This is a genomic window from Neisseria wadsworthii 9715, from assembly GCF_000227765.1.
Classification (GTDB): Bacteria; Pseudomonadota; Gammaproteobacteria; order Burkholderiales; family Neisseriaceae; genus Neisseria; species Neisseria wadsworthii.
Window position 1 is genome coordinate 601,723 of record NZ_JH165159.1, and the last position, 57,671, is coordinate 659,393.

The window sequence follows — 57,671 nt, forward strand, 5'->3', positions numbered from 1 at the left end:
CAAATAGGGCGGAAATTAGAGAGGAGTTTACAAAAATGACTAAATCATTATTAGCTGTGATGACTATGGCATTTGCATTGACCGCATGTGGTGAAAAGAAAGCGGATGCACCTGCTGCTTCCGGTGCGGCAACTGAAAGCGCTGTGAATCTTGCGCCTGAGTGCCAAGCTTATTTTGAGCGTATGGAAAAATGCTTTGCCAAAGGCGGCGCCCAAATCGAAAGCTTGAAAGCCGGTTTGGAAGAATCTAAAAAAGGCTTGCTTGAGTTGCCGGCCGATCAACAGGCTCAAGCGTGTAAAATGGGTAATGATCAGTTTACTCAAGTTGCACAAACAGCAAAATGTGAATAAAGAATCGGGTTGTTCATACATTCATACATAAGAAGAGCGGTATAGTGAATAAACGAAAAACAATTACCGTATAGTTTGTTTTTTAATTATGTGGTTACTGCTTTATTTGCTATCAGCTTTTTCGAATATCAAAATGCCTGTCTGAAAAATTTCAGACAGGCATTTTTAATTAAGTAGTTGACATGTTTTAACAGTATGGTTGGGTTTTAGCCCCTAATTCAAGAGATAAGCGGAATTGACATAAAAGCGAAAAATTTCCATTTTGTTAATCACTTTGCGTGATATTTAGCATAATTTCCTAACTGAAGAATTAGGTGAATTGACGGTACATTAATGAGATAAAAGGTTTTTTTTTAGAAAACAGTGAAAATAATTTGCAAATAAAAATGGTTGCTATTAATATCAGTTTTCTATGGAAAATAAACGAATTTTAATACCGTCAGTTTTGATGGTTATCATACTTTTACATGTGGGGTTGATCGCTGCATTATGGAAAATGACGCCTCCGAAGCCTATGGAAATCATGGAAATCGAGTTTGTCGATTTGGGCGGCGGAGGTGGCGGCGGAGGAGCAGGAGAGCCTGCTGTTTCCGAGAAATCTGCGCCCGAGCCCAAGCCGGTGCCGCCGACTGTGGTTAAACCCAAGCCTGAACCTAAACGGGTCGAGAAAAAAGTTGAGGCGGCCAAGCCCAAAGTGGCTGCTGTGAAAACCCAAAACAAGGATGCGGATTTTGAAGCCAAACCGAAAGTTGAAGCTAAACCGAAGTTTGAACCGAAACCCGAACCCAAACGGGAAGTAGTAAAAGAAGTAAAACCAGAGCCGAAACCTGAACCGCAGGAGAAAGCGGAACCACTGCCGAGGAGGCAGGAAACATTTAAACCGAGTGCCGGCGAATATCAGCAAAAGTCGGGCAGCGGCGCTTCTGGCAGCGGCAACAAATCTGAAGCCGGTAACGGCTCAGGCTCCGGTGAGGGATCAGGAACCGGTTCGGGAAGCGGAAAGGGCTCGGGTAGTGGTTCCGGTTCGGGTAGTGGCAAAGGTGACGGAGCAGGCTCCGGCGGCGTGAGGAATATAGGTTCGTTCGGCGTGCCGAGTTATCCGAGCATTTCAAGGGAAAACGGTGAAGAAGGAACTGTGCGTTTAAAGGCCACGGTAAGCCCCGGAGGCGGCGTGAAGGTAGAAGTGATTAAGAGCAGCGGCTATTCGCGGCTGGATAATGAAGCCAAGCGCACGGTGCGGGGCAGCAGCAAATTCAGCGGCCCGGGCGTATATGTGGGCAATGTGTCTTTTAGGTTAAACCAATAAAAGGTATTCAAGAGGGCAGGCTGGATGAGGCCTGTCTGAAAATGCCAAACAGCTTGCAACAGTATTTAGTTTATTTTTGAGTAACGGAAATATTATGAATTTATCTTTAGTTTTTCAATCGGGCGATGCCGTTTTGATTTCGGTGTTTATGATTCTTGTACTGATGAGTATTGCCACTTGGAGCATTATCATTATCCGTGCCATTAAATTGATGAAAGCAAAATCTGCGAATGCGCAGATTCATGATACGGTTTGGTCCAACAAATCGTGGCAGGATGCGGAAAAAATGGCGGCGCAAAACCATTCGCCGATGGGCGAGCTGCTTCAGGATGCGGTGCGCGCCAATAAGCTGTATCACAGCGGCAGCTCGCAGGATTTGTCTACCCATCTGCCGTTCAACCAATTTATGCTGCGTCAGATTCATCATAAGATGGGCATGATTATGCGCAAGTTTGAAGGCGGGATGACGGCTTTGGCTTCGATTGGTGCCACAGCGCCGTTTATCGGCCTGTTTGGTACGGTTTGGGGTATTTACCATGCGTTAATCAACATCAGCCACAGCGGCCAGATGAGCATTGCTGCGGTGGCCGGCCCGATCGGTGAGGCGCTGGTGGCTACGGCCTTTGGCTTGTTTGTGGCGATTCCTGCGGTTTTGGCGTATAACTTTTTGGTTCGCAGCAATAAAAAATTGGGCCAAGACATGCATGCTTTTGCGCACGAATTGCATGTTCAGATTTTGAACAGTAAGGAGTAAGCGGTGAAAGATTTTGGACACGGCTACGGCCAAGATGAATCGCCGATGGCCGATATGAACGTTACCCCGCTGGTTGACGTGATGCTGGTGCTGTTGATTGTGTTTATGATAACCATGCCGGTGCTAACGCATTCCATCCCGATTCAATTGCCCACGGCCTCGGAAGCGGCCAAACCTAAAGACGAGCCGAAAGAGCCTTTACGCTTGGCGATTGATGTAAAAGGAAAATATGTTTTAGGTGAGAAAGAAACACCGCTTGCCGATTTGGACGATGCCTTGAAAGAAGCCAAAACTAAAAACAACAATGTGGTTTTGGAGATTGATGCCGATAAAGACGTATCTTACGATGCGGTGGCTCAGGCGCTGAACGCGGCTAAGGATGCGGGTGTGTCGAAAGTGGGCTTTGTAACGGAAGTGAAAGCGAAATAGAATAACTTTGATAAACAGATGCCTGTCTGAAAACTGTTTTCAGACAGGCATCTGTTTTGTGTGTTGGCGGTATCGTTGTGAAGCGGTGAGCCTTACGGCAACATCTTTCATTTCGATTTATCTTCCAAATAGTCCACCGTGTCTTTTTTCTCGGGGCTGTCGGTAACCGTGTATTCACCCTCGATCACATCGTCTTGGTTACCATAGCGCCTGTGGGCCGTGTAAGTAAAACCGTCCTGCTCATTGCTGTGGCTGCCGCCGCTCAAATCGGCCACCGGTTTGCCTTTGAAAGGCAGCATCAAAACCAACGCGGCAAGCATGGAAACGAAACCCGGGCTGAGCAGCAAAACCCCTGCTACGGCATAGCGAATCGGCCAAAGCAGCTGGTAAAGCGACACTTTCCCTCCGGTACGCATGGCCGCCGCAGCCAGCAACACGCCCGAAGTGCCCATACGGCGCAGCATGAAAATCCCGAGCACAAAGCTGGCAACCATCAGCAAAAGGGTTACGCCGCCGCCGAGCCAATCCGCCACCCACACGATGGACATGATTTCCAAAAACAGCATAACCAAAAAAATGATACCGAAATATTGCATGTTGCGTTCCTTGTTTGCATGAGCCTGTAACATAACGCCAAAACCATTTGTTTTCAAGAAACAGTTTTGTATTATTCCGCCGTAAAAAAAGGTAAAGCAAGCGCCAAATGCGGCGAATTTGTTTATCCTTTGCGCACTATGAAAAAGAATGTCATTTTTATACAATTTTTGAATACCGCCTTAGCAGGCGTTGTTTTATTAACCGCTGCCTGCGTGGGCGCGCCCAATACCAAAGGCCCGGTGCCGCCCGGCTATTACCGCGTACAAAGCGGTGATAACCTTTACCGCATCGGCCTGCGTTTTGGTCAGAGCGCCGCCACTTTGGCTAAATGGAATAACCTTGTTGACCCTACCCGTATCGAAGTGGGGCAAGTGCTGAAAGTGAGCGACAAAGCCGATAAAGGCGGCGCCGGTGTTGCCCCTGTCGCCAAAGAAGTGAAGCCCACCAATACGGTTATGCCGATGAAATGGCCGGTGGATAACCGCCAAATCATTGCCAACTACAACGGCTCCACCAACAAAGGCATTGATTTTGCAGGGGAACGCGGCACGCCCGTGCGCGCGGCCGAAGCGGGCAAAGTATTGTTTGCGGGCGAAGGCGTGCGCGGCTACGGCAAGCTGATTTTAATCAGCCACAACCGCAGCACCTTAACCGCCTATGCCCACAACGACCAGATTCTGGTTAAGAAAGACCAAACCGTAAAAGCCGGCGAGCAAATCGCCACCATGGGCGACAGCGAAACCGACCGCGTGAAGCTGCATTTTGAAGTGCGTGTGGGCGGCAAAGCCGTGAACCCTTTGACCTATTTGAATCAATAACCGGCTTTGCCCAAGTATGGGCTTAAGCGGATTCTAAATAACCCGATAACTGAATCACCGGATAGCTGTTTATGCTGAAGCTATCCGGTGATTCAGTTATTTGGTTATATAATGCCGCTATTCTTCATATGCCTGTCTGAAACATGAAATCCACCCGCCGCCAGTTTCTCGGCTATACCGCCACACTCACCGCCGCCGCATCCGCTTCATGGCTGATACACCGCCATTTAAACCCGATGCCGAGCATAAAGGTTAACCGTGTCGGCCTGCCGCTGGGGCATCTGCTGCGTGACGGCGCCTTGCTTCAAACACCGGCCAAAACCTACCATTGCGACACACTGATTCTCGGCAGCGGCGCAGCAGCATTGAGCGCCTTGTGGTATCTGGAAAAAAACGGACACCGCAATATTCTGCTGGCCGAAGGCTTTGAACGAAACGGCAACAACGCAGGCTATTACACCGGGCAAAAACTCGGCGCCCCCACCGGCGCGCACTATCTTGCGCTGCCATCCCGAGAAAGCGTTTATGTGCGTGAAATACTGGCTGATTTGGGCATCATCGAAGGCTTCAATCAAGCCGGCAAGCCGGTTTACCGCGAAACCGATTTGGTTTACGCCCCGCAAGAGCGCTTACTTTATCAAGGCAAATGGCAGGAGCACCTGATTCCGAAAGACGATGCCGACACCCGCCGCTTTTTCGATTTTATCCGCCAAATCAAAACCGCCCGCGGCAGCGACGGGCGCAAACTTTTCGCCATCCCCATAGTATTGTCTTCGGCAGACGAAAACTGGCGCCGTCTCGACCGCCTTACTTTCGCCCAATGGCTGACACAGCAAAAATACCGCTCGCCCACGCTGCTTTGGTATCTCGATTATTGCTGCCGCGACGACTACGGGCAGGGCATCGCACAAGTTTCCGCCTTTGCCGGATTACACTATTTTGCTGCGCGCGGCAACGAAGATGATGCCGTGCTCACTTGGCCCGACGGCTTGGCGCACCTTTCCGAAGCCCTGCGCAAACGCACCAAGCTGCAAGCCCTGCCGCGTTTGCCCGATACTTCGGCGCCGGAGTTTCCCCAACCCGCTTCATTCGATGCCTCCGCAGTCAAAATCAAAGAAACCGAACACCATGTAGAAGTGTGGCTGCGGCATAACCAAAGCGGCGAAACCGTTGCCGTGCACGCCAAGCGCCTAATCAGCGCCATGCCCTTGATGGTGGCGGCCAGAATATTGGAGCGGGCGGGCGATTACGGTTTTCAGACAGGCCTGTCTGAATACGCCCCGTGGCTGGTGGCCAATTTCGTGATGCGCCGCTTCCCGCAGGAAACCGGCGGGAGCGAGCTGGCTTGGGATAACGTGGTTTACGGCAGCAAAGGCTTGGGCTATGTGGTGGCGACCAACCAGTTTATCCGCACCGCCAAGCCCGCCGAAACCGTGTTCACCACTTACCATGCACTCAACCACGACACCCCGCAACGCATCCGCCAATGGCTGCTCGAAGCATCCGACCAAACCCTGCTCGACTATGCCGCAAAAGACCTAACCGCAGCCTACGGCAAACGCGTTTTAAACCATGTAAAGCATGCCGACATCACCGTGCGCGGCCATGGCATGAGCGTGCCACAACCCGGCTACCTCAACCGCCCGCTGCTGCACGCCCTGCGCAACCACCTCTCGCGGATTGTGTTTGCACACAGCGATTTGAGCGGCTATTCGGTATTTGAAGAAGCCGCTTACTGGGGCGTGGAAGCAGCCAAAAGCATATTGGAAATGCCTGTCTGAAAAGGTTTTAGACAGATTGATTTTTAGATATTGAGGCAACACTAAGATAGATAAGAAGGCCGTCCGGAACGATATTTCAGGCGGTCTTATCGTTTCCATAGATTAACTGCCGCATCACGGCTGGTGCCGGTTAGGCTGCGCAGGCTGAATATCATTCCAGCTTGCGCAATTTATTTAAAGATTACGACAGCTTATTAAGAGATTAAAAAGACCAAGCCCCACTCCCCGACCACGATAGTCAATCCACTTAATTTTTAATACAAGGCAGCAAGCCGCAGACAGTACAGGTAGTACGGCAAGGCGCAGCAACGCCGTAGTAAAAGTTAAGTGGATTGACTATATCTCAGTGAACTGGCCAGCCTCAACTGCCCCATCACTTCCGGCATAAAGGTCAAAAGTGTGCCCGATGTTTTTAAATGGCAAAACACATTCATGTGGTTGCAGTGTAATGGCGAATCCGATCCGCAAATTCAACACTATCAATCATTTTGCTCGCCCAGCTATGCAATATTGCTCCCACCGGTTACCAACTTATATACCGGCTACACAAACGAATCAGGAGAAAACAGCACAGTAAAAGTAGAAGCATTATTGTTCAGCCTGCCGGACATGCGTTTCATTACAAGTGTTTACACTCCCGTTCCCAAACCCACAGAAAACAAAATGTTCACGGTAAAATATCTAAAAATCGAACCGCAAGCCCACAGGCACGTCGCGACCGGTGAAATTATGGAGTACACATTTGACTTCGAACCCATTGTGTTAGAAGAGAATAAATAGCTTATTACATCCAACTGCCAACGAGTACCCATATAACGAAGGCCGTCTGAAAATCTTATGGCAAGCATTTTCAGACGGCCTTACTGTTTCTATACATCAATTATCATATTGTCGACAGTAGTGGCTGGTAGAGTGTGCGGCGCAAACCACGCACACGGTTATTGGAAAAGCAAACAACGCGTGCGTGCCCATGGTATATACTCTACATACAGGCTACGGCTTGCTTTACAATCAAACCTATTTGCTTCTTACCTTTTGAGTAAAAAATTTGCACCCAATATATCTTTCGTGGTATTTTTTGGAAAAATTTTCCAAAAAATACCACGAAATGGGAATTGAAATGCTTATTGAATTTAGCGTAACCAATTTTCGGTCTTTCTGTAACTCTCAAACTTTAAGCTTAGTTAAAAGTAAAGGCAATGAACTTCCTGATAATGCTTTTGAAGTTGAAGGGATTAAAGATTTAGATTTACTACATTCCGCAGCAATTTATGGAGCAAATGCAAGCGGTAAGTCTAATTTATTGAAATCTATTCGAGCAATGAAGCAAATCGTCACAGCAACATCTCAGCGTGGCAGCAAACTACCAATTACTCCATTTAAATTAAATAAGGACAGTATCAGCAAACCAACGGAATTTGAAGTTGTATTTATCGTAGATAACGTAAGATACCAGTATGGTTTTAGTGCAACAGAAGAAAAAATTTTTGAAGAATGGCTATTCGCCTATCCCAAAGGTCGAGCACAAAAATGGTTTGAACGAATTTGGAGCTCTGAAAAAAATCAATATCAATGGCAGTTTGGAAATTTTCTTACCGGAACTAAACAGGTCTGGCAGAATGCTACTAGAGAAAATGCGTTGTTCTTGTCTACTGCGGTACAATTAAATAGTGAGCAGTTAAAACCACTATTCGATTGGTTCAAAGAAACATTAAGATTTAGCTCTGTCGGTGGTTTTGGCCCTGAATATAGTGCTTCTTTATGTATGGAAAATAGAAAAGAGGAAATTCTAAAATTCATGCATGCTGCTGATTTAAATATTAGTGATATCAATATTGAAACAGAAGATTTTTCTCCCTCAGTTTTACCCAATGATATGCCAGAATCACTTAGAGAAATTATCATTGATGGTATGAAAGATAAAAAAATGATGAATATCCAAACAATTCATCTTGATAGTCAAGGGAATTCTATTAGGTTTGATTTGGAAGAAGAATCTGATGGCACACAGAAATTTTTTGCTTTTGCTGGACCTTGGCTTGATGTATTAACCAATGGATATGTTTTATTTGTTGATGAACTACATGATAATCTTCATCCTAAATTAGTACAGTTTTTAGTTGGGCTTTTTCATAGCAAAAAAACAAATCCTAAAAATGCACAATTAATTTTTACTACTCATGAGACATCTATTTTAAATCAAGATGTTTTTCGTCGGGATCAAGTCTGGTTTTGTGAACGAAACCAAGAACAAGAAACAGTTGTCTATCCGCTATCTGATTTTAGTCCTAAGAAAGGTAAGGAAAATTTAGAAGCAGCATATTTATCAGGAAGATACGGTGCGCTGCCATTTCTACGTTCTTTAGATACCTTATAGGATAGGAGCAAATTTGTGGGTAGTGATGATTTATTTAAAAAACGTAAGGCAAAAAGAATAAAAGATCATCAAAGGAAGGTTGCTTGTCGCCAACCCTATGAGAGAATTTTAATAGTTTGCGAAGGAGAAAAAACAGAGCCATACTATTTTCAAGGGTTATGTGATAGTTTGAGTTTACATACTGCAAATGTTGAAATCACTGGTAATTGCGGTTCTTCCCCTAAAAGTGTATTTGAGAGGGCACTGGAAATATTCAAAGAATCAGAGAAGCAGCGAAATCCATTTGATAAAGTATATTGTGTTTTCGATAAAGATAACCATAGCTGCTATGATGAGACAATTCGTAAAATCACGTCACAACAGCCTAAAAATACATTTTTTGCTATTACATCAATACCATGCTTTGAGTATTGGTTGTTACTCCATTTTCAATATACCACACAGCCTTTCAATAATGCGGTAAGTGTAATGTCTAAGCTTAAAGAATTTATACTTGATTATGAGAAAGGTAATAGCAAAATTTTTCAGGTAGTAAAAGATTCGGTCAAATTTGCTATAGAGAATGCTCGAAGAGCGAATACAGAGGCCGAGCAAAATCATACAGATAATCCAACTACTCTTATGCCAGAAATAATAGAGAAATTATTAAATTTAAAAAATAGATAGATAAGTTTTATATAAATTATTTTATAAATTATTTTTAAGATTCTTGTTTCAAAAGCAAGGCCATCTGAAACTTTTCAGATGGCCTTTTTTCTACCCTTTATTCAACCTCTCCCACTCCTTCATCAACCTCTTCACCGACACCGGACTCGGTGTCTTCAATTCCTGCGCAAACAGTGACACGCGCAATTCCTCAATCTGCCATTTAAACATCTTGAGGCCGTCTGAAACGGGTTGGTTTTGTTTCAACAGGCTGTCTGTTTTTTCTTGCCACATCTGTTCCAACTCCTGAATATCGGCTTCACGGGCGGCATCGCGGGCGGGGTTGGTGCTGTATTTTTCCATGCGCAGGGTCATGGCTTTGAGGTAGACGGGTAGGCGCGGCCATTGGCTCCAAGGGGTGCGGCTGGCGAATCCGGCGGACAACAGGGTTTGGGTGCGTTCGCGCAGCAGATGGGTGAGCGGGTGTTTGCCGAGTTTGCCGTTGAGTTCTGCGTAGGCGGCGGTGGTGTCTTGCAGGTAGCGGCTGATGGCTTCTTTGACGGCGGGCAGGCGGCTGCGGGCGCGTTTGATTTGTTCTTTAAAGGCTTTTTCGCTGCGGGGCAACTCGTCGTCTCCGATAAAGGCACGGTCGCAGATGGCGGCGGTGAGGTCGTCGCGCAGGTTGTCGGCACTGATGTGTTTGAGCAGCATGGCGGCTTGGGTGAAGCCTTGTGTGCCTTTGTTGAGGTCTTTCATGTGCTCTTTGAGCTGGAGCTGCATGAGGGCGATCACGCCTTGACGGTGGGCTTGTTCGGCGGCCTCGGGGGTGTCGAACAGGCGCAGGGCGATGGTGTTGTTTTTTTCTTTTTGCAGGCCGAGGTAGCCGGTGAGCTGTTGTTTGCCGCGGGCGAATTTGATGCTTTCAGGTAGCGTTCCGATGTCCCAGTTGGTGAGGTTGTCGCGCTCGAATTCTTGGGTGTTGTCGCGGAAGGTTACGGCGGCGGCTTGGCCTAGCTCTTGTTGGAGTTTGGCTAAATCGCGGCCGGAGGCAAGCTCTTGGCCGCCGTCGTCGATGATGCGGAGGTTGAAATAGCAATGCTCGGGTAGTTTGAATGCGCTCCATTCGTCTTGGTCGATTTGCTCGAGCAGGCGCATGTCGCCGGCGGTTTTGGCGATAAAGCGGGCAAGCTGGGGGATGATCGGCTCTTGGCGGTTGGGGTTGCTTTCTAAAAATTGGGTGATGAAGTCGGGCACGGGCACGCAGATGCGGCGGATTTGTTTGGGCAGGGCTTTGATAAGCAGTTGCAGTTTTTCGCGCAACATGCCGGGCACGAGCCATTCGAGCGCGGGGGCGTGGAGGCGGTTGAGCACGGTGAGCGGCAGGGTAAGGGTTACGCCGTCGAGCGGGTGGTGCGGCTCGAAGCGGTAACTGAGTTTGAATTTGCCGTCGCTGTTTTGCCAATGGTGGGGGAATTGGGCTTCGGTGATGTGCGCGGCGGCGTGCTGCATGAGGTCTTCGCGGGTGAGGAAGAGCAGGCGCGGGTTGTCGCGTTCGGCGGTTTTAAGCCAGCTTTGGAAGGTGCGGATGTCGGCAAGGGGCAATGGTTTTTTCAGACGGCCTGTGTGGTGCGGGCTACCTGAAAGGCCGTCTGAAACGGGGGCGGTGGTGCTGGGTAGGGATGCTCGATCTACGTTTTTAGACAGGCCTGTATTGTCGGGCAAGGATGCCCGACCTACGGTTTTAGTTTTCGTAGGTCGGATACTTGTATCCGACATGATATTTGCAGTTGAATCGGGGATTGCCTTTGTTTCTCCCGTGTTGTCGGATTCGAGAATCCGACCTACGTTTTCTGCACTTTCAGACAGGCCTATGTCGTCGGGCAAGGAGGCCCGACCTACCTTTTCAGACGGCTCGTAAAACTGCGGTAAACGCCGGTTGTAAAACTCAAACAAGGCTTCTTCGTCCACCAGCACGTCCTGCTTGCGCGATTTGTGCTCCAACTCGCTGATTTCTTTAATCAGTTTTTTGTTGTGGATAAAAAAGGCCGTCTGAAGATTGCATTCCTGCGCCACCAGTGCGCTGCGGATAAAGATTTCGCGGGCTTCTTCGGGGGCGACTTTGCCGTAGGCAACGGGGCGGCGCGGCAGCACGGTAAGGCCGTAGAGGGTAACGCGTTCGCTGGCGACGACTTCGCCGCGTTTCTGCTCCCAATGGGGCTCGAAATAGTGGTAGCGCACGAGGTGTGGGGCTTCCTGCTCGATCCATTCGGGCTGGATGGCGGCGACATCGCGGGCATAAAGGCGGGTGGTTTCGGTGAGTTCGGCAGCCATTACCCACTTGGGTTTGGATTTGAACAGGGCTGAAGCGGGGAACAAATGAAAGTGCGAGCCGCGTGCGCCGGTGTAGTCGTGGCCGTCGGGCGATTTCATACCGACGTTGGCGATCAGGCCGGTCAGCAGAGCGCGGTGGATTTGTTCGTAGCCCGCTTCTTTGGCGGCGCGGATGTGGGCGCGATGCTGTTTTTTATCCAGTTGTTTTTGTTTGAGTTTGGCAGATAAATCTTGATCGCCGGTGTTTTTCCGCAAGGGACTTCCTTCGGTTGCAGACGGCAATTGCGGTTGTGCAGGAGGCCGTCTGAAAGCCTGCTCTTTGGTGGTCAAACCCATTTCCACGGCAATGTCGGCAAGCTGGTGGTGCAACTCGCGCCACTCGCGCATCCGCAGGTGGGAGAGGAAATATTGGCGGCACCATTGCACCAGTTGCTTATTGGACAAACCTTTGTCGCGCTCGCGCTGGAAGCTGTCCCAAATATTGAGGTAGGCGAGGAAATCGGACTGCTTGTCGGTAAAGCGTTCATGCGCCTTTTGGGCGGCTTCGCGGGCTTCCAGCGGGCGTTCGCGCGGGTCTTGAATCGACAGGGCGGACACGATAACCAGTATTTCCGCCATACAGTCGTGCTTTTGTGCCGCCAGCAGAATGCGGGCGACTTTCGGATCAATGGGCAGGCGTGCCATTTGCTCGCCGAGTTTGGTTAGGCGGTAGCGCGGTTTGCTTGGGGAAACGGGTTTCAGGCCGTCTGAAAGGTTTTTGCTTTGCAGAAACTCGCTTTGCTTGCCTTCAGACGGCATATTTGTATTTTCCGATTGATTATTTTTGATGTTTTGCATGATAGCTTTTTATCTGTTTAGGAACGCTACACAAACCGCGTTGGTTTCCTGAAAGCGTTCTTTACTATTTTGAGAAGGGCATTTTATCGCATACAAAAGGAGGCTGAAACAGGAAAACGCACTTTCATTTGAAAAAATGAATATGAATAACACTTTTTCATTTGAAAAAATGTAAAATCCAACTAAAATAACAAGAAAACTTTTGTGAGGCTCTTCCCATGCAACGCAAGATTATCCAATCTCTAGAAAAATGGAAAAACCAGCCTAAGCGCAAACCATTGATTATTCAAGGGGCAAGACAGGTTGGTAAAACGTGGGCGATGAAGCACTTCGGCGAGCAGCATTTCGCCAAAGTCGCATACATCAATTTTGACAACAACCCGCGCATGAAAACGCTGTTTGCAGGCGATTACGATATCAACCGCCTGATACTCGGCTTAAAAATTGAAAGCAGCGTAGATATTCAGGCAGAAGATACCCTATTGATTTTTGACGAAATTCAAGAAGTGCCGCAAGCGTTATCATCACTCAAATATTTTTACGAAAATGCGCCGCAGTTTTATATTGTGGCGGCAGGCTCGCTGCTGGGCGTGTCGCTGCATCATCAGGTTTCGTTTCCCGTGGGCAAGGTGGATTTTCTGCCGGTTTATCCGATGGATTTTCAGGAATTTCTCACCGCGCTGGGTAAACAGGATTTGGTGCAACTGCTTGAAACGCAGGATTGGGCGTTGATTGCCGCCATGAAAACGGTCTACATCGACCTGCTGCGCCAATATTATTTTGTCGGCGGCATGCCCGAAGCGGTGCAGACGTTTATCGATACACAAAATTTCGATGCGGTTCGCCAAGTACAGCGCAATTTGCTGTTGGCGTATGAACAGGATTTTTCCAAGCACATCAAAGACGGGCAAACCGTACAAAAAGTGCGGTCGATTTGGTCGTCCGTTCCCGAACAGCTTGCCAAAGAAAACAAGAAATTTATCTACTCGCAACTGCAAAAAGGCGCACGAAGCAAGGATTATGAAATTGCCCTGCAATGGCTCAAAGACAGCGGTTTGGTACATTGCGTGCCGCGCATCAAAAAACCACATCTGCCGCTTTCGGCATATCAAGACAACGCTTTTAAGCTGTATGGATTGGACGTCGGCCTGCTCGCCGCACAAAGCCATTTGGATGCCGGTGTTTTACTGGAAGGCAGCCGTATTTTTACCGAATTCAAAGGCGCATTAACCGAGCAATATGTCTTGCAACAACTGGTTGCCACGCAGGAAAACCCTGTGTTCTATTGGGCTGCCGAACGCGGCACGGCGGAGGTGGATTTTGTGCTGCAACGCAGGCAGTCGGTTATTCCCATTGAAGTAAAAGCGGAAGAAAATTTGAAAGCCAAAAGTTTGAAAGTGTATGTGGAACAGTTTCAGCCCGAGCAGGCGCTGCGCTTTTCTATGGCGGATTATCGGGAACAGGATTGGCTGGTGAATGTGCCGTTGTATGGGTTTAGTGTGGCGACAATTTAATAAAATATACCAAATATTTACTATGGAGTAATTTATGGAAACACAAGAATTTATGGAAGTACAAGACTGGGGCGGCGGCTTAACTACTCACGAAGTAGAAGCGATCGAAAAAATCAAGCAAGCTTTTTCAGGTTCCATAAAAGTAAACCAATCTTTCAAGGGGCAAGGATTACAAGCATTAGGGGCATTGAAATCTATTTTCCCTTGGAAGGGCTATTCAGGTTTTCGCTTTGCAGATGTAAAAGAACGGAAAGAAGGAGAATTTGATCTAGTTATTATTACGCATTGCAATGTTTTGATTGTGGAATTAAAGCATTGGAATGGGCAAATTACATCTCTCAAAGATAAATGGTATTTAAATAATAGAGATATGGGGCGTTCGCCTGTTTCCATTACACGAAATAAGCAGTTTTTATTGGAAAAGAAACTGGATAAATTCAAACAACAATTTACTAATAAAGGCTTTCGTCCGCAGGTACATTTTTTAGTGGTGATGACAGGTAATGCTGATTTTAGCCAATTACCTGATAGTGAGAAAATGCACGTTCTGACTTTGGCGGAGTTTCTCAAACTTAAAAACGAGCATGAGTTTAACCAACGTTTCCGCCCACACCCTGATAGTAAAACCTTAAATCAAGATTTTGAGCTTTTTGATAAAAAAATTTTTGGAACAGATACCATCAAACCCAAATCCATAAAAATTAACGGCTATTTTGCTGAAGACACGGCTATTTTTTCACATCCAAAAAATATTTTCGAAGAATATCTGGCTCAAACTGAGAACAAAAAACACCAAGACCAAGCCTTATTACGCCGCTGGGATTTTACTCAGATCGAACGTCCTGAAGTACAAACACCCGATGGGCGTTATCGTTTGGTTAGTCGTGAATATGATGTTTTAAACCATATCAAATTACAAAACAAAGAGTTGTATCACGCCTGTTTAAATTACAAATCCACACCGCAAAAAGGCGAGATTACCGCTGAACATATTGATTTGTTTGAACTGTTTCCACAACAAAAACGCTTTAATCAATTTGTCGGCGGATATAGTGGTGAAAACTTAAGTCATGAACGCCGCTTGGGATTGGTGCAATTATTATTAGACAAATTTGCCCAATTGCACAAAATCGGTATTGCTCATAGAGATTTGGGCGAGCACAGCATCTGGCTGTCGGCTGATGACAAAATTACTTTATCAGGTTTTGCGACCGCTTACTTTCCGTCAGAACAAACGGTTGGCGATATCCGTGAAATTTTGGAAGTATCAGGAGATTTGGCTAAAAAAGCTTTTGAACTTTCAGACGGCCTCAAACTTACGCCCTATCAATATGATGTACGTTCATTGGCAGTGTTGGCTTGGCATATCATCAAGGCGGAGCGGATTTCCGCTGCCAGCATTACCGATATGAAAGCAAGATTGAATGAAGAAACAGAGTGGTATGGTGATTTATTGCAGGTTGCATTGTCCGAAAAACCCTTTGAAAGTGCAGTAGAATTTTTGGGCAGTTTTAATCAAAACAAACCCAATCAAGCGGTCGATTTTTCGTTTAATTTTTCAAAATTAGAGCCATTTACACACGATATTAACCATTCTCGTAGCTATCGTGAAGACGATGATTTTATTGTTGAAACCAGTGAAAAAGAAGTTTACCGCTCTAATGGTTTATTGGTTAAAGCATGGTTGAATGCAGACCCGCAAACCGATAGTTCAAAAGCCAGAGTAGTTTTGCATTGGCTGGAAAATATGGCGAAACTGGCGAAATTGTCGCCCGATTATGTGCCGAAAATCCGTGAATTCGGTATTGCTAAAAAATCGGGCTGCCTGTTTGCAGTGAGCGATTTCATTGATAACGGTATACCTTGGCAAAAAATTCAAGAAATCAATTTGGCTGATGAGCTTAAGCTCACGCTTATTAATCAGCTTGTTCAGAATGTTGAACATTTGCACAGCTTGGGTTTTACGCACGGTGATTTGAAACCTGACAACGTATTGATAACGATTGATGGCGACAATATTAGGCTTCAGATTTTGGATATTTTGGATTTTTCGCCAAACGGGCAAAGTCAGTTCAATACCGAATATTCGCCAGAATTTGATCATGTTACCGAAAAACAGCGGGATAATTTTGCCGTAATGAAAATGGCGTGCGAATTATTGGATCTAGAATGGAATAAGCCGTCTGAAAATTTTGCTGAAATTGCCGAAGCGATACAACAAGAATATTCAGACAGCCAAACAGCGTTTATTTCGTTGGCAAGATTTAAAGAAGCACTCAGCCCGAAACCGACCACGCCGATGATAAATATTACCGTGGGTGGTCGTGATTCGTTTTTGCCGATCGAAATTTACCCTGAAAATGGCGAATTGTTTGTTCAGTTTCAAGAAAGTAAAAAATATCCAAAAGAAGAAGTAGATATTACCTTTATTGGCTTGGGTGGAAAATTTACAGCGTTTTATACCATTAATGACAGAAAATTCAGGCACGCTATTTCGCCGTTTGAACGTAGCCATATTAGCCGAACAGACAAAGAGAAAAGTGTGGCCAGTTTATCTTTAGGTTTATCAGTTTCTCATAGCAATTACAGCAACTTAGATAAGTTGAGTGATTATTTGGCTTATCATGAAACATTTCAAAATACGTTACATCAATTCATTGGCGAACACATTTTCAGGTTGCCTGAAAAAGAAAATCTTGAAGAAATTGAAATTATTGAAACCGAAATCGTTGATGTTGAAATTTCAGAACCGATTATTGAACAACGCCCCAGCATTCAAAGGCTATGGCAAGCAATTTTGGATACAGAAACCGAAGCGTTACCATCTGTTACAGCTAGTGAAGCTTTGCAAAAAACCGAAAACGGTGACATTTATATTCCATATGATGGTGAAGTCAATCCAATTGATCAATTTAAGCGTGATGAAATTGTGGAAGCCGTTGGTAAAAGTGAAGACGGCGAAAAAACGTTTGTTTACGGCACGGTAGATGTTGCCAAAAGTACATTAAATGAAATTCATCTGAAAAAATATAAAGATAAAAATAATAATCGAATTCAAGCGGATACGCCTGTTTACTTGCAAAGTAAACAAAACAAAGCGTCTTACACCCGCCGTAAAAAGGCTTTACAACGTATTTTAGACGGCGAAAGTGTGGTTAAAAATTTAGTTAATTATTTTGATGAACATTGTTCATTGCCGTCTGAAAAATATGAGGTTCAGGTTAGCGATGGTGAATTTAAACGCTACGACCAACCTGAAAAAGGTGTAAGTTTGAATGAAGCACAACGTATCGCTTTCCAAAAACTGATTGCCAACGGACCGTTATCCTTATTGCAAGGTCCGCCGGGGACCGGAAAAACAGAATTTATTGCCGCATTTGTGCATTATTTGTTTGATGTACAAAAGGTGCGCAATATTCTGTTGGTCAGCCAATCGCATGAAGCGGTCAATACGGCTGCCGAACGTATACGCAAACACTGTCAGCGTTTGGGAACGGATTTGCAATTGGTGCGTTTTAGCAATCGTGAAATTGCTGATTCTGAAATTTTGGAAGATGTGTTCTCACCGAATTTGGTCGGGCAAAAAAGAGCACAGTTAAATGTGAATAAAATTGGCAATATCTGTCAGCTTGGCCGCAGCATGGGGCTGCCTGAAAGCTATTTGCGTGAACGGGCTGAAATCATGTTTGATATCGGTTCACAAATTCGTCGTTATGAAAAAATCATTAAAAATTCAAAAGATGAGAATATTGATGAAGACGAAAAGCATTTACGCAAACGATTAGAAAAAAGTATCAAAGAGCAAGCCCAGACAATGGGAATACGTGAACTGATGGAAATTGATGACATTTTGCCAAAGCTAATTAGCGAATTAAATCAAAAGCACAATATTCAGCCAGTAGAAGATGTTCAGGCAGGGAAATTGATTGGTTTAACCCAAGATGTGTTGGAAGCGCTTTCCAATGAACGTACCAATTATGATGAGTTTTTGGCACGTTCCCGTCAGCTTGTGATTGGCACTTGCGTGGGTATTGGCCAACGCCACATCGGCATTGCAGACAATATTTATGATTGGGTAATTGTGGATGAAGCGGCACGCTCCATTTCCAGCGAATTGGCAATCGCTATGCAGTCTGGCTCTCGAATCTTATTGGTAGGTGACCATAAACAATTACCGCCTTTATATTCGGAAGAACATAAAAATGCACTTGCCCGCCGTTTGGGGATTTCCAAACGTGGCGAAGAATTAGACCAAGCATTGGGTAGCGATTTTGAACGGGTGTTCCAATCGGAATACGGCAAACAAACTTGTGCAACACTTAAAACACAATATCGTATGGCGCCTGCGATTGGCAGTTTGGTGTCTGCTTGTTTTTATAATAATGTTTTGGAAAATGGTAAAACCGATAATGATGTGCCCAATATTTACGCGAAGCTGCCAGAAAAACTAAAAGCCGGTGTTACTTGGTTGGATACCACTTCATTGCCTAATTCTTATCATGAACAGGGTAAAAGTGGCAGTTTATCTAATCGTGCTGAAGCCAAAGAAATTATTGATTTGCTGCAAAGTTTCCAAAATGATGAAACGTTTATGAACAGCGATGTTGTGCAACATTGTTTAGATAAAAATGAACAAGCTATCGGTGTGATTTGTATGTATGGCGAACAGAAAAAACTCATTCGCATAATGTTTAATCAAAAAAGTTGGGACGAACGTTTCCGCCGTCTGGTCAAAATCGACAGTGTGGACAGTTATCAGGGTAAAGAAAACCGGGTGATTATTTTATCGTTGGCTCGACATGACAAAACATACAGTACAGGCTTTTTGCATTTGCCGAATCGTATCAATGTCGCTTTGTCTCGTGCGATGGATAAACTGATCATTGTCGGTGCAAAAGCTGTGTGGGAACAGCCCAAAAACAGCAAAACCCCACTGGCAAAAGTTTTACGTTTTATGCAAGAACAAACTAATCTACAATATTACGCCATTAAGACCCTGAAAAATGGAGTGAAAAAATGAATGAACAAAAAACGCCGTACAATCAAATAGATTTTGTGGTTAAAGCTCCACGTTTTCATATCGTTTTTTCGTATATGAGCGATAAAGGTGTAGCATTTGTGTGTGAATATTTGTTGAGACTGCTGGAAGTAACACCGTGCAAACCTGAACAAATTGCCCAATATTTCGGATTTACTCAACATGAAACCGAAGTCGCTCTTGCTGATTTGGAAAAAAATAAATGGATTACTTGGCGAGATGATGGTTTGATTGAGTTATCGGCTGAAGGTTTACGATTGTTTCACAATGACGGACAAGATTCTCCCAAAATTCCAACATTAAAGGCGTTTGGTAATGAATATCGCATGGAATTGTTAGATAACAATTTTTTTCAGAAAGAAGATTGCGATAAAGTCCGCCAGCAAGCTATTGAATTGGAAATTGAACCCAAAGTATTATCCGAAAGCAGTGAAATTGCCCAAAAAACTTTCCAAAATCGTTTTCGGCACTTAATGGAAGATGAAATCATCAATTTAGATGAAAAAGACATTTCTTTATATAAAATTGATGCCATCGAACCCAAAGGTGCGCCTGATTATTTTCGTTTTACGCAAGCATTTGAACTGCTGCCGGAAACAGGTGAAGCCAAAGAACGCCATGATGTGCCAACCATTACTTATCAAGACAATATTCAGCAAGCGATTACAGTACAACTGGAACAATTTGCCAGCCGTGATAATTTGCGTGAATTACGAAAAAGCATGGAAGAGATTGGCGATGAGGATACAGTGAATGTGTTGTTTGGCGGGCGATTTGATGCTATCGAATTTAGAAAAATTCAATATCAATTTGAACAAAAAAACGGCTTATATTTTTTAGGACAGGTTTATCACCAAGAAAATTTATTCAAAAAAATCAATGATATTTTGAAAAAACTGGATAAAAAACAGACTAAAAAACTATATTGGCTTGCCCCGAGTGATATTTATTGGGGAAAACAGAAAAAAATCCACGATCAAATCCAAAATCTAGTAAATAATCAAAAAAATGGTTATGAATTTCGCCTGTACTTACCTTTATTGCCTAAGTGTAGCAATCGCGAAAAACAAGCATGGGAATATGAGTTTAAGGGTATTGCCGAAAAAGAAATTGCAGAAAAAGTATTGTATGGCTTTTATGAAGGATTTTTAGACAGTCATACGGAAATTTTATTTTTAGAAGATAAATTTGCAGTTGTTTGTTATCACGCTAAATTAGTAGGTTATCCTGTTACCGTGCCACTTGGTTTTATGACAACTCAAACAGATAAAATCAGACATATTATTAAATTAGCAGAAAATTATCTCAATTCAACCATATTCTCTGATAACGATACAGATGAGAAAGGCCAAAAAGATTTTGGATTATTGAGCAAACTTTAAGGCAATCTACACTGTAAAAAATGCCGTCTGAAACTCATTTTTTCAGACGGTATTGTACTTTTCAGACAGGCATTTTCAGGAATGCGTGCAGACTACTCATAATTCTCTTCAACCGCCCCCAGTTCCAATAGCACCTGAAACCCATCATTGATATAACGCTGGTCGGGTGCTTCGAGGAACGGAAACGCTGCCACATCGCCCAGTTTCAACGCGGCCATGCGCAGGATGACGGCGGCCAGATTGCTGCGGATGATTTCGGGGTCGGTAAAGGCGGGGCGGGCGTTGAAATCGTCTTCGCTGTACAGGCGCACGGCGACGCCGGCGGATACGCGGCCGCAGCGGCCGGAACGTTGGCGCGCGGCGGCTTGGGAAATTTTTTCCACATGAAGCTGTTCCACTTTGGCGCGCGCGGAATAGCGTTTGACCCGTGCCAAGCCGGTGTCGATTACATATTTGATGCCCGGCACGGTGAGCGAGGTTTCGGCCACGTTGGTCGCCAGCACGATGCGTCGTTTGCTGCCGCTCGGGTGGAAAATTTTGTGCTGTTCGGCGTTCGACAAACGGGCAAACAGCGGCAGGATTTCGTCGTCACGGCGCAGTGGCGATTTGCGCAGTGCTTCGGCGGCTTCGCGGATTTCGCGCTCGCCGGGCAGGAACACCAGAATATCGCCGTCGCCCAGTCGTGCCAGTTCGTCGGCGGCATCGACAATCGCGTCGGTCAACTCGATTTCCGCTTCGTCTTCGTCTTGCGAATGCAGCGGGCGGTAGAGGATGTCGACGGGGAAGGTGCGGCCGCTCACTTCCAGCACGGGCGCGTTGTTGAAATGTTTGGAAAAACGCTCGGCATCGATGGTGGCTGAGGTAATGATAACTTTCAAATCGGGGCGGCGCGGCAGCAGCTGTTTCAGGTAGCCGAGCAGAAAATCGATGTTGAGGCTGCGTTCGTGGGCTTCGTCGATAATAATCGTGTCGTAGGCGGTGAGGAAGCGGTCGGTTTGCGTTTCGGCGAGCAGAATGCCGTCGGTCATCAGCTTCACATAGGCATCGCGTGAGGTGTTGTCGTTGAAACGTACTTTGTAGCCGACGGTTCGGCCGATGTTGCTGCCCAATTCTTCCGCAATCCGTTCCGCCACCGAACGCGCCGCCAAGCGCCGCGGCTGCGTGTGCCCGATCAAACCGGCCGCACCGCGCCCGAGCTCCAAGCAGATTTTCGGAAGCTGGGTGGTTTTGCCCGAACCGGTTTCGCCGCAAATAATGGTTACTTGGTTGTTTTGAATGGCGGTTTTGATGTCGCTCAAACGCTCGTGCACCGGCAGTGTGCCCTCATACTGCGGCTTGGGCAGCGCGGCTTGGCGTTTTAAAAACGCGTCGTGCGATTTTTGGTATTTTTTCCGCACGGCTTCGATGCCGCCGAAACGTTTGGGGTTTTTGAAGGCGTTTTGCAGGAAATGACGGTCGCGGGAGAGCGTTTGGGTGAAGTCGGGCTGCTGCATGGTGTGTTTGTGTGTGAGGGAATTTAAAGGTTGTGATTATAACAAAATGCCTGTCTGAAAGTTTTCAGACAGGCATTGTTGATGGCGGCGCTTATTCTTTATAAATAAACAAGGTGCTTGGTTTGGCGGCAATGATGAAATCGTTTCGGTGTATGCCTGATGCTCGTCAGAAGGATAGTGTAAAAACCTTGCGGCCCCGGCTTGCGGGTCGGATAGCCCTATATAACTCTATATTGTCAATCTAAACGTATGAATCCTAAAGGCAATTTTTGATGCCTGTCTGAAAAGAGTTTTCAGACAGGCATATCGGCGGCTGATAATTTTTTAGCTGGGGGTTGACACGGTTATGGTTAAGGAATATAGTTATGTTCTTCAGACGCGGGGTGGAGCAGCATGGTAGCTCGTCGGGCTCATAACCCGAAGGTCGTAGGTTCGAATCCTGCCCCCGCAACCAGATTTATAAAAAGCCCTGCTTAATTGCGGGGCTTTTTCTTTGGTTTTGACGCACCATCTTCAGATTTTAAAATTTGATTTAAATCAAACAAAGTTTATCTTCTTGCAAAGTTGTAGTAATGTCGGTAATTGTCGCGTAAAATGCTTACATATTCAGCAGATTGTTGCGGTATTTCCGCACATGAAAGTATCCTATACGGATACAATGATAACTAATTAAATATTGATATCCGTAGTTTCCCGCGGTACGATATTATTATTCCAACTAACAACCAAAAAGAATATTATGCCCAGCGCGATTATTGTAGAAGATGAAATTTTGGCCGCAGAGCGTTTGCGTGTGTTGCTTGAGGAATGCCAAGTTGTATTGTTGAAAACATTCCATCATGCCCAACCCGCTTTGGAATGGTTGAGTGTGCATGAGGTGGATATTGTTTTTGCAGACATCGGCTTGCCTGAGATGGACGGCTTGGAGTTTGCCGAGCGGATTAAGCGCGTTGCGAAAAAACAGCCTCATGTGATTTTCACAACGGCTTATGAAGAGCATGCGTTGCGTGCGTTTGAGCTGGCGGTGGCGGATTATCTGCTCAAGCCGATCAAACTCAGCCGCTTGCAAACGGCTTTGGCGCGTGTGAGTGAAAAAGAAGAGGAAGAGGGCGGCGGATTTACGCATTTCAAAGTGTTTAGCCGCGACCGTATGGTGGAGATTCCTTGGCAGCAGGCGCGCTATTTATTGGCTGAGCATAAAACGGTATTTTTGTTTACGGGTGACGGTAAGAGCTATGATCTGCCGAAAACGCTGGTGCACTGGGAAGAAGTGTTGGGCGACAAGGTTATCCGTGTGCACCGCAATGCGCTGGTGTTCCGCCACACGCTGGATTGCCTGATCCGCTTGGATGATGACGATGATGAGGGTAATGCAAGCTGGGGGGCGCAAGTTTTGGATATACCCGACCCGCTGCCTATCAGCCGCCGACAGCTTTCTGCGATACGCCGTATTCTGCGTGATAACGGTTGATTGAGAATGATTGGATGCCTGTCTGAAATTTTTTCAGACAGGCATTTTGTTTGAAATTGCAATGAATGATGGTTGATTAAAGGGTACAATAACAAGTTGTTGTGTGCGATTGTGTCTGCGCCTATGAATATCAGAAGTTTTTATACACGCTTATGGGACATTGCCCCGTTTTTTATCCGCCGCTATTTGAAAAAGCGGGGGCAGAAGAATGCTGCTTACTTGGCGCATTGGGGCGAGCGTTTCGGTGAACCTTATGTCAAACCTGTGAAAGGTGCAGTTTGGGTGCATGCCGTGTCGGTAGGGGAAACGAGGGCGGCGGAGCCGCTTTTGCAGGTTTTGCGCAAGCATTTTCCTGATTTGCCGATTCTGATGACGCAGATGACACCCACCGGCCGGGAAACCGCGCAAAAATTGCTGCCGGATGCGCAATGTCGTTATCTGCCTTATGACAAGCCGGCTTATATCCGGCAGTTTTTGAAAGAACACAAGCCGTGTTTCGGCATTTTGATGGAAACCGAAATCTGGCCGAATTTAATGCATGAGTGTGCTAAAGCCGGTGTGCCTTTGTTTTTGGCGAATGCACGCCTGTCTGAAAAATCGCAGCGGGGTTATTTGAAAATCCGTTCGCTGGTTGAGCCTGCCATGCAGACGCTCAGCGGCTGCTATGCGCAAACGGCTGCCGATGCGGAGCGGCTGCATCTAATCGGGGCATCCAATGTGCACGTGTGCGGCAATTCCAAATACGATATTGCGCCGCCGCCTTCGGCCAAGCAAACTGCGTCGGCGTTTAAGGCGCGCATTGGCGAGCGGCCGGTCGTGGTGTGCGGCAGCACCCGGGTTTATAAAGAGCAGAACGAAGCGGAAATGCTGCTCAAGGCATGGCAAGGTTATCAGGGTGATGCGCTTTTGGTGTTGGTACCGCGCCATCCAGAGCGTTTCGACGAAGTGTATGAAACGGCGCGAGCATTAGGGTTTAAAACGCAAAAACGCAGCGACGGGCAGCCGGTGGCGCCGGATACGCAAGTGTGGGTGGGCGACAGTATGGGCGAGATGTTTGCTTATTATCTGTGCGCCGATGTAGCATTTGTGGGCGGCAGCTTGGTGGATGCGGGTTGCCAGAATATTATCGAACCGATTGCCTGCAAAGTGCCCACTTTGTTCGGCGCATCTATTTATAATTTTGCCGATACCTGCAAAGGCGCGGAAGCGGCGGGCGCAGCCAAACAGATATTCAGTGCGCAGGAATGGCATGCCGTGGTGAGCCGTTGGCTGCTGAATGAAGAAGAGCGCAAAAGCTACGCTGATGCGGCTGAGGCCTTCGTGGGCAGGCACAGGGGCGCCAGCAGCAAAATGGCAGACTTGATTGCCGAGTCTATCAGGCGCCAAATCAGATAGTTAATTTATAGAATGGGATAATGTCACCTCTGTCTGAAAAAGTTGAATCCGCATGAAGGGTTCGGTTGTATGTAGAGAATCAACTTAAAAATAGTACACTCGTCATACTCGGGGCAAGCCCGAGTATGACGGTGTTGTTATTATGTAAGTTGGTTGACTATAGCTCAATGTTTTCAGACAGGCATTTTGAGTGCTTATAATTTATGAGGTTAATGGTTAAAACGCCGCCGGTAAACGCCAAAGTGATTGCCACGTTGCCGGTTTTTTTGAGCGTGTGCGTCGCCGCGCTGGCAATACGTTATTTTAATCTAAGTATAGAAGCGATTCCGCTGGTACTCGGTGTGATTGCGGGCGGGCTGGTGGATTTGGATAACCGGCTCACAGGCCGCATCAAAAATATTTTCATCACACTTTTGGCGTTTACCGTGTCCACGCTGGCCACGCAGCTTTCCGTGGGCAAGCCGTGGGCGCTGGTGCCGGTGATGACGCTCTTGGCGTTTTCGTTCACCTTTATCGGCGCGGCAGGTGTGCGCTACCGCACGATTGCATTCGGCACGCTGGCGGTGGCGGTTTATACCTTGCTCACTTACGAACCGGAGCAGCCGCTTTATATTAATTCGCTGATGATTCTGATCGGCACGCTGCTGTATAGCGGCATGACGCTGCTTTGCCATGTGGTGTTCCCACACCGCCCCGTTCAGGAAAATATGGCTGCTGCGTATTCCGCGCTGGCGGATTATCTGGACGGTAAAGCCGATTTTTTCGACCCCGACGAAGTGTGGCAGATTGAGCAGAAGCAAATCCGGCTGGCGATGAAAAACAGCCGCGTGATTCAGGCGTTTAACCAATGCCGTAGCGCGTTGTTTTATCGTATGCGCGGCCAGCACCGCCATCCGCGCACCAGCCGCATGCTGCGTTATTATTTTGCTGCGCAGGATATTCACGAACGCGCCAGCTCCAGCCATGTTCAGTATCAGGAGATGGCCGAAAAGCTGAAAAACAGCGACTTGATTTTCCGCTTTCAGCGCTTGCTCGAATTGCAGGCGCAAGCGTGCCGCGATGTGGCTGCCGCTCTGCGCAATAATACTGCTTATACTTACGACGAACGTTTGGCACGCTCCGCAAAAGGCCTGACGCAATCGCTGCAATATTACGCGGCAAGTCACGAGGAAAGCGAAGTGCATCCTTTGCAAAGGCTGGCGGCCAACCTCAACGGTGTGAACCTCCAGCTCGGCAATCTGGAAAACAATCCCGAGCAGGAGCAGAGCGGCGATGCCACCCGAATCGCGCACCACGAAACCAGCGGGTTGCGCAATATTCTGAAGGCTTTATCCGGTCAGTTTAATTTGGAATCGGCTACGTTCCGCCATGCCGTACGCATGGCACTGATTACGCTGGTGTGCTGCGCTTTGGTGGAAATTACTCATTTGCATTTGGGCTATTGGGTGTTGCTGACTGCCGTATTCGTGTGCCAGCCCAACTATTCGGCCACGCAAAAGCGGCTCAAGCAGCGCATTATCGGCACGCTGGCGGGCGTGTTGATAGGTTCCGTGCTGCCTTATTTCACGCCTTCGCTGGAAACCAAACTGATTGTGGTGGTGGTATCGACCACGCTGTTTTATTTCTTCCGCACCAATAAATACAGCTATTCCACCTTTTTTATCACCATACAGGCGCTTACCAGCTTTTCGATTGCCGGCTTCGATACGGTTAGCGCGATTCCCTGGCGGATGGTCGATACCGTTATCGGCTCAATGCTGGCTTGGGCCGCCGTGTCCTACCTCTGGCCGGACTGGCACTATTTGGCTTTGAACAAAACCGGCGTGCAGGCGGTGAACGGGAATGCCGGCTATCTGAAAAGCATTTTGGAGCAGCTGAAAAACGGCGGCGGCGACCATGTGCTCTACCGCAGCGCCCGCCGCAACGCGCACGAGCGCGCGGCCGCTTTGTCGAGCACTTTGTCGGATATGTCGGGCGAGCCGGAAAAATACGGCGATTGTTTGCAGCAAGGTTTCAGCCTGTTGAAAATCAACTATTCGCTGATCGGCTATATTTCCGCGCTGGGGGCTTACCGCAACCAAATCCATAAAAACGAAACCGACCAGGCTTTTCTCGGCGTTTTTTTCGAAGCAGCAGACATGCTGGCCGATACGCTGGAGCGCATCAGCGATTTGCAGCCGGAGGATTTTGCCGCGCGCATGGAGGCCATCCGCAGCCGGCTGGATGTTTTGCACAATATCGAATACCACGACGAACAAAGCAATGTTTTGTGGCAGCAGCTTGTGATGATTACCAACCTGCTCGAACCTTGTTATCGGGCCTTGAGCCGGGTTGAAGAAGAATTTTCCGAGCAGGCCGCTGCGTGAACACGATGCCTGTCTGAAAAGCTTTCCTGTTTTCAGACAGGCATCGTTATGGCCCGCCCCGCGTTAGGCCGCATATCCTTATAAGCGCCACCGGCATCATCTTTCAGACAGGCATTGCCATACACCGAAATAACTAGGCACTAAATACAAGGCAGCATCAACAATCTTTGCAAACCAGCTTAGAATCAAACATATAACCGACCAACAGCCGGCAGAGCCGATGTTGCCTCTTTCCGCCACAGCCAACCCACCAAGCGAGCATGCCATGTTAACCGACGCATTCGGCCGCACCGTAGATTACCTGCGCATATCCGTAACCGACCGTTGCGATTTGCGCTGCACCTACTGCCTGCCTAAAGGCTTCAAAGGTTTCGCCGTTCCCCAAGAATGGCTGACCATCGAAGAAATAGGCCGCGTAGCCGCCGCGTTTGCCCGGCTGGGCACCAAGCGCTTCCGCTTAACCGGCGGCGAACCCTTGCTGCGCAAAGGTCTAACCGACTTGGCGGCCGGGATTAACCGCCAAAGCGGCGTGGAAGATATTTCGCTCACCACCAACGGCACGCAGCTTCACAAACACGCGCACGCGCTGCGCCAAGCCGGCGTGCGCCGTCTCAATATCAGCCTCGACAGCCTGCGCCGCGACTGTGTGCAAAGCATCACCGGCACCGATTGCCTGCCGCAAGTGCTCGAAGGCATCAAAGCCGCCAAAGCAGAAGGCTTCGAGCGCATCAAAATCAACATGGTGCCGCTGCAAGGCATCAACGACCGCGATTTGGACGACATGGTCGCGTTCTGCATCGAACACGGTTTCATCCTCAACCTGATTGAAGCCATGCCCATGGGCGAAACCGGGCAGGCGCAGGCCAAAGTGAGCCTCCAGCCCGTGTTGGCCGATTTGCAGCGGCGGTTTGACTTAGTACCGTTCGAAGGCAAAATCGGCGGCGGCCCGGCCCGTTATTGGCAAAGCCGCAGCGGCGGTTTCACCCTCGGCCTGATTACTCCGATGAGCCAGCATTTCTGCGCCACCTGCAACCGCGTGCGCCTTTCCGCCACCGGCAATATCCATTTGTGTCTGGGGCAGGAAGACAAAGTCGCTCTGCGCCCGATGCTGCGCGAAGGCTGCACCGATGCCGAATTGGAGCAAACCATACGCGATGCGGTGATGAAAAAGCCGGAGAAACACGAGTTTGTAGAAAACCCGAAAAAAATCATCCGCGTGATGGCGCTGACCGGCGGCTAGAGCTTCCATGATTAAACACATGCCTGTCTGAAAAACCGGTTTTCAGACAGGCATGTGTTTATCGTTAATCCACTTACATAATAACGATGGCGTCATACTTTTAAGTTGATTCACTCCATATGGGGGTGCTCTGGTTTTGCATGGAATGCACCCCGGCGTATTGTGTACCAACCCGATGGCCGCGCCACCATGAAGCGCAAGCTTAAAATAAAGCAAAACCAAGAATTCCTTATTCCGCCAAGCAGTTGGCATTGCAATGCCTGTCTGAATCTTTTTCAGACAGGCATACACCATTTGCAATCATTTGCATGTCAATATGAATTATTTTAATATAGGCCTCCGTTTATGCCTGTCTGAAAAGCTATGGAATCCATTATCGAATTGCGCCACCTCAAAACCCTGCTGGCTTTGGAAGAAACCGGCAGCGTGTCTCTGGCGGCCAAGCGCGTGTTTTTAACGCAGTCGGCGCTGTCGCACCAAATCAGGGCGCTGGAAAATTATTATGAAACGCCGCTGTTCGAGCGCAAGTCCAGCCCGCTGCGCTTCACGCCGGCGGGCGAACGGCTGCTGAAACTGGCGCGCGACCTGCTGCCGCAAGTGGCCGCGGCAGAGCGCGATATGGCGCAGATTATCGAAGGCGAAGCGGGCGAATTGCGGCTGGCGGTGGAATGCCATACCTGTTTCGACTGGCTGATGCCCGCGATGGGCGTGTTCCGCCCCTTGTGGCCGCAGGTGGAATTGGATATCGTGTCGGGTTTTCAGGCCGATCCGGTGGGGCTTTTGCTCACGCACCGCGCCGATTTGGCCATTGTTTCGGAAGCCGTGCCGCAAACCGGCATTGCCTACCGGCCTTTGTTTGCCTACGAAATGGTGGGCATTTGTGCGCCCGACCATCCTTTGGCGGAGAAAGAAGTGTGGGAAGCGCAAGATTGGGCGGACGAAACGTTGATTACTTATCCCGTGCCCGATGATATGCTGGATTTACTGCGCAAAGTGCTGCTGCCCGAAGGCATCAACCCGCCGCGCCGCCACAGCGAACTCACGATTGCCATTGTGCAATTGGTGGCAAGCCGCCGCGGGATTGCCGCGCTGCCTTATTGGACGGTGATGCCGTATCTGGAAAAAGGCTATGTGATTTCGCGCAAAATCACCCGAAAAGGTCTGCAAAGCGAGCTTTATGCCGCCATCCGTTCGGAAGACGCGGGCAAAAGCTACTTGGAAAACTTCTGCCGGATTGTGCGCGATAAAGGCTTTGCCGACCTGCCGGGGCTCAGCGTGCTGGAAATGGCCGAATGGCCGGAGCAATCCGCTTCATGAGGCTGTGGCATCAGGATTTGATTGAAAAGCTGCCCCGCGCCCAATTGCTGGGGCAGCACAGGGAATGCGCGGCTTTGCGCGGCGGCGGCTGGGGCAAGCCGCATGCCACGGTGAATTATGTGTTTGCGCATTCCCCTTATTTGCTGTTTCTCTATCACGAATTGGTGATGCGGGAAATGCTGCGGCGCGGCTACCAACCCGACGGGCGCTGGTTCGATCCGCTGTATCGGGGCAAAACCGAAGCGGCTTATGCCGAACTGGCGCCGGTGCCGCCGCAAACGCCGCTGTATCCCGAGCACGACGATGCCTATATGGCGGAATGTTTGGATAATTTGCGCGGCAAAAACATTATTTTGGAATGAGGTTGTTTGACATGAAAACAGAATCGCCCGACCTTCGGCACAAAGGGGGCGCAATGGTGGCCGTATTGGGCGGCGGGCTGGTAGGCCGCTTAACGGCTTGGCAGCTGATGCAGCATGGCATTAAGGCGGATGTATTCGACAAAGGCCCGCGCGAAGGCAGCGATGCCGCGGCGTTTGTGGCGGCCGCCATGCTGGCGCCTTCGGCGGAATCGGTGGAAGCCACGCCTTTGGTGGTGGCGTTGGGCAGGCAGAGCATTCCCTTGTGGCGCGATATTTTAAGCCGTTTGGATAAGCCCGTGTTTATGCAGCAAAACGGCAGCCTGATTGTGTGGCACCCGCAGGATAAGCCGCTGGCGGTTCAGTTTGAGCAGCATTTGCACCGCGCCGCAGGCGATGTGGCGCAGCATTGGCAGCGTGCAGACATTGCCGCACACGAGCCGCAGCTTGCCCCGCGTTTTCAGACAGGCATTTATCTGCCCGAAGAAGGGCAGCTCGACGGGCGCCAGGTGCTGCTGGCTTTGGCCGACTCGCTGGAGCAGCAGCTTGCCTGCCATTGGCACACGGAAACCGATGTGGAAACCTTGCGGCAAAGCTACCAATGGGTAATCGACTGCCGCGGTTTCGGCGCGCAAAGCGTGTGGAACCGTGCTGCCGCGCCTTCGCCCAGCAGGCTGCGCGGCATCCGCGGCGAAGTGGCGCGGGTGTATGCGCCGGAAATTTCGCTCAACCGCCCCGTGCGGCTGCTGCATCCGCGTTATCCGCTTTATATCGCGCCGAAAGAGCAGCATGTGTTTGTGATCGGTGCCACCCAAATTGAAAGCGAAAGCCGTGCGCCGGTGAGCGTGCGCTCGGGTTTGGAATTGTTGTCGGCGCTGTATGCCGTGCATCCGGCGTTTGGCGAGGCGCAAGTGTTGGAAATAGCGGTAGGCTTGCGGCCGACTTTAAACCACCATAATCCCGAAATCCGTTTCAGCCGCGAAACGCGCGTGATGGAAGTGAACGGTTTGTTCCGCCACGGTTTTATGATTGCGCCGGCGGTAACCGGAGCGGCGGTGCGGCTGGCTTTGGCTTTGATGGACGGGCAGCAGCCCTTGCCGCAGGATGCCGAAACCGCGTTGCCTTATATTGAAATGCCCGGTCAAGCCGCCATGTATAGCGAATCAACTTAAGAGTATGATGCTATCGTTATTATGTGAGCGGATTGCTATATGTTTAAGCGGTTGTAAGGGTCTGACGGGAAACCGTTTCAGACAGGCATTCTGATTTCATCCGGAGCATTGCGCTCCAATCAATTCCGAGAGGTGGTTATGAAGATTATTTTAAACGGCGACGCCGTTGAATTGGACGGGCAGACGGTGGCCGATTTAATCGCACAAACCGAGCCGGCCAAGCCGTTTGCCGTGGCGGTGAACACAGGCTTTGTGCCGAAAGGCCGTTATGCCGAAACGGTGTTGAACGAAGGCGACAAAGTCGATATCGTCAAACCCGTAGTGGGCGGCTGATGCCTGTCTGAAAAGGAGTGGAGATGAAAGGAAGCTGCTTGTGCGGCGTGGTGAAATTAAGCGCGGACATTGTTATTGTATGTCCGTCGGAAAAGAGAACCTAAAATGAATACGATAACCGAACACACATCACCCAAAGGCAGCCTGCTGCTGCGCAACCTCGCCATGCCGGCCGACACCAATCCCAACGGCGATATTTTCGGCGGCTGGATTATGTCGCAGATGGACATCGGCGGCGGCATTTTGGCAGCCGAAATCGCACAAGGGCGCGTCGTTACCGTGGCGGTGGAAAAAATGGCGTTTATCCGGCCCGTGAGCGTGGGCGACGTGGTCTGCTGCTACGGCTATTGCGTGCGGGTCGGCAACACTTCGCTGCAAATCAAAATCGAAGTGTGGATTAAAAAGCCCATGCATGACAATGCAGACAATGCCCGTAAGCTGGTAACCGAAGCCGTTTTCACCTATGTCGCGATCGACGCCGAAGGCAACCCGCGCCCGGTGCCCAGAGAAAACAACCCCGATTTGGAAAAAGCATTAATCAACGGATAAACCGTTTTCAGACAGGCGTATAGCCAACCAACTGAAAAAGAGTACGTTCGTCATGCTCGGGTCAAGCCCCAGTATGACGGTATCGTTATTATGTAAGCGGATCGGCCATAGCCCCGAAAGAATGTTCATGAACCCATTTACCCTATACGATCAAACCTTCCCTTCACGCCTGCTGCTCGGCACCGCAGCCTATCCCACCACCGAAGTGCTGCGCCAATCGGTGGCCGTTGCCAAGCCCGCCATGATTACCGTGTCGCTGCGCCGAGCCGGTTCGGGCGGCGAAACCCACGGGCAGAGCTTTTGGGCGCTGCTTCAGGAAATGAACATCCCCATCCTGCCGAACACCGCCGGCTGCCAAAGCGTTCAAGAAGCCGTAACCACAGCCCAAATGGCGCGCGAAGTGTTTGAAACCGATTGGATCAAGCTCGAACTGATCGGCGACGACGACACGCTCCAGCCCGATGTGTTCCAGCTTGTCGAGGCCGCGAAAATCCTGATCGACGACGGCTTTAAAGTGCTGCCGTATTGCACGGAAGACCTGATTGCCTGCCGCCGCCTGCTGGATGCGGGCTGTCAAGCGCTGATGCCGTGGGCGGCGCCGATCGGCACCGGCTTGGGCGTGGTGCACGAATATGCGTTGAAAGTTTTGCGCGAACGCCTGCCTGAAACCCCGCTGATTATCGATGCCGGCTTAGGCCTGCCTTCGCAGGCGGCACAAGTAATGGAATGGGGCTACGACGGCGTATTGCTCAACACCGCCGTATCCCGCTCCGGCAGCCCCACCGATATGGCGCACGCCTTTGCGCTGGCGGTGGAAGCGGGGCGCTTGGCATACGGAGCCGAACCCGTGCAGCCGCGCGAACAGGCACAAGCCAGCACACCCACCGTGGGGCAGCCGTTTTGGCATTCCGCGGAGTATTGAAGAAGACAAAATGCCTGTCTGAAATGTTTTCAGACAGGCATTTTTGTTATAGCAAAGCAGCTTGTTAAAGAATACCCCGCAAAGCGGTGTCCGAATATCACGGTATCCTTACCGTGTAATCTGCTTGGCCGTTACATGGCAGAGGCAGAAAATATCCATTTAAACTGCCGCCTGCAAGCATCCGAAGAGCGGGAAAGTAAGTTTCTGAAAAATATTTTCATGCACGTATAAAAATCATAGCGTATCTTCTTTGCACACTTTAAAATAACAGGTTTTAAAAATCGAACCACAGGGCTTGCGCAACAGCGCAAATGCCTGTCTGAAAAGCGCAGATTGGAAATACGGATATGATGAAAAACAGAGTGAAAAACATCCATTTTGTCGGCATCGGCGGCTCGGGAATGTGCGGCATTGCCGAAGTGCTGCATAACCTCGGTTTTAGCGTTTCCGGCTCCGATCAGGCGCAAAGTGCCGTAACCCGCCATTTGGCAGGCTTGGGCATTCAGGTTTATCCCGGCCACACGGCAGAGCATGTAAACGGAGCAGATGTGGTGGTTACTTCCACCGCGGTTAAGCGGGAAAACCCCGAAGTGGTGGAAGCGCTGGCGCAGAAAATTCCCGTGATTCCGCGCGCCCTGATGCTGGCCGAGCTAATGCGCTTCCGCGAAGGCATCGCCGTTGCCGGCACACACGGCAAAACCACCACCACCAGCCTCACGGCTTCTATTTTGGCCGCGGCAGGTTTGGATCCCACATTCGTAATCGGCGGCAAGTTAACCGCCGCAGGTACCAATGCCCAACTGGGGCACGGCCAGTATATCGTGGCCGAAGCAGACGAATCCGACGCTTCTTTCCTGCATCTGACACCGGTGATGTCGGTGGTAACCAATATCGACACCGACCACATGGAAACCTACGGCCACAGCGTTGAAAAGCTGCATCAGGCGTTTGTGGATTTTATCCACCGCATGCCTTTCTACGGTAAAGCGTTTTTGTGTGTCGACAGCGAGCATGTGCGCGCCATCATCCCGAAAGTCAGCAAACCTTTCGCTACCTACGGCTTGGACGAATCGGCCGATATTTATGCAACCGATATGCGCGCAGAAGGCGCCCAAATGCACTTTACCGTGCACGCGCCGAAAAGCGGTGTCGAGCCGTTTGGCGTTGTTTTGAACATGCCCGGCCGCCACAATGTGTTGAATGCGTTGGCCGCTATTGGTGTAGCGCTGGAATGTGGTGCAGGCGTAGACGCCATTCGGGAAGGCTTGGCCGGTTTTGCCGGAGTGGGCCGCCGTTTCCAAAGTTATGGCGAAATTACCTTGCCGCAAGGCGGCAAAGCTTTGGTGGTTGACGATTACGGCCACCATCCGGTTGAAATGGCGGCCACATTGGCAGCGGCGCGCGGTGCTTATCCCGATAAACGTTTGGTGTTGGCGTTCCAACCGCACCGCTATACCCGTACCCGCGATTTGTTTGAAGATTTTGTCGGCGTATTAACCACGGTAGACAGTTTGGTGCTGACCGAAGTGTACGCGGCGGGCGAGGAGCCGATTGTTGCAGCCGACAGCCGCGCATTGGCCCGCGCCATCCGCGTGCTGGGTAAGGTGGAACCGATGTATTGCGAAGATGTGAACCAACTGCCGCAAACCCTGCTGAACGTGCTGCAAGACGGCGATGTGGTGTTGACTATGGGTGCGGGCAGCATCAACAAAACCGCGCAGGCTTTGGTGGATGCTTGCAAATAGGAACGGCAATGCCTGTCTGAAAAAAGCCCGACGGGTTTCAGACGGCATTCAGAGTATAGAAATTAAAGGATGATACATGCAGGATTTCGGTAAAGTAGCCGTGTTGATGGGCGGTTTTTCCAGTGAGCGAGACGTTTCGTTGAGCAGCGGCAGAGCGATTGTGGCGGCTTTGAAAAGCAAAGGCATCGACGCCCATGCGTTTGACCCGAAAGAAACGCCGCTGGGCGAATTGAAAACTCAGCAGTTCGATGTTGCCTTTAATATTCTGCATGGCACTTGCGGTGAAGACGGCATGGTGCAGGGCGCCCTCGAAATGCTCGGCATTCCTTACACCGGTTGCGGCGTTTTGGCTTCAGCCATCGGTATGGACAAATACCGCTGCAAACTGCTTTGGAAAGCATTGGATTTGCCGGTGCCCGATTATGCTGTTTTGACGGATGAAACCGATTTTGATGCGGTTGAGCGCGAACTCGGTCTGCCGCTTTTTGCCAAGCCTGCCGCAGAGGGCAGCAGCGTCGGCGTGATTAAGGTGAAAGAAGCCGGCAGCCTCAAAGCCGCTTATGAATCCATCAAGCACATGCACGGCGCAATTTTGGCAGAAAAATTTATCGGCGGCGGCGAATACGCCTGCTCAGTGCTCAACGGAAAGGCCCTCCCCAGCATACGGATTATTCCGAAAAACGAGTTTTACGACAAAGAAGCCAAATACGAGCGGGACGATACGGTTTACCTTTGCCCGTCTGACTTAAGCGAAGCAGAAGAGAAACAGATGGGTGAACTGGCCATCCGCGCATTCGAGGCAATAGGCGGCGAAGGCAACGGACGCATCGATTTCTTGAAAGACGAACAAGGTCAACTCTATTTGCTTGAAGTAAACACCCTACCGGGCATGACCGCTACCAGTTTGGTTCCGAAAGCGGCGGCCCAGCAAGGCATACCGTTTGCCGATTTGTGTGTGGAAATACTAAAGAGCGCACATGTCGGATAAGTTAAAACCCTTCCGCCGTTTCAGAGGCTGGCTGATTCTGCTGGCTGTTGTGCTGTGTTTGGTCGTGATTATTGCATGGTTGTATAATTCCACCTATTTCCCGATTAAACAGGTTAAAATAGAAGGCAATTTGGCGCGCACAAACAGCACGGAATTGGAAAAAATTGCACAAGAATACATGCGCGGCAATATTTTTCAGGCAGATTTAAACGGCGCTCAGATTGCATTTGAATCCATGCCCTGGATAGATACGGTTGTAGTCAGCCGACGATTGCCCGATACGGTGGAAATCCAGTTGGCAGAGCATCAGCCGGTAGCGCGTTGGAAAGACGGCAGGCTTGTCAGCAGCAGCGGAAAAATTTTCAAAGCATCCAGCGATGAAGTGTTTCCGGCATTTGAAGGCGAGCCCGGCACAGAAAAAAATATGGTGGAACATTACGAATTGTTTCAACAGCAGCTTGTTCCGCTAAATTTGAAAATCCAGAAACTGATTTATACCCCCCGTTCCGCTTGGTCGGTAGAGTTGGACAACCATATTACCGTCCACCTCGGGCGCGAAAAAGAAAAAGAGCGCCTAACCCGATTTACCGAAGTGTGGCGCAGCATATTAAAACCGCAACAAACCGTATTGGATTATGTGGATATGCGCTATAAAGACGGCTTTGCCATACGCAAAAAGGCAGCCGGCAACACGGTTGCAGCGAACGAAAACCAACAAGAAGATTAACAAATCGAATTCATCGAATGGAATATTATGATTAACAAACAATACATCAGCGCATTGGATATCGGCACATCTAAAGTGATTGCTCTGATAGGCGAGATAGGAGACGACAACGAAATCCATATTGTCGGTTTGGGGCAGGCGCCTTCACGCGGCTTGAAAGCAGGCATGGTAACCAATATCGACGCAACCGCACAAGCCATCAAGCAGGCAATGGAAGAAGCCGAACGCATGGCCGACAGTAAGGTTGACAGCGTAACCACCGGTATTGCAGGCAATCATATCCGCAGTATGAATTCCCAAGGCGTGGTTAAAATCAAAGACGGTGAAGTAACTCAGGCCGACATCGACCGCGCAATTGAAACGGCCAAAGCCATCAATATTCCGCCTGATCATAATATTCTGCACACCGTAGTGCAGGAATACATCATTGACAACCAGCCGGGTGTTAAAGAGCCGATAGGTATGAGCGGTGTGCGCTTGGATACCCGTGTCCACATCATCACCGGCGCCATTACCGCTCTACAGAATATCCAAAAATGCGTCAACCGCTGCGGCTTACATATGGAGCAAATCATGCTCCAGCCCTTAGCGAGCGGGCAGGCGGTCTTGACTGAAGATGAAAAAGACTTGGGCGTGTGCGTGATTGATATCGGTGGCGGTACCACAGATATTGCTGTTTATACCAACGGCGCCATCCGCCATACTGCGGTTATTCCTGTAGCAGGCGATTTGATTACCAGTGATATTGCCCATGCTTTGAGAACACCATATGTGCATGCCGAATACATTAAAATCCACCATGGTTTGGCGATTGCTGATATGGACATGGAAGATGAAATGGTGGAAGTGCCCAGTGTAGGCGACCGGCCGATGCGTCAAGTGCCCCGCAGCGTGTTGGCTCAAGTGATTGGTCCGCGTGTAGAAGAAATTTTGGAACTGACGCTAAATGAATTGCGCCGTTCCGGTTTCCCGGAAGAAGTGTTGAATTCAGGTGTGGTGCTGACCGGCGGCGCATCTTTGTTGCCGGGTATGGTTGAATTGGCAGAAGAAATTTTCCAAGTACCGGCCCGTATTGGTGTGCCGCAAGACATGGCTGGCGTGTCGGAGCGCATAAGAAATCCACGCTATGCTACGGCTATCGGTTTGTTGCAGGCGGCTCGCGGAGAGTTGGAAGGTAAGAGTGTGAGTGGTGCGGTAGCTGTTGGTAACAGTAAAGAAAGTTTGTGGACCAAAATCAGAGATTGGTTAAGAAATAACTTTTAATTGAAAGTTGCGTGAAGTAGTTATAACAATCGCTCAAGATGCCGAAAAGAACGCTTTTGCCAAGTATACAAGTAATAAAGAGTTCTTTATAATAACACTTATTTGCAAAAATTTTTGTACGTCCTAACGCAGGGCGCTGAGGAGCATATTAAATGGATTTGGTTTACGACGTAGTAGAGTCTGCCGCAAGCCCTGCGGTAATTAAAGTGATCGGCATTGGCGGCGGAGGCTGCAATGCGATTAACAATATGATTAACAACACCATTGCCGGTGTTGAATTTATCAGCGCAAATACTGATGCGCAAGCTTTGGGCAAAAACCAAGCACCAAAACGTATTCAATTGGGTACTAATCTTACTCGTGGTTTGGGAGCGGGTGCCAATCCGGAAGTGGGTCGTGCAGCGGCTCAAGAAGACCGCGAAGCTATCGCCGATGCCATCCGGGGGGCCAATATGTTGTTTATCACAACGGGTATGGGCGGCGGCACCGGCACCGGCGCAGCGCCTGTTGTTGCGGAAATTGCTAAAGAGTTGGGTATTTTAACAGTTGCTGTTGTTACCCGCCCGTTTGAGCATGAAGGCAAGCGTATCAATATCGCTCACCAAGGTATCGAGCAGCTTAAAGGCCAAGTAGATTCTTTGATCGTGATTCCGAATGATAAATTGATGACTGCTTTGGGTGAAGATGTTACTGTGCGTGAAGCATTCCAAGCTGCAGACAATGTATTGCATGCTGCGGTTGCAGGTATTTCCGAAGTGGTAACCCGTCCCGGCTTTATCAACCTTGACTTTGCCGATGTGAAAAATGTGATGAGCATTACAGGTATGGCCATGATGGGTTCAGGTTCGGCTCAAGGTGTTGATCGTGCACGTTTGGCTACCGAGCAGGCGATTGCAAGCCCTCTGTTGGATAATGTTAGCCTTGATGGTGCGCGCGGCGTGCTGGTAAACATTACCACTGCCCCGGGCTGCTTAAAAATGTCCGAATACCGCGAGATCATGCGTGTGGTAAATGAATATGCGCACCCTGATTCAGAGCGCAAATATGGTACATCGGAAGATGAGGATATGCCGGAAGATGCCATTCGCGTTACCATTATTGCGACCGGTTTGAAAGAAAACTATACGCAGCCTGCTCATCAGGGCGGTTTGCGTCAGAATGTTCGCGGCCAAGCTTTTGGTTCAAGCCATTCAGGTCGTGGTCAAGCAGCTTATTCTTCTAATGAGTTGGATGAAATGGAGGCGGCTGCAAGAATGATGGGAGAGCGTAGCTATCCGAATTTGGATAATGTGATTCGTTCGGGTCGTGGCACACGGAAAATGGATTTGTCGGCCGCTGATTTCTCCAATCAAGCTATTTTGGATGACTTGGAAATCCCGGCCATGTTACGCCGTAAGCAGAATCAAAATAATCATAACGATTAAACAGGTTAATGGGGATAAGCCGGGTGTATGCCCGGCTTATTTTTTCAGACAGGCATATATTCAATCAATAGAAAAGGGGCACATTGATCGTGATGCCTGTCTGAAAAGTTAAGCGTTCGGCTATAATGCGAAATATTCAGCTTTTCATCGACGTATTAGTTGGCGGATTTTATAGAGTGTGATATAGCCATGGGCTTTAATATTTCATACTGTGTTGGATTCACCCGGAATGGCAGTAAACATACCGAATGTTACAAATAGAGCGGCTTAGAAACAGCCGTTTGTTAGTAAATTATTAATTTATATCAGGAAACTAAATGACAGAACAAGAGTTACAAAATTTGCAGCTCATGACCGATGTTGCTGTAAATGCGTTGGAGGATGTTAAAGCGAAAGACATCATTGTGTTGGACACCAGTGAGAAGACTTCTTTGTTTTCCCGCATGATTATTGCCAGTGGTGACAGCACCCGACAAGTAAGAGCGTTGGCTAATAATGTGTCGGTGGATTTAAAAGAAGCTGGTTTTGAAATTTTAGGTAGCGAAGGGCAGGATTCAGGTGAATGGGCATTGGTTGATGCGGGAGACTTGCTGGTGCATGTGATGTTGCCTGCGGTACGTGATTTTTACGATATCGAAGCTTTATGGGGTGGTGAAAAACCATCTTTCCATGCCGGTTCGCAGAAACCTTGGCATGCAGCAGATAATTAATCGAGAAAACAGCAGATTTATGCGATGAATATCACGGTTTTAGCAGTAGGCACCAAAATGCCGGGCTGGGTTGATGATGCGGTGAAGGAATATTCCAAAAGATTTGGAAGGGATATTCAATATACAATCAAAGAAATCAAGCCGGAAAAACGAGGGGCTGGGGTGAATGCCGCGCAAGGTATGTTGGCTGAAGAGCGCAGAATTTTGGAAGCAATACCGAATGGCGCTTTTTTGGTGGTACTGGATGAGCGCGGGAAAGCACCCACTTCGGTGGAGCTTGCCGGATATCTGACTCAATGGAAGCGTGATGGGGAGCATATCTGCTTTGTGATTGGCGGAGCAGATGGTATGACTGATGCTTTGAAGCAGAAAGCCAGTTTGATGATACGGTTGTCGAATATGACCTTGCCGCATGGAATGGTGCGCGTGTTGTTAACTGAACAGCTTTACCGTGCCGAAACTATTTTGAATAATCACCCGTATCACCGTGAGTAATCGGATGCCTGTCTGAAAAGTAGTTGGGATGTGGTTAGTGCTTGACAGAGTAAAATAGGCTGGTTATAATTTATTTTTATTCCCCGATAGCTCAGTCGGTAGAGCGACGGACTGTTAATCCGCAGGTCCCTGGTTCGAGCCCAGGTCGGGGAGCCAAATTCAGAGCCTGAGTTATATACTCAGGCTCATTTTATATTCTGCTGTGAAGATCATTTAATTTAATTTATGGTTGCGTAATATGCAGCGTTGTCTCGTTTTACCGCCTTGTATCAAAAATCCAGTTTCATAGCCATTAAGCTCATGAAGAAAATAAATGTTTTAAGCTACTTCTAAAAATGGATGAAAGGACAAGAATGTCTGCCAAAAAACCATCGCTTATCGGCGGTGCTTTATTAATTGCCGGCACAGTTATTGGTGCCGGCATGTTTGCGAATCCCACGGCTACTTCCGGTATTTGGTTTATCGGCTCGTTAGTAGTGCTGGTGTATACATGGTTTTCCATGTTGTCGGGTGGTTTGATGATTTTGGAGGTAAACACTCATTATTCGCATGGTTCGAGCTTTGACACGATGGTGAAAGACTTGCTCGGCCAAGGGTGGAATGTTGTGAACGGATTGGCGGTGGCATTTGTGCTTTATCTGCTCACTTACGCTTATATTTTTGTGGGCGGTAACCTTACGGCACAAACGGTCGGTTCGCTTACGGCTTCCGAGCAGCCTTTATATGTGGGGCAGCTGCTGTTTACGGTGGTTTTTGCCGAATGTGTGTGGCTTTCGGCGCGCTTGGTGGATCGTGTGGCGAGCGTGTTATTGGGCGGGATGATTATTGCGTTTTTCTGGGCAACCGGTGGATTGCTCGGTTCGGTACAAATACCGGTTTTGCTGGATGCTGCTGCGCCGACCGATACGCCTTATTGGATTTATATCGCTGCTGCACTGCCTGTTTGTTTGGCTTCGTTCGGTTTTCACGGTAATGTGTCCAGCTTGCTGAAATATTTTGATCACGATGCGCCTAAGGTGGCAAAAGCTTTGTGGCTGGGCACGCTGATTGCATTGTTTATTTATGTTTCGTGGCAGCTGGCGGTTCAGGGCAATTTGCCGCGTTCGGCTTTTGCACCGGTTATTGCTGCAGATGGCGATGTGAGTGTGTTGATTGAGAATCTGGCGAATTACGTGCAAGTGGGGGTGATGGCAAAGATTTTGAGTTTTTTTGCTTATATGGCGATTGCTTCTTCCTTTTTAGGCGTAACCCTGGGTTTGTTTGATTATTTGGCCGACATGTTTAAATTTGCTGATGATATTGCGGGGCGTACCAAAACTGCCGCCATCACTTTTTTACCGCCTTTGCTTCTGTGTTTGTGGCTGCCCACCGGCTTTGTAACAGCCATTGGTTATGTGGGCTTGGCGGCGGCAGTGTGGACTTCTATTGTTCCGGCCATGATGTTGTATAAAGCGCGCAAGAAATTCGGTATCAACGATCATTACCATGTGTATGGCGGTGTTGGGTTGATGGTTTGGGTGTTTTTGTTTGGCGTGATTAATATCGCGGCGCAGCTGTTTAGCCAGTGGGGTTTGGCGCCGGTGTTTAAAGGCTGATACACAGTGATTTTTTAATGAAGATGCCTGTCTGAAAATGTTTTTTCAGACAGGCATTGTTGTATTTAAATCTTTCTACACCTAAGAATCGTATGCCCCATTCCCAAGCCGTCATGAACGGCTTCGACTTTCAGACAAGCATTGTGGATGCAGCGTATCATGTCTTCAGAATGGTAGATTTTACTGTTGCCGTTGGCCAGTGCGGTGAAATAGAGGCTGGTTTGGGTTAAGCAATAGGCCGCGGTTTCGTATTGCTGTCTATCCCAGAACGGCTCCATGATGTATAGATCAGTGTGGCTGCTCATCGACTGTGCGGCGCGGTGCAAGATGCTGGTAACTTCATCTTCGGAAAAGCAGTCGAGAAACTGGCTCATCCATATAGCATCAAAACCTTTCGGAAAGGGTACGGAAGCATCGAGCAGGTCGGCAGGGTGGCCGTGAATGCGTTCCGCGCCGGAGCTGCCTGCTACGGCTTCGCGCATTAAGCCCAGCTGTTGCGGCAGATCCATAATGGTTACTTCTACTTCAGGGGTGTATGCCACGCATTGCTGCGCCCAGCGGCCGGTGTTGCCGCCGATATCCAGCAAGCGCTTAACCGGCTTGGAAAAGATGATTTTCAAAGCTTCGGGGAAAGCACTGTCGGAATAAAAATGGTCGAATGCCAGCCATTTTTCCTGTGCTTGAGGCGGAAGCTGGGACAAGCCTTCGTAAATCGTCGGCCATTGGCCGAACACTTTCAACCCCTCAGGTTTGCCGCTCAGCAGCGTGGCTTCCAGATCAAACATGCCTTGATAACAGATTTCCTGTACAAATTCCATATTGATGCGCGACATTTTGTCTTTGATCAGAAACCAGCCGGCTTTGCTGATGACATATTTATCATTTTGAATAAGCACGGTACCGATAGACAAAGATGCTTCAAGCAATACTTGGGCAGCATAGCGGCTCAGACCGGCGCTTTCGGCGATTTCGTCTAAAGACATGCCGTTTGCCTGCCGCTCGTTTAGGCGGTCGAGAATGCCGAATTTAACCATCAGCCGTGAAACTTGGAACACGATGGGGCCGAATGCGATTTCCTGGGCCAATCTTTGGGCGGCTCCGGCAGAAAGTTGTTCGGTGCAGTAGCGTTCTTCTAAAGCGGGGGATAATTTCATTATGGTTCCGAGTGAATGTGAATCATGCAGTCAGCATTGTAGCGTAAATCAAATGTATGGCCGAAAAACTTAATGTTTTGCAACGTGGTTCGTTGCTTATAGTCAATCAACTTAACTTTTGCTATGTCGTTACTGCGCCTTAGCTCAAAGAGAACGATTTTATGAGCTTGCTGAAGCAGCAACAAAATCAGCTCCGTATTGCTTGTAGTGTCTGCGGCTTGTTGTCTTGTATCAAAAATTAAGTTGATTGACTATATCCCGAGTATTCAGTTTGCTAGCGATAGCTTTAAGAAAGATAAAGCCGTTTGAACCCATTGCGTCAAACGGCTTGAGCGGCTGAGCCAAACTTAATGAAGGCTGCCTTTAAGTACCACGCGGCTGTTCCACGTGCCGATGTGGCATTCGTATTCGCTGCCGCCTTTGGTTTGCTTGTCGAAATAGCTTACTAAACGCACGGATTTGGCATTCTGTTTAACCGCAGTGGATTGGAAACGTTTGACCGCACTCAAGAATGCACGTTGGCAGGTTTCATCAGGTGTTTTCCCTACTGAATTGGCTACTTGGCGTGATACCAAAGTTTGGTTGCCTGTGCTGCCGTAGCTGACTTTAATAGCCGGATTAAGCACTTCATGAGCTTCTTTGGAGTTAAGCGCAGCAGAAGCAGAACACATGTAAGCTTCGTTTTTGCCTTTGTTGTTGATTTTTCGGCCTTCGCCAATGCTGCGGCATGCGCCGGAAGTTTTTGTCGGGCTTTGTACTTCGGAAGACCGGGTTTCAGGCGTTTGGCTTTCAGGCTTATGCTGTGCCGCACATGCAGACAAAGCCAAAACTGCGCCGAATGTCAAAAGTGTAGAGAAAGATGGTTTCATAGAAGCTCCTTTGTGATCGGGGTTTGCCGGCAAATCTAGACTACTTTATGACAATGAAAACAGAAAATTAATGTAATGAATTATGTGTATTCTGACACAAGTTTACAGCTTCTCACAAATATATAACTAAAAAATTTGATATCCCTCAGCATTGGTTCGCCGGTTTGAGTGAAATAGGTGTTTCCCAGCCCTATAAATGCCTGTCTGAATATTTTCAGACAGGCATCACAATATCTTGCATTATATATAAATAATAATTATTATCATAAATCAAACATTGTTTACTGATATTTGAGAGAGAGGAACCTTATGGCTTATACCTTACCCGAACTCGGTTATGCTTATGACGCACTGGAACCACATTTCGATGAAATGACCATGAATATCCACCATACCAAACATCACCAGGCTTATGTGAACAACGCCAATGCTGCATTGGAAAACCTGCCTCAATTTGCCGGTTTGCCGGTGGAAGAATTGATTGCCCGTTTAAGCGAATTACCTGCCGACAAGCAAACCGTGTTGCGCAATAACGCAGGCGGGCATGCCAACCATGCTTTTTTCTGGAAGAACCTGAAGCAGGGCACACAGTTGTCAGGCAAATTGAAAGCAGCCGTTGAGCGCGATTTCGGCTCGGTGGAAAACTTTCAGGCCGAATTTGAAAAAGCAGCGGCCAGCCGATTCGGCTCGGGCTGGGCATGGCTGGTGTTGGATGAAGGGCACTTGAAAGTGGTGTCGACTGCCAATCAGGATTCCCCGCTGATGGGCGAAGCGGTTGCCGGCTGCAAAGGCTATCCGATTATCGGCTTGGACGTGTGGGAACATGCTTATTATCTGAAATACCAAAACCGTAGGCCGGATTATGTGAAAGCATATTGGCATGTTGTCAACTGGGATGAGGCCGCGCGCAGGTTTGAATCGCAAACAGCATAATATGCTATAATCGCACCATGCCTGTCTGAAAATATTTCAGACAGGCATGGTTTTATTTGTTTGATATAAAATAGAAAAGTGCATATGGTGTTTTTTGTATAAGTGAAATGGCTAACGAGCGGCTGTTTGTATTGTCTACGGTTCGCCGTCTTGTGCAGCATTAAATGTTGCACAGTGATATGCCGTTTATACCGTATCTTTCACATTCAGGGAAATATCTGTCACAATTTTAGTAAATGTTGGCATAATTTAATATGCAATTGGTATAATCTTTAAATATGCCAATAAAACCGAGTACAACACAACACATATTATGAGTAAAAACACATCCAAACTGCCCCGCCTAAAACGCGCGTTGTCGCTGCTGCTGATACTGGCGGCAGCCGGTACAGTTGGTTTTTCACAAGCTTCAACCGATCCGGAAAAAATCCTTATGAATGCAGCTGCACAAAGCGTGGCACCCAAACAAGGCGGCCTGATGCTGGATACCGCCCGCCATTTTTATCCGACCAATGTCATCAAAGACTTTATCGACACTATTGCCAAATCCGGGGGCAATTTCCTGCATCTGCATTTTTCAGATCACGAAAACTACGCGCTGGAAAGCCATATCTTGAACCAGCGCGCAGCAGACGCTACGCGCAATGCCGACGGCGTGTATATCAATCCCGTAACGGGCAAACCTTTCTTAAGTTTCGAGCAGCTTGAAGAAATCAAAGCGTATGCGAAATCAAAAAATATCGAGCTGATTCCCGAAGTGGACAGCCCCAACCATATGACCACGATTTTCACTTTACTGGAAGCGCATCGTGGTAAAGATTTTGTTAACAAGATTAAATCCAAGTATTCCGACGAAGAAATCAACATCACCAATCCTGAAAGCATTGCGTTCATGAAATCGCTGATTGGTGAAGTGGCCGATGCGTTTGGCGACAGCAGCCGCCACTTCCATATCGGCGGCGACGAATTCGGTTACAGCGTTGACAGCAACCATGAATTTATTGCATATGCCAATGATTTATCGGCTTTTCTCAAGCAAAAAGGCTTAACCACCCGCATATGGAACGACGGCATCATTAAAGCCACGGTAGATAAGCTTAATCCTGAAATCCAAGTCACTTATTGGAGCTATGATGGCGATGTGCAAAATAAACAAGCTTCTCAAGAGCGCCGCAGAATCCGCACCAGCATGCCCGATTTGATTGAAAAAGGCTTTAGTGTGTTGAACTACAATTCTTATTATTTGTATGTCAACCCTAAGCAGGAGTGGGGCACTTCCTATAACAGTGATTTTGCCACGCGCGACATCATCAACCGTTGGAACCTAGGCGTGTGGGATGGCGAAAACCAGCAGAATGCGGTTAAAAACACCGATAAAATCATGGGAGCCGCGCTGGCTATTTGGGGCGAAAATGCCGGTTCGATGAGCAGCAAAACCATCCAGAAATATACGGCCGGTTTGTTGGAATCAATCATCCGCAAAACCCATGCCGAAGCCGATTCGGGTGATAAACTGATGCAGAACTTGGCCGTGCTCTCAGGCAACTCGCTGAAGCAGAGCTATATGGATTGGTCGCTGATTCAGGATGGCGAAGCGTTCAATCTTCAAGATAACGGCACCGAGAGCCTGTATTTATTGCAGGAGCAGGCGCTGCAAGAGCGGAAAAACCTGAATGTTTGGGTGCGTGGTGCGGAAAGTAATAAGGTGGTGCTGAACGGCAATTGGCAGGAAACCGAAGACACAGCCGAAAAAGAGGGTGTGAATTACCGCGCCTATAAATATCTCGACAATACTTTGTGGATAGATAAAAAAGTGCCGATTGAATTGTTTACCGGTTAACCCTTTCATTTTCTAATTAATGCAATGCCTGTCTGAAAATATTTTTCAGACAGGCATTATTCTAATCCCCGCGCCATGACAGCTTGTTTTAAATATGTTATGGTAAAAAGCCAAATATGGCCGGGAACCGAATATTCACGATAAGTTTATATTGATAATAAGCCTTTCACACATTTATTTGCCCGAAATACACCGTATTTCTAAGCATTTCAAGTTTAAATGTCTTATATAGCTGCCGGGCAGCCGTTCAACACAATAATTAAAACAGCAAGGCTCAATTACCGGGCAATGCCGCATATAAATAAAAAGGAGTACCCATGCAAACATTAACCGCATACATCAATGGCGCCTATACCGCCGCCGATTCACAAGCCGAAACTTTTGAAAATATTAATCCTGCCAATGGCGAAATGCTCGCGGTGGTGCAGCAAAGCAGCGAAGCCGAAATCGAAACTGCCGTGCAAACCGCAGCGGCAGGCCAAAAAGTTTGGGCGGCGATGACCGCCGTAGAACGCAGCCGTATCCTGCTCAAAGCCGTGGCCATTCTGCGCGAACGCAACGACGAATTGGCGCGTATCGAAACCTTGGATACCGGCAAACCCCTGTCTGAAACCCTGTATGTCGATATCGTGACCGGCGCGGATGTGATTGAATATTATGCAGGTTTGGCGAAAGCCATTGAAGGCCGCCAAATTCCCCTGCGCGACACCGCGTTTGCCTACACCCGCCAAGAGCCGTTGGGCGTGGTGGCGGGCATAGGCGCGTGGAACTATCCGATTCAGATTGCCATGTGGAAAGCCGCGCCTGCATTGGCGGCGGGCAATGCCATGATTTTCAAACCCAGTGAAGTTACGCCCACGGGCGCGTTGAAACTGGCGGAAATCTTCACCGAAGCCGGGGTGCCCGACGGCGTGTTCAACGTCGTTCAAGGCGATTGGCGCGTGGGCGAGGCCTTGAGCAACCATCCGCAGATTGCCAAAGTATCGTTTACCGGCGGCGTGGCGACCGGCAAAAAAGTGATGTCGCAGGCCGCTGCGTCTTCCCTGAAAGAAGTAACAATGGAATTGGGCGGCAAATCACCGCTGATTATCTGCGACGACGCTGATTTAAACCTCGCCGCCGACATTGCCCTGATGGCCAATTTTTACAGCTCCGGCCAAGTCTGTACCAACGGCACGCGCGTGTTTGTGCCGGTAAACAAAAAAGAAGCGTTTGAAGCCAAAGTGCTGGAGCGCGTAGCCCGCATCCGTGCCGGCGACCCGCTCGACGAAAACGTAAACTTCGGCCCGCTGGCAAGCTTTCCGCACATGGAAAAAGTGTTGGCCTATATCGAAAAAGGCAAAGCGGAAGGCGCACGTCTTTTGGCGGGCGGAGGCCGTCTGAAAGAAAACGGCATGGCAAACGGCGCTTACGTTGCCCCCACCGTGTTTACGGACTGCACCGACGACATGGCCATCACCCGCGAAGAAATTTTCGGCCCCGTGATGAGCATTTTGGCCTACACCACCGAAGAAGAAGTGATCGTGCGCGCCAACAATACCGACTACGGCTTGGCCGCAGGCGTGGTCACGCCCGATGTAAAACGCGCCCACCGCATCATCGGCCAGCTTCAGGCAGGCATCTGCTGGATTAACGCTTGGGGCGAATCGCCCGCGCAAATGCCCGTGGGCGGCTACAAACAATCCGGCATCGGCCGCGAAAACGGCGTTCAAACGCTGATGCACTACACCCAAACCAAATCGGTGCTGGTGGAGCTGGGGGATTATCAGTCGGTGTTTTGAGGCCGTCTGCAGTTTTTAGCTTCTCATAAACCCGCAGCATTGCTTGTTTTCAGACAGGCATTCACGTTGAGTTTTGAGATTATCGCAACTTCAACTGTGTCCACAATACGGACAACCATATCTAAAATCCATTCTCAAACAGCCCCATCTCAAACACAGGCCGTCTGAATCTTTGCCATAAGTTTTCAGACGGCCTTTTACTATGATTCGCAGTTGTAGTATGTTGCTTACTCATTTTCTATAAAACATCTAAATAAGAGATAGCCATGAATCATCCGAAAAGACTGCATTCGCTCCAGCAAAGCCGCAGCTACCACTCAGCGAAAAAAATCAGCTATTGGCTTGATGACAACTACCTCGACGGCATTATCGGTTTGGTGCCGGTAGCCGGCGATATATTGTCGCAGAGTTTTCATGCAGTGTTTTTGTATTTGTCGGCGGTAAAGCTGCGTTCGGCGCGGCTAACACTAGTCATTTTGTTCAACAGCCTGCTGGATATTTTTATCGGCCTGATTCCGTTGCTGGGCGAGGTGTTGGACTTTGTGAATAAATCCTACAAACGCAATCTGGCTCTGATTGAAGGTTTTGCCGCCGGAGATAAGGCGGTAGTCAGCTGGGTCAACCGTCAGGCGGCGATGGCGGCGGTGGGGATTGTGCTGATGCTGGCGGGTATTGTGATGCTGGCGAAGTGGACGTTCTCCTTGCTGGCGGTGCTGTATCATTGGTTGCCGAATTTGTTTTAATTGCTTGCTGTGAAATGCAGTTGAGCGGCCGAAACAGGAATCAAACAATAGGGCAGGGTAAAGCCGATCAGCTTATTGCTCCGATTATTTTATAGCTATATAAAGGCTTAGCCCGCTACTGTTGTTTTTCTTGATATGGGTTGAAATGTGTTATGATTTTACAAGGCTTGATTTAAATCAAGCCGATAATCTAATTTACGAGAGGATCAGATATGAAAAAATTTTTAGCTATCGCAATGGCTGTTACTGCGTTAGGCGCTTGCTCGCAAGAGACCAAACAAGAAACCAAAGAAGCTGCACAGGCAGTTAAAGAAGATGTGAAAGACGCTAAAGATCAAGCTGCATCTGCCGTTGATTCAGCAGTACACAATGCAAAAGAAACGGGCGCGGAAGCGAGTGCGGCGGCTAAAGAGGCAGTAACCGAAGCCAAAGATATGGCGAAAGAAGCTGCACAAGCAACGAAAGAAGCAGCCCACGATGCCGCTCAGGCAACCAAAGAGGCAGCTCACGATGCCACTCAGGCAACTAAAGAAGCAGCTCACGATGCTGCGCAAGCAACCAAAGAAGCGGCACATAAAGCGAAAGATGCAGCCAAAGATGCTGTTAATGCCGCTAAGGAAGCTACCCAAGGCAAGTAAGCATTTATTTATAAATGAAAGGCTTGATGCGAACACAGACCCGATGATTCCGGGTCTGTGTTTATTTTAAAGGTTCAGTGTTGCTGCGCCTTAGCTTAAAGAGACGATTTGGTAATTTGTTATAGCCGTAGGCAATGCCTGTCTGAAAACCAATGGCTGGACGCTGGGTTGGACTTGGCGTATTCTTTAATGGCGCACCAAAAATAGCGATGGTGCCCAATTTTTAATGTGAAAAGCCTGCAGATTCCGACTAAACATATTCTCAATTTCCGCCATGCCTCCTGTTTTTCTTCCTCCCTCGGTTCAGCCGCAACATTTGGACGATTTAATCCGCAGCCTGAACATGTTTGCGCCCGTGTTGCAGGTGCTGCCCAGTACGGTGTTTTTTGTGAAAAACACGCGGGCGGAATATGCTTTTGCCAACGATACGCTGCTGCACCGCTTGCAATTGCCCGATATGGCGGCTTTAATCGGCAAAACTTCTGAAGATTTGTTTCAGTCGGAGTGGGGGCAGCGCTATACGCAGCAGGACAGGGAAGTGTTGAGTGGGGGCAAAACCATCAGCAACAAACTGGAGCTGCATACTTATGCTTCGGGCGAATTGGGCTGGTGTATCACGCATAAAATGCCGGTGCGCAATCCGCAGGGCGAAATTATTGCCATGCTCGGCGTGTCGGTGGACGTGGAAACCAACGACAGCAACCGCCCCGAGCTGAACAAAAAAATCGCGTTGATTGAAAAATACATCGCCGGCCATTTCGACCAAAGCATCAAAATGAAAGACTTGGAAGCCGTTTCGCGCCTTTCCACAGCTCAAATCGAGCGTTATTTCAAAAAGATTTTCCATATCACGCCTTCGCAATACATTCAAAAAGTGCGCATCGAAGCGGCGATGGCGATGCTGGAAACGGGCTTGTCGGTCACGGAAATTTCCGCCCGTTGCGGCTATTCCGACCACAGCGCGTTTACGCGGCAGTTTAAGGTGCTGGTAGGCTTGGCGCCGTCTGAGTTTAAGAAATCGAGATAACGGCGAAAGTGTAGAAATGCCTGTCTGAAAACTATTTTTCAGACAGGCATTTTGTTTTGTGCAAGCGGTAAGTGAAGCAATCTGCACCAAAGTACGTCCGTCATACTCGGGCTTGACCCGAGTATCTCCCAGCCTTACTGAAATTCGAGATACTCGGGTCAAGCCCGAGTATGACGGCTCTGTGATTTAACTGCGGGTATGCCCATTTCTGCACAAAAAACGGGAAATTCATCAAGACGGCGGCAGCGGCGGTTTTGTAAGGTTAGCGGAAGTTTGTTTAGCGATAGGATTTTGCCATGCCGCATACCGAATACACTTTTTCCGTGATTGATTCCCACACCGGCGGCGAGCCGACCCGTGTGGTGTACGGCGGTTTCCCCGAGCTTTCCGGCAGCAGCCTGCAGGAGCAGTGCGCCGATTTTGCCGGGCGTTTCGACCATTTGCGCCGCGCGTTGATTTTGGAGCCGCGCGGTTCGGACGTTTTGGTGGGGGCGCTCTTGTGCAAGCCGCAAGACCCCGCTTCTGCCGCCGGTGTGATTTTCTTCAACAACAGCGGCTATTTGGGCATGTGCGGCCACGGCACCATCGGCCTGATTAAAACGCTGCAACACCTCAAACGCATTGATGTCGGCACGCACACCATCGAAACGCCGGTGGGCAATGTGCGCTGCACGCTGCATGAAGACGGCTCGGTGAGCGTGCGCAACGTGCCGGCCTACCGCTACCGCAAAGACGTGGCGCTTAATGTAGAAGGCATCGGCAGCATCACCGGCGATATTGCTTGGGGCGGCAACTGGTTTTTCTTGGTGAACGACCACGGCTGCACCATCGCGCCCGACAATCTGGAGCAGCTCACCGATGTTTCCTGGCGCATCCGCACCGCGCTGAACGAGCAGGGCATCACCGGCAAAGACGGGCAGGAAATCGACCACATCGAGCTTTTCGGCAAAACCGATACGGCAAACAGCCGCAGCTTCGTGCTTTGCCCGGGCAAGGCCTACGACCGCTCGCCCTGCGGCACGGGCACCAGCGCGAAGATGGCCTGTTTGGCTGCGGACGGTGTGTGGCCGTCTGAAAAAGAATGGATACAGGAAAGCGTGATCGGCAGCCGCTTTGCCGCGTCTTACGAACCGTTTTCAGACGGCCTGCATACGGAGGGTCTGATCATACCGACCATCAAAGGCGAGGCGCACATTCATGCGGCGGCGGAGATTTTTGTGAACGCGGACGACCCGTTCCGCTACGGAATCGAAACATCATGAGCGGCCAAGTTTTTTCTGCGGCCGTGGTCGGCGGCGGCATCGTCGGCTTGAGCATCGCGCTGGAATTGCAGCGCTGCGGCGAAAGCGTGCTGCTGTTGGAGCGCGATACCGTATGCGGCGGTGCGTCTTACGGCAATGCCGGGCATATCGCCACCGAGCAGGTGTTTCCGATTGCGTCGCCCGACGTGCTCAAGCAGCTGCCGAAAATGCTGCTCGACCCGCTCGGCCCGTTGCGGCTGGACTGGAAATACCTGCCGAAAATCACGCCGTGGCTGTTCAGCCTGTTGCGCAACCTCACGCCCGAACGCTTCCGGCGCAGCCACCGCGCCCTGATGGCGCTCAACAGCCGCGCTTTACCGGCATGGCGGGCGTTTGCGCGCGAGTGGGGCGTGGAAAAGCATATCCGCATCGACGGCTCGCTGCTGGTGTGCGAAACCGAAAGCGGGCAGGCGGCGTTGCAAAAGCACGGCAGGGTGTTGAATGAATTGGGCGTGACCAACGAATGGCTCGACCATGCCGGCCTGCACGAGCGCGAACCGGCGCTGGCCGACACGCAACGCGGCGCGCTGTTTTACCCTGATACCGGCCATGTGGTCGATTTGGCGGGCATGGCGGCGGATTTGCAGCACGCTTTCGTGCAGGCGGGCGGCACGGTGAGTGAACATACCGACGTTTCCGACATCCAATCATTTTCAGACGGCCTGTTCCGCATCATCGGCGGCGGCAAGGCGTTTGAAGCCAAGCGCGTGGTGATTGCCGCCGGTGCGTTTTCCAAGCCGTGGCTGAAAAAGCTGTGCGGCAGCGACGTTCCGCTCGACACCGAACGCGGCTACCACCTGATGCTGCCGCAAAGCCCGAATATTTTGAACGTGCCGGTGAGCAGCTTCGAGCGCAAATTCATCATGACGCCCATGAACGCGGGCTTGCGCTTGGCCGGTACGGTGGAGTTTGCCGGGCTGGACGCGCCGCCGAATATGGAACGGGCGGAGCAGCTGTTCCGCTTGGCGGAGCCTATGCTCAAAGGCCGTCTGAACCGGCAAGGCGCCGTGCCGTGGATGGGTTTCCGCCCGTCGGTTGCCGACTCGCTGCCGGTAATCGACCGCAAAGAAAACATTTTGCTGGCGTTCGGGCACCAGCATTTGGGGCTGACCCAAGCGCCGCTGACCGCACAACTGGTGAAAGCCCTGTATTTCGGCGAACAGCCTGCTATGGATTTAAGCCCTTACCGTTTTAACCGTTTCGGCAGCTAGAAAGCCCCGTCATACCCGGATCAAGTCTGGGTATGACGAATGTAGTTTTTTTAAATTGATTCACTATTCATCTCAAGAGGAGACGCATCATGAACATCGAAGGTATTTTAGTTCCCATCGTTACCCCGTTTACCGCCGACAATCAGGTGGACACCGCGCTGCTGGCCGAATTGGTGGACGCGTTTATCGCCAAAGGCGTGCGCGGCATCGTGGCCTGCGGCACCACGGGCGAGTATTACGCTTTGTCGGAAGCCGAGCGCGAAACCGTGTTGACCACCATCGTGAAAGCCGCCGCAGGCCGCTGCACGCTGATTGCCGGTGTCAGCGATATGTCGAGCGAAGTGGCTGCGCAACGCGCCGTCCGCGCCAAAGAATTGGGCTACCACGGCCTGATGCTGTCGGCGCCGCCATACAGCCTGCCGTCGCAACAAGGCATCATCGAGCACTTTGAATATGTGGCTTCCAAAACCGACTTGCCGATTATTCTCTACAACTTCCCCGCGCGCATCGGCGTAGAACTCGAATTCGACACAGTGGCGCATTTGGCAAAGCATCCCAACATCGTCGGCATCAAAGAAAGCACCGGCAATTTCTCCAACGCGCTGCGCATGATTCAGGCGAAATTCGACAATTTCCAAGTGGTGTGCGGCTGCGACGACCAACCTTTGGATTTCTTCTTCTGGGGCGTGAAAAGCTGGATTGCCGGCGCGGCCAACGTGTTCCCCGGCGAGCAGGTTGCCCTGTTTAACGCCGCCCAAGCCAAAGATTGGGACAAAGCCCGCCAGATTCTGACCGACCTCTATCCCGCCCTGCATTCGATGGAATCGGGCGACTACAACCAAAAAGCCAAAATCGGCTGCTTAAACGGCACCAAACCCGCCGGCAAAGTGCGCCTGCCGCTGCACAACCTGACCGCGCAGGAAGCCGCCGAATTTACGGCTTTGTTGAAATAAGTTTCGAACCGCTTGCCTTGTTACGGCTCGTCATACTCGGGCTTGCCCCGAGTATCTTGAGTTCCGGTAACTTTAAGAGATACTCGGGTCAAGCCCGAGTATGACCAATGTAGTGTATTCAAAAATACCCAACCTTTCTTAAGAGAGGTTTCCGAACGAAAAGGAGTGTAGATGAAAACCGTTGAACAAATCTTCGAGGCCGCCAAAGCAGGCAGCCTGTGGGCGGGGCATTTGATTCCGAACCACGCCGATTCGGACAAGAAGCTGGAAAACCGCACGCCCATCGACAATTCCCTCATCGGCTACATCGCCGACGGCAGCGAACAGGATATAGATGCCGCCGTGCGCGCCGCGCGTGCCGCGTTTTCAGACGGCCTCTGGGCAGACAAAAGCCCGTCTGAAAAACGCGCGGTGCTGCTGCGTTGGGCGCAATTGATTGAAGAGCATGCCGAAGAGCTGGCCGCGTTGGACTGTATCGACGCGGGCAAGCCCATCAGCGAGTGCATCAACACCGATATGCCCGCCACCATCGAAACCTTTTATTTCTACGCCGAATATGTGGATAAAGCCTTCGGCCGCGTCGCACCCACCGGCAACGACGCGCTGGGTTTGATTGTGCACGAGCCGGTCGGCGTGGTCGGCGTGGTGTTGCCGTGGAACTTCCCCGCGCAGATGTTTGCATGGAAAGTGGCGCCTGCTTTGGCGGCAGGCAATTCGGTGATTGTGAAACCGGCCGAGCTGACTTCATTGAGCGCCTACCGCATGGTGCAGCTGGCGCATGAAGCGGGCGTGCCCGAAGCGGCGCTGACGCTGGTGTGCGGCTTGGGCGAAACGGTCGGCAAGGCTTTGGGCGTGCATCAAGATGTGGACATGGTGGCCTTTACCGGCTCCACCGAAGTCGGCCGCTATTTCTTGGAATATTCGGCGCAAAGCAACCTGAAAGAAATCGTGTTGGAATGCGGCGGCAAAAGCCCGCAAATCGTGTTTGCCGATGCGGATTTAGACAAAGCTGTGCCGTCGATTTTGGCCGCCGCGTTCTGGAATATGGGCGAAAACTGCAGCTGCGGTTCGCGCCTGATTGTGGAAGCAGGCATCAAAGACACCTTGCTGGCCAAACTTTCAGACGGCCTCAAGCAAGATTGGAAAGTCGGCGACCCACGCCTGCCTGAAACCAACCTTGGCCCGCTGGTGGAAGAGGCGCATTTCGATAAGGTGTGCCGCTACTTCGATACCGCGCTGAAAGAGGGCGGCAAACTGCTCACCGGCGGCAAAACCGGCGAGGGCTGGTATTTCGAGCCGGCGATTATCGACGGCGTAACCGCGGATATGACCGTGTTTAAAGAAGAAATTTTCGGCCCGGTGCTGGCGGTAACCACATTCAGTAGCGAAGAAGAAGCCGTTCGTTTGGCGAACCAATCGGATTACGGCCTGGCTGCTTCGTTCTACACCTCGAATGTGAGCCGCGCCCACCGCGTTGCCCGCAAAATTCAGGCAGGCACGGTATCGGTAAACGGCTTCTCGGAAGGCAGCATCGCCACACCGTTCGGCGGCTACAAGCAGTCGGGCTTCGGCGGCCGCGACAAAGGCGTGGAAGCGTTTGAGCAGTACACGCAAGCAAAAACCATTTGGTTTGTGGAATAACAAAAAATAAAGCTCAGGCCGTCTGAAACCGGTAGGTTTCTGCAAAGCCCAAAGCGTTTTTTCAGACGGCCTCATTACCACAAACGATTGCAAAGGAGAGAAAGATGGAAAATATAGTAAATACGCTGGTGGATTATATCTGGGGCAACGGTCTGGTTTATCTGGCTTTGGCCGTCGGCCTGTATTTCACCGTTATTACCAAAGGCGTGCAGTTCCGCTATCTGCCGGAAATGATCCGTTTGTTGAAAGAAAAGCAGGAATCCGGTGCGGGCATTTCGTCGTTTCAGGCATTCTGTATGTCGCTGTCGGGGCGTATCGGTGTCGGCAACATCGCCGGCGTGGCCACCGCCATTGCTGCGGGCGGCCCGGGCGCTGTGTTTTGGATGGTGGTAATGGCGCTGTTGGGCGGTGCAAGCGCGTTTGTGGAATCGACTTTGGCGCAGGTTTACAAAACCAAAGTCGGCACGGAATACCGCGGCGGCTCGCCTTACTACATTGAGAAAGGCTTGAAGCTGAAAGCCTTTGCCGTGTTGGTGGCCGTGGTGATTTTCCTGAGCTACGGCGTGTTGGTGCCGGGCATTCAGGCCAATACCATCGCCACTTCGTTTGACAACGCTTTCGGCTTGTCGTCATGGGTCAGCGGCGCAGTCGTTACCGCACTGTTGGCCTTTTTGATTTTCGGCGGCACCAAACGCATCGCCCGCGCCGCCGACCGCATCATCCCGCTGATGGCTTTGGGCTATGTCGGCCTGATGCTGATTGTGTTGGTAACCCATGCCGCGCAGATTCCCGAAACCGTGAGCCTTATTATCGGCAGCGCGTTCGGTATTGACGCGGTATTCGGCGGCATTGTCGGTACGGCAATCGCGTGGGGCGTGCGCCGTGCCGTGTTCTCCAACGTAGCCGGTGCGGGCGAAGCGACGTTCAGCTCGGCTGCCGCAGAAGTGAGCCATCCCGTGAAACAAGGTTTGGTACAAGGCTTCTCGGTGTATATCGATACCGTGATCGTCTGCACCTCAACCGCCATCATGATTCTGATTACCGGCATGTATAACGTGCATCCGCCCGGCATGGAAACCCCGCTGGTGGAAAACATCCCCGGCGTGGCCGCAGGCTCGGCCTACACGCAGGCGGCATTGGGCACCGTGTTCGGCGATTTCGGCGGCGCATTCGTGGCGGTGGGCATCTTCTTCTTTGCCTTTACCTGCCTGCTGGCTTATTACTACATCGCCGAAACCGCGCTGCTTTATCTCGACCAAAAGCTGAAATACCCGATACTCAGCATGATTCTGCGGGTGGTGTTTTTAGTGGTGGTATTCGCCGGCAGCGTGCAGTCCGCCAGCCTGATGTGGGGCTTGGGCGACATCGGCTTCGGCAGCATGTGTTATCTCAACCTGATTGCCATCGTATTCTTGAGCAAACCCGCCCTACGCGCGCTGCGCGATTACGACCGCCAGAAAAAAGCCGGCCTCGATCCGGTATTCGACCCGCGTGAGGCAGGGATTGAGAATGCCGAGTTTTGGGTAGACTATATACAGCAACATGATAAGCGTTGAGATTTGCTGCTAGGGTAGATGTAAAGAATGCCTGTCTGAAAACTTTTTCAGACAGGCATTTCTCAATAGCAATCAAGCCTTAAACATAGCGCCGATCAAGCCTGCGATCATCAAAACAAAAGAAGGAATCATGGTTAGCAGAAAACCGATCGCGCGGGTTTGCGGGTCGGCCGTGTAAGCACGCCAGTAAATAAAACGCCCCACCAGATACACCACACCGATCAACGCGATGATGCCTTCAGACCAATAAACAGCGGCGATAAACAGCGCGGGCAAAAACACAACCAGCTGCTCCAGCGTG

48 protein-coding genes and 2 tRNA genes (1 of these 50 running past the window's edge) are annotated in these 57,671 nt (G+C 49.6%); 43 read left to right on the plus strand and 7 right to left on the minus strand.

Translation table 11 applies throughout. The features are described 5' to 3' along the window. Window positions 1-35 precede the first annotated feature (35 nt). The 4 genes from HMPREF9370_RS02585 to HMPREF9370_RS02600 all read left to right on the plus strand — a co-directional run bounded on the left by HMPREF9370_RS02585 (window position 36) and on the right by HMPREF9370_RS02600 (window position 2,839). On the plus strand, window positions 36-350 hold the full coding sequence (locus tag HMPREF9370_RS02585) for a DUF5339 domain-containing protein (protein WP_040666819.1): 315 nt from the start codon (window positions 36-38) through the stop codon (window positions 348-350). Between the two features lie 496 nt (window positions 351-846). Beyond that, window positions 847-1,656 carry a TonB family protein gene (locus tag HMPREF9370_RS02590; protein WP_156792962.1) on the plus strand — a complete coding sequence of 270 codons (810 nt, stop codon included), beginning with the start codon at window positions 847-849 and terminating at the stop codon, window positions 1,654-1,656. Between the two features lie 94 nt (window positions 1,657-1,750). Beyond that, entirely contained in the window at window positions 1,751-2,410 is a 660-nt protein-coding gene (locus tag HMPREF9370_RS02595; RefSeq protein WP_009115737.1) for a MotA/TolQ/ExbB proton channel family protein, read from the plus strand. A 45-nt stretch (window positions 2,411-2,455) separates the two neighbouring features. Further along, on the plus strand, window positions 2,456-2,839 hold the full coding sequence (locus HMPREF9370_RS02600) for an ExbD/TolR family protein (RefSeq protein WP_050795398.1): 384 nt from the start codon (window positions 2,456-2,458) through the stop codon (window positions 2,837-2,839). 107 nt (window positions 2,840-2,946) lie between these two features. Here HMPREF9370_RS02600 and HMPREF9370_RS02605 read toward each other — a convergent pair whose 3' ends face one another. Further along, on the minus strand, window positions 2,947-3,435 hold the full coding sequence (locus HMPREF9370_RS02605; protein ID WP_040666820.1) for an FxsA family protein: 489 nt from the start codon (window positions 3,433-3,435) through the stop codon (window positions 2,947-2,949). Between the two features lie 66 nt (window positions 3,436-3,501). Between HMPREF9370_RS02605 and HMPREF9370_RS02610 the strand changes: the two genes are divergently transcribed. From HMPREF9370_RS02610 to HMPREF9370_RS02630, 5 genes are all read left to right on the plus strand, one after another. Next, window positions 3,502-4,254: a peptidoglycan DD-metalloendopeptidase family protein gene (locus HMPREF9370_RS02610; protein WP_009115740.1), complete on the plus strand. Its 753-nt coding sequence runs from the start codon at window positions 3,502-3,504 to the stop codon at window positions 4,252-4,254. 143 nt (window positions 4,255-4,397) lie between these two features. Beyond that, window positions 4,398-6,035, plus strand: a complete 1,638-nt coding sequence (locus HMPREF9370_RS02615; RefSeq protein WP_009115741.1) for a flavin monoamine oxidase family protein — start codon at window positions 4,398-4,400, stop codon at window positions 6,033-6,035. Window positions 6,036-6,467: 432 nt separating this feature from the next. Beyond that, window positions 6,468-6,815, plus strand: coding sequence for a hypothetical protein (locus HMPREF9370_RS12180; RefSeq protein ID WP_009115742.1), 348 nt, complete (start codon window positions 6,468-6,470; stop codon window positions 6,813-6,815). A 298-nt stretch (window positions 6,816-7,113) separates the two neighbouring features. Further along, window positions 7,114-8,412: an AAA family ATPase gene (locus HMPREF9370_RS02625; RefSeq protein WP_218915445.1), complete on the plus strand. Its 1,299-nt coding sequence runs from the start codon at window positions 7,114-7,116 to the stop codon at window positions 8,410-8,412. 15 nt (window positions 8,413-8,427) lie between these two features. Further along, window positions 8,428-9,078: an RloB family protein gene (locus HMPREF9370_RS02630; protein ID WP_009115744.1), complete on the plus strand. Its 651-nt coding sequence runs from the start codon at window positions 8,428-8,430 to the stop codon at window positions 9,076-9,078. 90 nt (window positions 9,079-9,168) lie between these two features. On the opposite strand, the gene HMPREF9370_RS02635 is transcribed toward HMPREF9370_RS02630, so the two are convergent. After that, the gene (locus HMPREF9370_RS02635) at window positions 9,169-12,225 is read right to left on the minus strand and encodes a DUF3418 domain-containing protein (RefSeq protein ID WP_009115745.1); all 3,057 of its coding nucleotides are present in this window, start codon (window positions 12,223-12,225) and stop codon (window positions 9,169-9,171) included. Window positions 12,226-12,443: 218 nt separating this feature from the next. Between HMPREF9370_RS02635 and HMPREF9370_RS02640 the strand changes: the two genes are divergently transcribed. Genes HMPREF9370_RS02640 through HMPREF9370_RS02650 form a run of 3 tightly spaced genes read left to right on the plus strand, consistent with a single transcriptional unit; the run spans window position 12,444 to window position 20,159 of the window. Beyond that, window positions 12,444-13,739 carry an ATP-binding protein gene (locus tag HMPREF9370_RS02640; protein WP_009115746.1) on the plus strand — a complete coding sequence of 432 codons (1,296 nt, stop codon included), beginning with the start codon at window positions 12,444-12,446 and terminating at the stop codon, window positions 13,737-13,739. Window positions 13,740-13,773: 34 nt separating this feature from the next. Next, complete coding sequence (locus HMPREF9370_RS02645; RefSeq protein WP_009115747.1) at window positions 13,774-18,759, plus strand: AAA domain-containing protein; 4,986 nt, start codon at window positions 13,774-13,776, stop codon at window positions 18,757-18,759. Next, window positions 18,756-20,159 carry a hypothetical protein gene (locus HMPREF9370_RS02650; protein WP_009115748.1) on the plus strand — a complete coding sequence of 468 codons (1,404 nt, stop codon included), beginning with the start codon at window positions 18,756-18,758 and terminating at the stop codon, window positions 20,157-20,159. Before HMPREF9370_RS02645 ends, HMPREF9370_RS02650 begins: the two co-directional genes overlap by 4 nt. A gap of 92 nt (window positions 20,160-20,251) precedes the next feature. On the opposite strand, the gene hrpA is transcribed toward HMPREF9370_RS02650, so the two are convergent. Further along, the gene (gene hrpA, locus HMPREF9370_RS02655) at window positions 20,252-21,652 is read right to left on the minus strand and encodes an ATP-dependent RNA helicase HrpA (protein WP_009115749.1); all 1,401 of its coding nucleotides are present in this window, start codon (window positions 21,650-21,652) and stop codon (window positions 20,252-20,254) included. A 377-nt stretch (window positions 21,653-22,029) separates the two neighbouring features. On the opposite strand from hrpA, the gene HMPREF9370_RS02660 reads away from it, so the two are divergent. From HMPREF9370_RS02660 to yciA, 10 genes are all read left to right on the plus strand, one after another. Continuing rightward, a tRNA-Met gene (locus HMPREF9370_RS02660) sits at window positions 22,030-22,106 on the plus strand. A 285-nt stretch (window positions 22,107-22,391) separates the two neighbouring features. Continuing rightward, on the plus strand, window positions 22,392-23,123 hold the full coding sequence (locus tag HMPREF9370_RS02665) for a LytR/AlgR family response regulator transcription factor (RefSeq protein ID WP_009115750.1): 732 nt from the start codon (window positions 22,392-22,394) through the stop codon (window positions 23,121-23,123). A 123-nt stretch (window positions 23,124-23,246) separates the two neighbouring features. Continuing rightward, window positions 23,247-24,518: a lipid IV(A) 3-deoxy-D-manno-octulosonic acid transferase gene (waaA, locus tag HMPREF9370_RS02670; RefSeq protein WP_040667374.1), complete on the plus strand. Its 1,272-nt coding sequence runs from the start codon at window positions 23,247-23,249 to the stop codon at window positions 24,516-24,518. A gap of 203 nt (window positions 24,519-24,721) precedes the next feature. Further along, entirely contained in the window at window positions 24,722-26,884 is a 2,163-nt protein-coding gene (yccS, locus tag HMPREF9370_RS02675) for a YccS family putative transporter (RefSeq protein ID WP_009115752.1), read from the plus strand. A gap of 265 nt (window positions 26,885-27,149) precedes the next feature. After that, window positions 27,150-28,124 (plus strand): GTP 3',8-cyclase MoaA, encoded by a 975-nt coding sequence (gene moaA / locus HMPREF9370_RS02680; protein ID WP_040667375.1) that lies wholly within the window; start codon window positions 27,150-27,152, stop codon window positions 28,122-28,124. Between the two features lie 363 nt (window positions 28,125-28,487). Further along, window positions 28,488-29,441 carry a LysR family transcriptional regulator gene (locus tag HMPREF9370_RS02690; protein ID WP_009115755.1) on the plus strand — a complete coding sequence of 318 codons (954 nt, stop codon included), beginning with the start codon at window positions 28,488-28,490 and terminating at the stop codon, window positions 29,439-29,441. Beyond that, window positions 29,438-29,803, plus strand: coding sequence for a TIGR02328 family protein (locus tag HMPREF9370_RS02695; RefSeq protein ID WP_009115756.1), 366 nt, complete (start codon window positions 29,438-29,440; stop codon window positions 29,801-29,803). The genes HMPREF9370_RS02690 and HMPREF9370_RS02695 overlap by 4 nt, the downstream gene beginning before the upstream one ends. 11 nt (window positions 29,804-29,814) lie before the next feature. Next, window positions 29,815-30,972, plus strand: a complete 1,158-nt coding sequence (locus tag HMPREF9370_RS02700) for an FAD-dependent oxidoreductase (RefSeq protein WP_244963481.1) — start codon at window positions 29,815-29,817, stop codon at window positions 30,970-30,972. 138 nt (window positions 30,973-31,110) lie between these two features. Further along, the gene (thiS, locus tag HMPREF9370_RS02705; protein ID WP_009115758.1) at window positions 31,111-31,305 is read left to right on the plus strand and encodes a sulfur carrier protein ThiS; all 195 of its coding nucleotides are present in this window, start codon (window positions 31,111-31,113) and stop codon (window positions 31,303-31,305) included. Between the two features lie 105 nt (window positions 31,306-31,410). Then, window positions 31,411-31,854: an acyl-CoA thioester hydrolase YciA gene (gene yciA / locus HMPREF9370_RS02710; RefSeq protein WP_009115759.1), complete on the plus strand. Its 444-nt coding sequence runs from the start codon at window positions 31,411-31,413 to the stop codon at window positions 31,852-31,854. On the opposite strand, the gene HMPREF9370_RS11965 is transcribed toward yciA, so the two are convergent. Further along, a complete protein-coding gene (locus HMPREF9370_RS11965; RefSeq protein WP_009115760.1) occupies window positions 31,840-31,983 on the minus strand; it encodes a hypothetical protein in 144 nt (47 codons plus the stop codon). The genes yciA and HMPREF9370_RS11965 overlap by 15 nt on opposite strands. On the opposite strand from HMPREF9370_RS11965, the gene HMPREF9370_RS02715 reads away from it, so the two are divergent. The 10 genes from HMPREF9370_RS02715 to HMPREF9370_RS02760 all read left to right on the plus strand — a co-directional run bounded on the left by HMPREF9370_RS02715 (window position 31,982) and on the right by HMPREF9370_RS02760 (window position 41,723). After that, entirely contained in the window at window positions 31,982-32,776 is a 795-nt protein-coding gene (locus HMPREF9370_RS02715; protein WP_040666822.1) for a thiazole synthase, read from the plus strand. The two genes, HMPREF9370_RS11965 and HMPREF9370_RS02715, sit on opposite strands and share 2 nt — an antisense overlap. 347 nt (window positions 32,777-33,123) lie before the next feature. Beyond that, a complete protein-coding gene (gene murC / locus HMPREF9370_RS02720; protein ID WP_009115762.1) occupies window positions 33,124-34,521 on the plus strand; it encodes a UDP-N-acetylmuramate--L-alanine ligase in 1,398 nt (465 codons plus the stop codon). A 76-nt stretch (window positions 34,522-34,597) separates the two neighbouring features. Continuing rightward, window positions 34,598-35,509, plus strand: a complete 912-nt coding sequence (locus tag HMPREF9370_RS02725; RefSeq protein WP_009115763.1) for a D-alanine--D-alanine ligase — start codon at window positions 34,598-34,600, stop codon at window positions 35,507-35,509. Beyond that, entirely contained in the window at window positions 35,499-36,236 is a 738-nt protein-coding gene (locus tag HMPREF9370_RS02730; RefSeq protein WP_009115764.1) for a cell division protein FtsQ/DivIB, read from the plus strand. The genes HMPREF9370_RS02725 and HMPREF9370_RS02730 overlap by 11 nt, the downstream gene beginning before the upstream one ends. A gap of 27 nt (window positions 36,237-36,263) precedes the next feature. Further along, window positions 36,264-37,499, plus strand: coding sequence for a cell division protein FtsA (gene ftsA, locus HMPREF9370_RS02735; RefSeq protein ID WP_009115765.1), 1,236 nt, complete (start codon window positions 36,264-36,266; stop codon window positions 37,497-37,499). A gap of 152 nt (window positions 37,500-37,651) precedes the next feature. After that, entirely contained in the window at window positions 37,652-38,923 is a 1,272-nt protein-coding gene (gene ftsZ, locus HMPREF9370_RS02740; RefSeq protein ID WP_009115766.1) for a cell division protein FtsZ, read from the plus strand. 317 nt (window positions 38,924-39,240) lie between these two features. Further along, window positions 39,241-39,633: a ribosome silencing factor gene (gene rsfS / locus HMPREF9370_RS02745; RefSeq protein ID WP_009115767.1), complete on the plus strand. Its 393-nt coding sequence runs from the start codon at window positions 39,241-39,243 to the stop codon at window positions 39,631-39,633. A 24-nt stretch (window positions 39,634-39,657) separates the two neighbouring features. Beyond that, window positions 39,658-40,128 (plus strand): 23S rRNA (pseudouridine(1915)-N(3))-methyltransferase RlmH, encoded by a 471-nt coding sequence (rlmH, locus tag HMPREF9370_RS02750; RefSeq protein WP_009115768.1) that lies wholly within the window; start codon window positions 39,658-39,660, stop codon window positions 40,126-40,128. A gap of 80 nt (window positions 40,129-40,208) precedes the next feature. Next, window positions 40,209-40,284, plus strand: a tRNA-Asn gene (locus HMPREF9370_RS02755). 197 nt (window positions 40,285-40,481) lie between these two features. Continuing rightward, window positions 40,482-41,723 carry an aromatic amino acid transporter gene (locus HMPREF9370_RS02760; protein ID WP_040666823.1) on the plus strand — a complete coding sequence of 414 codons (1,242 nt, stop codon included), beginning with the start codon at window positions 40,482-40,484 and terminating at the stop codon, window positions 41,721-41,723. Between the two features lie 65 nt (window positions 41,724-41,788). Here HMPREF9370_RS02760 and HMPREF9370_RS02765 read toward each other — a convergent pair whose 3' ends face one another. Together HMPREF9370_RS02765 and HMPREF9370_RS02775 are read right to left on the minus strand one after the other, a co-directional pair. Then, window positions 41,789-42,877, minus strand: coding sequence for a FlxJ family methyltransferase (locus HMPREF9370_RS02765; protein ID WP_009115770.1), 1,089 nt, complete (start codon window positions 42,875-42,877; stop codon window positions 41,789-41,791). Window positions 42,878-43,224: 347 nt separating this feature from the next. After that, on the minus strand, window positions 43,225-43,746 hold the full coding sequence (locus HMPREF9370_RS02775) for a hypothetical protein (protein ID WP_009115772.1): 522 nt from the start codon (window positions 43,744-43,746) through the stop codon (window positions 43,225-43,227). Between the two features lie 309 nt (window positions 43,747-44,055). On the opposite strand from HMPREF9370_RS02775, the gene sodA reads away from it, so the two are divergent. The 11 genes from sodA to HMPREF9370_RS02830 all read left to right on the plus strand — a co-directional run bounded on the left by sodA (window position 44,056) and on the right by HMPREF9370_RS02830 (window position 57,370). Then, window positions 44,056-44,679: a superoxide dismutase [Mn] gene (sodA, locus tag HMPREF9370_RS02780; protein ID WP_009115773.1), complete on the plus strand. Its 624-nt coding sequence runs from the start codon at window positions 44,056-44,058 to the stop codon at window positions 44,677-44,679. Window positions 44,680-44,992: 313 nt separating this feature from the next. After that, window positions 44,993-46,519, plus strand: coding sequence for a beta-N-acetylhexosaminidase (locus HMPREF9370_RS02785; RefSeq protein ID WP_009115775.1), 1,527 nt, complete (start codon window positions 44,993-44,995; stop codon window positions 46,517-46,519). Between the two features lie 317 nt (window positions 46,520-46,836). Then, complete coding sequence (betB, locus tag HMPREF9370_RS02790) at window positions 46,837-48,300, plus strand: betaine-aldehyde dehydrogenase (RefSeq protein WP_009115776.1); 1,464 nt, start codon at window positions 46,837-46,839, stop codon at window positions 48,298-48,300. Between the two features lie 266 nt (window positions 48,301-48,566). Next, window positions 48,567-49,043, plus strand: a complete 477-nt coding sequence (locus tag HMPREF9370_RS02795) for a DUF4112 domain-containing protein (protein WP_009115777.1) — start codon at window positions 48,567-48,569, stop codon at window positions 49,041-49,043. 212 nt (window positions 49,044-49,255) lie between these two features. Continuing rightward, a complete protein-coding gene (locus HMPREF9370_RS02800; RefSeq protein WP_009115778.1) occupies window positions 49,256-49,681 on the plus strand; it encodes a hypothetical protein in 426 nt (141 codons plus the stop codon). A 316-nt stretch (window positions 49,682-49,997) separates the two neighbouring features. Continuing rightward, window positions 49,998-50,708, plus strand: coding sequence for an AraC family transcriptional regulator (locus tag HMPREF9370_RS02805; RefSeq protein WP_244963484.1), 711 nt, complete (start codon window positions 49,998-50,000; stop codon window positions 50,706-50,708). Window positions 50,709-51,004: 296 nt separating this feature from the next. Next, window positions 51,005-51,970 carry a 4-hydroxyproline epimerase gene (locus HMPREF9370_RS02810; protein WP_009115781.1) on the plus strand — a complete coding sequence of 322 codons (966 nt, stop codon included), beginning with the start codon at window positions 51,005-51,007 and terminating at the stop codon, window positions 51,968-51,970. Continuing rightward, the gene (locus HMPREF9370_RS02815; RefSeq protein ID WP_009115782.1) at window positions 51,967-53,220 is read left to right on the plus strand and encodes an NAD(P)/FAD-dependent oxidoreductase; all 1,254 of its coding nucleotides are present in this window, start codon (window positions 51,967-51,969) and stop codon (window positions 53,218-53,220) included. Before HMPREF9370_RS02810 ends, HMPREF9370_RS02815 begins: the two co-directional genes overlap by 4 nt. Window positions 53,221-53,309: 89 nt before the next feature. Next, window positions 53,310-54,173: a 4-hydroxy-tetrahydrodipicolinate synthase gene (dapA, locus tag HMPREF9370_RS02820; RefSeq protein WP_009115783.1), complete on the plus strand. Its 864-nt coding sequence runs from the start codon at window positions 53,310-53,312 to the stop codon at window positions 54,171-54,173. 171 nt (window positions 54,174-54,344) lie between these two features. Beyond that, window positions 54,345-55,814, plus strand: a complete 1,470-nt coding sequence (locus HMPREF9370_RS02825; protein WP_009115784.1) for an aldehyde dehydrogenase — start codon at window positions 54,345-54,347, stop codon at window positions 55,812-55,814. A gap of 104 nt (window positions 55,815-55,918) precedes the next feature. Next, on the plus strand, window positions 55,919-57,370 hold the full coding sequence (locus HMPREF9370_RS02830) for an alanine/glycine:cation symporter family protein (protein WP_009115785.1): 1,452 nt from the start codon (window positions 55,919-55,921) through the stop codon (window positions 57,368-57,370). A gap of 72 nt (window positions 57,371-57,442) precedes the next feature. On the opposite strand, the gene HMPREF9370_RS02835 is transcribed toward HMPREF9370_RS02830, so the two are convergent. Then, on the minus strand, window positions 57,443-57,671 hold the 3' portion of the coding sequence (locus HMPREF9370_RS02835) for an MAPEG family protein (RefSeq protein WP_009115786.1). It continues 152 nt past the right edge of the window; only the last 229 of its 381 coding nucleotides appear in the window; its start codon lies beyond the right edge, outside the window — the gene reads right to left on this strand; the stop codon is at window positions 57,443-57,445.

Coding starts and splice junctions, on each gene's coding strand:
- HMPREF9370_RS02585 (WP_040666819.1), top strand. CDS start 36: ATGACTAAATCATTATTAGCTGTGATGACTATGGCATTTGCATTGACC.
- HMPREF9370_RS02590 (WP_156792962.1), top strand. CDS start 847: ATGACGCCTCCGAAGCCTATGGAAATCATGGAAATCGAGTTTGTCGAT.
- HMPREF9370_RS02595 (WP_009115737.1), top strand. CDS start 1,751: ATGAATTTATCTTTAGTTTTTCAATCGGGCGATGCCGTTTTGATTTCG.
- HMPREF9370_RS02600 (WP_050795398.1), top strand. CDS start 2,456: ATGGCCGATATGAACGTTACCCCGCTGGTTGACGTGATGCTGGTGCTG.
- HMPREF9370_RS02605 (WP_040666820.1), bottom strand. CDS start 3,435: ATGCAATATTTCGGTATCATTTTTTTGGTTATGCTGTTTTTGGAAATC.
- HMPREF9370_RS02615 (WP_009115741.1), top strand. CDS start 4,398: ATGAAATCCACCCGCCGCCAGTTTCTCGGCTATACCGCCACACTCACC.
- HMPREF9370_RS12180 (WP_009115742.1), top strand. CDS start 6,468: ATGTGGTTGCAGTGTAATGGCGAATCCGATCCGCAAATTCAACACTAT.
- HMPREF9370_RS02635 (WP_009115745.1), bottom strand. CDS start 12,225: ATGCAAAACATCAAAAATAATCAATCGGAAAATACAAATATGCCGTCT.
- HMPREF9370_RS02640 (WP_009115746.1), top strand. CDS start 12,444: ATGCAACGCAAGATTATCCAATCTCTAGAAAAATGGAAAAACCAGCCT.
- HMPREF9370_RS02645 (WP_009115747.1), top strand. CDS start 13,774: ATGGAAACACAAGAATTTATGGAAGTACAAGACTGGGGCGGCGGCTTA.
- HMPREF9370_RS02650 (WP_009115748.1), top strand. CDS start 18,756: ATGAATGAACAAAAAACGCCGTACAATCAAATAGATTTTGTGGTTAAA.
- hrpA (WP_009115749.1), bottom strand. CDS start 21,652: ATGCAGCAGCCCGACTTCACCCAAACGCTCTCCCGCGACCGTCATTTC.
- HMPREF9370_RS02665 (WP_009115750.1), top strand. CDS start 22,392: ATGCCCAGCGCGATTATTGTAGAAGATGAAATTTTGGCCGCAGAGCGT.
- waaA (WP_040667374.1), top strand. CDS start 23,247: ATGAATATCAGAAGTTTTTATACACGCTTATGGGACATTGCCCCGTTT.
- yccS (WP_009115752.1), top strand. CDS start 24,722: ATGAGGTTAATGGTTAAAACGCCGCCGGTAAACGCCAAAGTGATTGCC.
- moaA (WP_040667375.1), top strand. CDS start 27,150: ATGTTAACCGACGCATTCGGCCGCACCGTAGATTACCTGCGCATATCC.
- HMPREF9370_RS02690 (WP_009115755.1), top strand. CDS start 28,488: ATGGAATCCATTATCGAATTGCGCCACCTCAAAACCCTGCTGGCTTTG.
- HMPREF9370_RS02695 (WP_009115756.1), top strand. CDS start 29,438: ATGAGGCTGTGGCATCAGGATTTGATTGAAAAGCTGCCCCGCGCCCAA.
- HMPREF9370_RS02700 (WP_244963481.1), top strand. CDS start 29,815: ATGAAAACAGAATCGCCCGACCTTCGGCACAAAGGGGGCGCAATGGTG.
- thiS (WP_009115758.1), top strand. CDS start 31,111: ATGAAGATTATTTTAAACGGCGACGCCGTTGAATTGGACGGGCAGACG.
- yciA (WP_009115759.1), top strand. CDS start 31,411: ATGAATACGATAACCGAACACACATCACCCAAAGGCAGCCTGCTGCTG.
- HMPREF9370_RS02715 (WP_040666822.1), top strand. CDS start 31,982: ATGAACCCATTTACCCTATACGATCAAACCTTCCCTTCACGCCTGCTG.
- HMPREF9370_RS11965 (WP_009115760.1), bottom strand. CDS start 31,983: ATGAACATTCTTTCGGGGCTATGGCCGATCCGCTTACATAATAACGAT.
- murC (WP_009115762.1), top strand. CDS start 33,124: ATGATGAAAAACAGAGTGAAAAACATCCATTTTGTCGGCATCGGCGGC.
- HMPREF9370_RS02725 (WP_009115763.1), top strand. CDS start 34,598: ATGCAGGATTTCGGTAAAGTAGCCGTGTTGATGGGCGGTTTTTCCAGT.
- HMPREF9370_RS02730 (WP_009115764.1), top strand. CDS start 35,499: ATGTCGGATAAGTTAAAACCCTTCCGCCGTTTCAGAGGCTGGCTGATT.
- ftsA (WP_009115765.1), top strand. CDS start 36,264: ATGATTAACAAACAATACATCAGCGCATTGGATATCGGCACATCTAAA.
- ftsZ (WP_009115766.1), top strand. CDS start 37,652: ATGGATTTGGTTTACGACGTAGTAGAGTCTGCCGCAAGCCCTGCGGTA.
- rsfS (WP_009115767.1), top strand. CDS start 39,241: ATGACAGAACAAGAGTTACAAAATTTGCAGCTCATGACCGATGTTGCT.
- rlmH (WP_009115768.1), top strand. CDS start 39,658: ATGAATATCACGGTTTTAGCAGTAGGCACCAAAATGCCGGGCTGGGTT.
- HMPREF9370_RS02760 (WP_040666823.1), top strand. CDS start 40,482: ATGTCTGCCAAAAAACCATCGCTTATCGGCGGTGCTTTATTAATTGCC.
- HMPREF9370_RS02765 (WP_009115770.1), bottom strand. CDS start 42,877: ATGAAATTATCCCCCGCTTTAGAAGAACGCTACTGCACCGAACAACTT.
- HMPREF9370_RS02775 (WP_009115772.1), bottom strand. CDS start 43,746: ATGAAACCATCTTTCTCTACACTTTTGACATTCGGCGCAGTTTTGGCT.
- sodA (WP_009115773.1), top strand. CDS start 44,056: ATGGCTTATACCTTACCCGAACTCGGTTATGCTTATGACGCACTGGAA.
- HMPREF9370_RS02785 (WP_009115775.1), top strand. CDS start 44,993: ATGAGTAAAAACACATCCAAACTGCCCCGCCTAAAACGCGCGTTGTCG.
- betB (WP_009115776.1), top strand. CDS start 46,837: ATGCAAACATTAACCGCATACATCAATGGCGCCTATACCGCCGCCGAT.
- HMPREF9370_RS02795 (WP_009115777.1), top strand. CDS start 48,567: ATGAATCATCCGAAAAGACTGCATTCGCTCCAGCAAAGCCGCAGCTAC.
- HMPREF9370_RS02800 (WP_009115778.1), top strand. CDS start 49,256: ATGAAAAAATTTTTAGCTATCGCAATGGCTGTTACTGCGTTAGGCGCT.
- HMPREF9370_RS02810 (WP_009115781.1), top strand. CDS start 51,005: ATGCCGCATACCGAATACACTTTTTCCGTGATTGATTCCCACACCGGC.
- HMPREF9370_RS02815 (WP_009115782.1), top strand. CDS start 51,967: ATGAGCGGCCAAGTTTTTTCTGCGGCCGTGGTCGGCGGCGGCATCGTC.
- dapA (WP_009115783.1), top strand. CDS start 53,310: ATGAACATCGAAGGTATTTTAGTTCCCATCGTTACCCCGTTTACCGCC.
- HMPREF9370_RS02825 (WP_009115784.1), top strand. CDS start 54,345: ATGAAAACCGTTGAACAAATCTTCGAGGCCGCCAAAGCAGGCAGCCTG.
- HMPREF9370_RS02830 (WP_009115785.1), top strand. CDS start 55,919: ATGGAAAATATAGTAAATACGCTGGTGGATTATATCTGGGGCAACGGT.